Here is a 57,671-nt window from a genome sequence, read left to right as displayed (position 1 = left end):
TGAAGGCGCAGGTCGCGGCGATGGTGGCGTTCCACCGTATGGGTATTCCCACCTTCGATTACGGGAACAACATCCGGCAGATGGCACTGGAAGAAGGGCTGGAAGATGCCTTTGCCTTCCCCGGCTTTGTCCCTGCCTATATCCGGCCGCTGTTCTGCCGTGGTGTCGGGCCGTTCCGCTGGGCCGCGCTGTCTGGTGATCCGGAAGACATTTACAAGACGGATGCGAAGGTCAAGGAACTATTGCCCGATGACAGGCACCTTCACAACTGGCTGGATATGGCGCGGGAAAAGATCCAGTTTCAGGGCCTGCCGTCGCGTATCTGCTGGGTAGGTCTGGGGGATCGCCACCGCCTGGGCCTTGCCTTCAATGAAATGATGGCAAAAGGCGAACTGAAGGCGCCTATCGTTATTGGTCGCGACCATCTCGATAGTGGGTCGGTGGCCAGCCCCAATCGTGAAACCGAGGCAATGCGTGACGGATCGGACGCCGTGTCCGACTGGCCGCTGCTGAACGCGCTGCTCAACACCGCATCAGGCGCGACATGGGTATCATTGCATCATGGCGGGGGCGTGGGTATGGGCTTCTCCCAGCATTCCGGCATGGTGATTGTTGCCGATGGAACAGCGGATGCGGCCGAGCGGCTGGGCCGGGTTCTGTGGAATGACCCGGCAACTGGCGTCATGCGCCATGCCGATGCTGGGTATGAGATTGCCGTCGACTGTGCTCATGAAAAAGGGCTTAATCTGCCCATGATTACGACGGTCAAGTAGTCTATCAGGCGCGCTTTTGTAGTGGAAGCGCGCCTTCTTTTATCAGGTACGACAAGGCATTGATGATTATGACAGGGACACGCACCGGCCGCCGTTCGTCTGATCGGAAACTTCTTTTGCTTTCGCTTGGGCTGAGTGTCTGTTCGGGATTTGCATATCTCGGCTCATCCGTCATGCCATTCCAGATCGATGCGCTGATGACCGGTCTGCATCAGTCTGCCAGCCGGGCAAGCCTGTTTGGCTTTTTCGAGATCATGTCCTTTGCGGTTTTCATGATCGTCCTGTCCAGAGTGCATCTGCGCCTGCCCGTTATCGTCACTGCCTTCCTGGGGGCCGCACTTGCCGTCATGTCCTCACTGCTGATCGCAAGTGGTGCGACATCGTTCATCTGGCTCTGGGCTTGCGCCATTGTTTTTGGTCTGGCGGAGGCCCTTCTGGGCCGGTCCTTTGTCTGTGCGGCCGCAGCCAGCGACAATCCTGACCGGATATACGCCATTGCCAACGGGGGCGGGCAACTTGTTCTGGTTGCCGTCATTGATGCCATTCCCTATGCAACGCAGGTATTTGGTGCGCTTGGGGTCTTCGTGGGGCTGGCCGGGATTGTCATCTGCCTTGCCCCCTGCATGCTTACGCTGCGGCATGTCCCCATGGCGCCGCCGCCCAGCAGGCGTGGCGGCACGGTATCGTTCACGCCCGGGGCGATTGCGTTACTGTGCATATGGGTCGGGTCATCCCTTGGTTCCAGCATTATCTGGTCCTTTGCTGAAACGGTAGGACGCTCCCTGAACCTGTCGGCTAATTATATTGTCCTTCTCTCCACCCTTTGCATCCTCTCCAGTGTTGGGGTCAGCTTTCTATTCGGTGGTCTTGCGGACAGATTACGTAGGGATGTCTTTCTTACGCTGACCCTCCTTGGGGTAGGCGTAGGGGGGCTTCTGGCCTGTTCGGCCGGGAATGCATGGGTCTATACAACCGGCGTGGTCATTTACTGGAACTGTTCCATGCTATCCTACGCCTGGCTGCTGGGCAGTGCCGCAACGCTGGATCACACCGGGCGGGTAGGCACCTTCTGTGGCGGCATGGACCGTATGGGCTACGCACTGGGTGCGCCCATTGGCGGGCTGATCGTTGATCATGCATCCTTTACCACTTTGGGCGTTGCCGGTTTTATTGCCTGCGTTATCAGCATGCCGATCGGGCTACCCATCCTGTTCCGTGAAATTCGCCAGCACCAGCACGAAGATATGGTGCGGAGCAAGATCGTGCAGGCAACCCCCGTTTAACCGGGGGGCTGTGTTTTCATCCAGCCCGAGATATGCATCATATCGTCGGAGAGGGGATGGTCTTCCTCATAAAACGGCACCTGTTCCCTGACGGCAGTATAGAGGGCGCGTGTCGAAGGTGAGACCTCATCGACCAGCCCGGCCAGATCCATAGCCTGACACAGCGCCAGCAATTCGATACCCAGAATGGTGCGCGTGTTCCGTACAACGTCAGCAGCCTTAAGGGCGGCAGGCGTTGCGTGCACAAGAATATCTTCCTGCAATCCTGACGTAATCCCGCCATCCAGACAGGCTGGCGCGCCAAGGCGGCGGTTTGCGCCGGTCAGGGATGATGCCGTGTACTGGGCGATCATAAAGCCGCTGCCGGTGCCGGAATCACTGGACAGGAACGGCGCGAACGGACTGGTCAGCGGATTGACCATACGATCAAGACGACGTTCGGAAATAGCGCCCAGACTGGCCAATGCAATCGCGGCCTCATCCATGACGCGGGCCATGCTCGCCCCCACGGCATGTGCCTGTGAAAATGCGCCTATGCCGCTTTCATCTTCCATGATCGCGGGATTATCCGACAGGCTTTCCAGTTCCTGCGTGACGGTTTCCATTATATTGCGCAGGGCGTCGTGGATGGAACCATGGATATGGGGAATGGCGCGCAGGCTCAAAGCATCCTGTGTGCGCTGTCCCGCAGCCCTGGCGATGTGGATGGAGCCGGCAAGGTTTTCGTTCATATAGTGGGAAATGTCCCGATGACCGGGCATCATCCGAAGGGCTGCGGATCGGGGATCAAAAGCCGTCTGCTGACCACCCAGAATATCAAAACACGCAGTGGCGATCCGGTTGGCCCAGTCAAGGCAGACCCAAGCATCTTCCATGACAAGGCAGGCAATGCCAGTGACACAGGACAGGCCGTTGACTAGGCACAACCCTTCCTTGGCTTCAAGGATAAGGGGAGCAAACCCCAGATCCTGTAGCACCAGTGCCGCAGGCCTGCGGATATTATTCCCGCACTGGAGTTCGCCATATCCTGTCAGCGCAAGGGCAATATGCGCCATATGGGTTAGGTACCCGACTGACCCGTCACGCGGCACGATCGGCAGACAGTCATGTTTCAGGAGAGCTACCAGACGGTCAACGATTTCTTCCCTCAGGCCGGAATACCCAAGACAGTACTGATTCACTGCACAGGCCATGATGGCGCGTGTCTGCTCGCTGCTTAATGGCTGGCCCACACCCGTTGCGTGGCTGAACAGGATCTTGCGGGATAGGACGGACTGTTTCTCGGGCGTAATGCGGGTATCGGACAGGCCGCCAACACCCGTATTCAGGCCATATGCCGCCGCCTCCCCATTCACCAGTATGCGCAGGCGTTGGTTGGCTTTCTTTAGCCTTGCCCGCGCGGCCTCAGAAAGGCGCAGAGGGTATTTCCGGCGCGCAACATCACAAACCTGTCCCGGCGTCAGTGGCCGGTCCAGCACGATTTCAGGCATGCGGGGGCACTTTCATATCGTTATCATTGACCGGTCAGGCCCGGTAACGGCCGCCAAAACTGTACCGATTGCCGGAATAGGTAAAAATACCTTTCATGACTACGCGACCTTCCACCCATGTCCGCCGGACCAGTTGCAGGCAGGCCTCCGGTTTCTTGAGCTGAAGCAGGGAGCAGATGTCAGGCGGCGGCGTTACGGCAAAGACCACATGCTCGATTTCCTCAGGCCCAGCTATTCCATACAGATGCCTGTGCGGATTCGTTGTGGTAAAATCCTGTTCCAGATAATCAGGCGCAAACTGGGGTGAAACAAAACGTTCCTCCAGTTGCAGGGGCAGGTCATCCTCGTAATGTACGATCAGGGTACGGAACAGTCGCGTGCTTGCCCTCTGCTCGAATGCAATTGCAAGGTCGCTATCGGCACGGATGGTTTCAGCCGCAATGACTTCCGCCCTGTGCTGATGGCCGCTTGCCACGATATCATCAACAATATCGCGGATTTCGAGCAGTTCAACATGCTTGGCGGGTTGGGCGACGAAAGTTCCCACACCTTGGGCACGGCGGACGATCCCGTCTGCGGTAAGTTCACGCAGCGCCCGATGGATGGTCATGCGTGACACGCCCAGTTTTTCAACCAGTTCGTGTTCGGAGGGGAGCCGGTGGCCAACCTCCCATTCTCCACAGTCAATCCGCTCGATTATGAAGGCTTTCACCTGTTCATAACGCGCGACCGTTTTCGCCTTGTCCATGGTCTGCTGCACGTCTCCCCTACCTTTGCTTCTCTTGAGTGTCGATATGATCCCGGATGGTTCCGGTCGGCTGGTCATCAATCATGCTTGTAGATTATTGTACTTACATATAACGCAAACACATAAACAGGATTCCACAGCCTTATGAAACCAGATGAAGAAAATGGCAATCTCTTCCCTGCGGAGAACAGGGTGGCATCCATTGCCGGGCTTATTCCCCAGCCATGGAAAAATGGGCGTGGGATCACCCGTGTTCTGCTCCGCAACGCCGTCTGGCGGCTGAGTATTGCTGAAATTGATCGTGAGGGGGATTTTTCGCTTTTTTCCGGCATGACAAGGCATATAGCCCTTGTGCAGGGGAATGGGCTGGTCCTGCGCGCCTCGGATGGCAGTAAGGTACATCTGGGCAGGCCGGGAGAAGTTTTTACGTTTTCAGGAGAATCGCAGGTATCCGCCACCCTTGCGGACGGCCCCGTACAGGTGGTGAACCTGATGCATGTGTCCGGCAGTGCATACAGTCTGGAGCCTGTGGATCGGACACATCCACCGTGTGACATCCTGGCATTTATCGTTGCGCGTGGCAGATGGGAATTTCAGTGCCCATCCGGGGTAAAGGGTATATGCCTGCCGGGTGAATTCATGGTTTGCAATTCCCGGACCCGCCTTGCCCTGATACCGGATGGCGGGGATGATGCCCTGCTATATCGCATCATCCCTAAATAAAACCTGCCTATCGTGCCGGACGCCAGGCAAGGGCGGCGTCCATGAGATGCTCAAGCGCACCAGACAGTCGTGCTGCGGCATCCGGATCAGCGGGCCACGGTGCCTGCTCCGACGCAAGATAGGTTGACTGGGCAATTTCTAGCTGAATGGCATGAATGTTTTCCGCCGGGCGGCCATAATGCCGCGTGGTGAAGCCCCCTTTGAAACGGCCATCGACGACATGGGAATAGGCGGTCAATGTTTCCGCCCGCTCCACAACCGCCTGAAGCAGGGAGGGGTCACAGGCAACGCCGCTGTTCGTGCCAAAATTAAGGTCAGGCAGTCGACCCTCAAACAGGCGTGGCACCTCGGAGCAGATGGAATGTCCATCCCATAATATAGCCCAGCCCCATTTTTCCCGAAGGCGCGCGAGTTCCTGCGCTACTGCGTCATGATAGGGTTTCCAGTAGGTTTCTGTCCGACGCGCCATTTCCGTGTCATCGGGCTCGCTGCCTTCATGATAGATTGGCTGTCCATCAAAACCCAGCAGGGGCACAAGGCCCGTGCTGGGCCGTCCCGCGTAGAGAGCAGCGTCATCACTGCCACGGTTGAGGTCAACCACATAACGGGAATGGTTGGCCCGTATGACGCCAATATTCTTATCTCGGGCAAAGCCGTAAAGCCGTTCCATATACCAGTCCGTGTCCGGCAACTGCCGGCCGCGTGGCGTCATACGTTCCGCCATGCCCGGTGCCAATTGTTCACCAGCATGGGGAAGGGTGATCAATACGGGAAGATCACCGGGGACGAAGGAGAAAGTATCAGTCATGATTCAATCCGGTAAAAAATACTGTCAGGAATTCACAAGGGTGCGGACTGCCTTATGAAACGCGGTCGTGATCCGCGCTTCATCGGCATGATGCCCATCCACGATCTGCCATTTCCCTGCACACATGACATGCCTGACGGGGGGGCGCGATGCGGCAAAAATGGCGGAATTGATCACGTTATCGCCCTGCAGGTGGGGCAGGGATAACGCATTACTGTCCAGTACACACAGATCCGCACGGGCGCCCGGGGTAATGCCCCAACTGGACAGGCCACAGGCCTGTGCGCCACCGCGCAGGCTTTGTTCATAAAGCCACGTACCAATTGGCCCTTTTGTGCTGGTGGGACGGCCCACGCAACGTTTCTGCCGTGTCAGGCGCAGGCCATATTCCAGTACCCGCAACTCCTCCCACGGGCTGATAAGGACATTGCTGTCAGTCCCGACGCCAAAGCGACCATCCTGGTCAATATAGTCCTCAAAGGGGAAGATACCGTCACCCAGATTAGCCTCGGTAATGGGGCACAGGCCTGCGACCGCACCTGAACGCGCTATGGTCGTGACCTCCCGTTCGGACAGATGGGTTGCATGGACAAGGCACCAGCGCGCATCTATCCCGATCCGGTCGGATAAGTAATCGACAGGACGCATGCCGGTAACGTCCAGGCATTCATCGACTTCCCGCTGCTGCTCGGCAATGTGAATGTGTATGGGGGCCAGCCTGTCGGATATGTCCAGTAATTCTGTGGCGTCCGCTATATCAACCGCACGTAGGGAGTGCAGGCCGACGCCCACTTTTACCAGATCCGATCCAGCCCATTTCGTGCGGACATCATCTGCAATGCGCGCAATCCTGTCCGGGGTTGTGGCGAAACGCTTCTGGGCATCGCGCAGCGGCAGGCCGTTGAAACCTGCCTGTGCGTATAATGTGGGAAGAAGCGTAATGCCGATGCCCGCATCAACCGCAGAGGCGGCGAGGCGACCGGACATTTCGGCTGGGTCAGCATAAGGGCGCCCATCTGTTTCATTATGCAGGTAATGGAATTCCGCCACCTGCGTGTAACCGGACTGCAGCATTTGCATATACAGGAAAGACGCAACATCCTGCAACTGTTCGGGTGTGATGTGGTGGGCGAGCTGATACATGAGCGTACGCCATGTCCAGAACGTGTCATCAGGATTTTTTCGTTCTTCCGTCAGTCCGGCCATGGCCCTCTGGAATGCGTGCGAATGAAGACTGATCTGCGCAGGAACGATGATGTCGTGACAATTTTCGTTTCTGTGTGAACGGGTTGCAGGCGAGACGGAAGCAAACCGACCATCTTCCCCCAAAATAATTCTTACATTGTGGCACCACCCCTGCGGGAGAAGCGCCTGTTTTGCAAACAATTCTGTCATCACCGGATTCCAAACTGCGCCATCGGCGGGATGGCGGAAAGTGCCTGCCCGCGCCGCACGACCATCATAATGGGATTGACTATGATGTATATACATATATCAGGGGTATTAAAACAATACGGGAAAGAAACATGTGGGATAGTCTCTGGCTCGATGTCCATCTTGCTACCAGCGATGACCGGATCATGTCAGCGCAGGATGGATATGGATGTATCCGTAACGGCGCAATCGGTATCCAGAACGGCACGATCTGCTGGGTGGGGCGTCAGGCCGACCTGCCTGATACTCCGGAGGCACTGGCCAACCGGATCGAGCATGGTCACGGTGGATGGCTGACGCCGGGGCTGGTGGATGCGCATACGCATGTTGTGTTTGCTGGCGATCGCAGCCATGAATTTGCCGAACGCCTTCATGGCGTATCCTACGCGGAAATTGCGCGAAAGGGCGGGGGGATACTGTCGACGGTCCGTGCCACCCGTGAGGCAAGTGAAAACGCGCTACTGGAAATTTCCGCCCACAGGGTCAGGAAAATGATTCAGGCCGGCACAACTTCCATAGAAATCAAATCCGGTTACGGCCTGACGCTGGAAGATGAACTGAAACAGTTGCGGGTTGCCCGTCAGTTGGGCAGAATTCTATCCATACGCGTACATACAACATTCCTGGGCGCCCATGCCGTGCCACCGGAATATGCCGGGCGGCCAGAAGATTATATTACTTTCCTGATCGATACTCTTCTTCCACGCCTTCATGCTGAAAAGCTGGTTGATAGTGTCGATGCTTTTTGTGAAAGCATTGCCTTTACTCCGCAACAGACCAATCGGCTGTTTGCAAAAGCGCGGGAGCTGGGATTGCCCGTGCGCATTCACTCCGAACAGCTTACCCTTGGTGGCGGAACCGCACTGGCCGCCCGGTATAATGCACTATCCGCCGATCACCTTGAATATGCTGATGAAGCTGCCGTCATGGACATGGCACGTCAGGGAACGGTTGCAATGCTGCTGCCGGGGGCTTTCTATTTCATCCGGGAAACACAGCAGCCACCTGTTGATCTGTTTCGTAAACATGGCGTCAAAATCGGGTTGGCGACGGACTGTAACCCCGGAACGTCGCCTGTTCTTGGTCTGACAGGCGTCATGAACATGGCCTGTACCCTGTTCCGCCTGACACCGGAAGAAACCTTCAGGGCCGTTACCAGTGTTGCGGCACAGGCTCTGGGAATGGAGAAGGATGTCGGAATGCTCCGTAACGGCATGAAGGCCGATATGAATTTATGGGATATCACGGGGCCTGACGAACTGTCTTACTGGATAGGAGGCATGCAGCCTGTCCGGCGTATTTTTTCTGGAACAGACTGAGGCGTGTCAGCAGTCGATTCCGATGATTGCGGAAATGAGTTGAATGGCCGCGAGGGAAGTTGATTTCAGCTTAGAGTTTAGGTGTTTAAGGGCGGCGTATCAGGAGGCATCCCTGACTTTTGTCGTGCCACGCACGGGTAATGGCCAGCCTGTGCTCGCCTGTCAGTCCCTGTCCTGAGTAAAAGGAACACAGGCGATGAAGGCGGCGTGGTGATGAGTCCTGATTTTGATGTCCTGACCGGAATACTAACGGCATTCGACAAAGAAATAGGGCTGGCTTATTGCGGTGATTCTTGCACATGGCGGTGGGATGGCCACGACTTCATTCTGACGGGTACGACGCTTTCAGCGTGCCTATGGTCGCAGCATATCAGGTGACTGGCCCGTTCTGTACCGATCGAAAGTTCCGCAGGGGAAACAGAAGGCCGAATAGGGCAGGTTCTGTCTGGCTCCCGGAGGGCAAATCATATCAACCTCGGCCTATCAGGCTGGCTTTACTGCCATTTCGCAATATGGCGTAGAGGTGCTACGCAATTTTACGCAATGAGCCTGCCATGTGCAGGTTATAAGGTCGCGTCGGTCATATCAGGACGGAAGTGGAGTTTTGTGATTACGCCTCTCCAGCGTGCAAGAGGGCGGTTCGGGCTGGAAGTCCGGGCTTCCGGTGCCCGCACACGCATGGTCGATCTGGTGCAGGCGGGATGCTGCCGCCTGTTATTTCCGCGTGTCGCGGGGCAGGGGCTTGAGGCGGCTACCGTCAACATATCCGGCGGCATCGTTGCGGGAGATCGCATCGAGGGACGCCTTGCCTGTGGCGAGGGGACGGACCTTCTGGTCACATCACAGGCGGCCGAGCGGATCTATCGTGCCCGTGCCGATGATGTCCCGGCGGAAATGGCGGTCTCATGCGGGATCGGGGCCAATGCCCGGCTGGAATGGCTCCCCCATGGCACGATCTTTTTCAATGGCAGCCGCCTTAACCGCCATATGATGGTGAACATGACCGGCTCCTCCACCTTCCTGTTCCTTGAAAGCCGGATATTTGGCCGCAAGGGCTCGGGCGAGCACCTGTCCCGGCTGGGCGTGCGGGATCGCCTGTCCATCCGGCGTGATGGCGAAGTGCTGCTGGAAGATATGCTGCGGCTGGAAAGCGCGGATGTATCCGCCCTGCTGGCGCAACCCGCCATTGCAGGCGGCCAGGGGGCCGTGGCGACACTGGTGCTGGTCAGCCCGCAGGCCATGGACCTGCTGCCCGCCCTGCGCACGCGGCTGGCAGCGCCCGAATGCGCGGGGTTTGCCGCCTCCGCATGGAATGGCATGCTGGTAGTCAGGGGACTGGCACCGGATGGCTGGCCGCTGGAGGTTGCCCTGCGGCATATCCTGCCAGTGCTGCGGGGGGGACGGCCCATGCCTTCCACGTGGCGGTCATGATGCGTATGGCGCGGGACAGGCGCGCAAGGGAACGGATGGATACATGAAGCTGACACCCCGAGAGAAGGACAAACTGCTTGTCTCCATGGCTGCCATGGTGGCCCGGCGCAGGCTGGAGCGTGGCGTGCGCCTGAACTACCCCGAGGCCGTGGCCCTGATTACCGACCATGTGGTGGAAGGGGCGCGCGACGGGATGTGCGTGGCCGACCTCATGGCCAGTGGCGGCCATGTGCTGACCCGTGCGCAGGTCATGCCCGGCGTGGCCGAGATGATTCATGATGTGCAGGTTGAGGCGACATTTCCCGATGGCACGAAACTGGTGACAGTCCATGACCCGATACGCTGACCCCCTGCCCGAAGGCGCCGTGCCGGGCGAGATCCTGCCTGCCGATGGCGAGATCACCCTCAATGCAGGGCAGCCCCGCCGCATGCTGCATGTGACCAATACCGGCGACCGGCCCATACAGGTGGGCAGCCACTACCACTTTGCCGAGGTCAATCCTGCCCTGTGTTTTGATCGCGCGCAGGCATTGGGCTGGCGGCTGGATGTGCCATCGGGTGGGGCCGTGCGCTTTGAGCCGGGGCAGGCGCGTGAGGTGACGCTGGTGCCCCTGCGCGGGCTGCGGCGCGTGGTGGGCTTTCGGGGGGATGTGATGGGGAGCGTGGATAAATGACCCGTCTTGCACGGCATGATTACGCGGGCCAGTTCGGCCCCACCACGGGCGACCGTGTCAGGCTGGCCGATACGAACCTGTTGGTGGAGGTAGAAAAGGATTTCACCATCTATGGTGAGGAAGTGCGTTTTGGTGGTGGCAAGACAATCCGTGATGGCATGGGCCAGTCACAGGCCACACGGGCGGAGGGCGCGGCCGATACCGTCATCACCAACGCGCTGATCATCGACCACTGGGGCATTGTCAAGGCGGATGTAGCGCTGCGTGACGGGCGCATCGTGGCCATTGGCAAGGCAGGCAACCCCGATATCCAGCCCTGCGTGGACATCATCATCGGTCCCGGCACGGAAATCATCGCTGGTGAGGGCAAGATACTGACCGCGGGCGGCATAGACAGCCACATCCATTTCATCTGCCCCCAGCAGATTGAGGAGGCACTGGCGTCAGGCATCACGACCATGCTGGGTGGCGGCACGGGGCCTGCCACGGGCACGGCGGCCACCACCTGCACACCGGGGCCGTGGCATCTGGCGCGCATGCTGCAGGCGGCGGATGCATTTCCGGTCAATCTGGCTTTTGCGGGCAAGGGCAATGCCTCCCGCCCGGAGGGGCTGGAGGAAATGGTCCGCGCCGGGGCCTGCTGCCTGAAACTGCATGAGGACTGGGGCTCAACCCCTGCTGCCATTGACTGTTGCCTGGGCGTTGCCGACCGGATGGACGTGCAGGTCATGATCCATACCGACACGCTGAACGAAAGCGGCTTTGTGGAGGATACGATCGCCGCCTTTCAGGGCCGCACCATCCACGCCTTCCATACCGAGGGGGCAGGGGGCGGACACGCGCCCGACATCATCCGCGTGGCGGGGCTGCCCAATGTGCTGCCATCTTCCACCAATCCCACGCGGCCCTATACGCGCAATACGCTGGATGAGCATCTGGACATGCTCATGGTCTGCCATCACCTTGACCCGAAGGTGCCCGAAGACATCGCCTTTGCCGAAAGTCGCATCCGGCGCGAGACCATCGCGGCCGAGGACATTTTCCATGACATGGGCGTGCTGTCCATGATGTCATCCGACAGCCAGGCCATGGGCCGGGTGGGGGAAGTGCCGCTGCGTACATGGCAGACAGCCCACAAGATGAAGCAGCAGCGCGGCGCATTGCCGGGCGATGGCGCGGCGGACAACAACCGCGTCAGGCGCTACATCGCGAAATATACCATCAACCCGGCCATCGCCCATGGCCTGTCGCATGAGGTCGGGTCCATCGCCGTGGGCAAGCTGGCCGATCTTGTGTTGTGGGACCCGGCCTTCTTTGGCGTAAAGCCAGATCTGGTCATAAAGGGTGGCGCGATCGCCTATGCCATGATGGGCGACCCGAATGCCTCCATCCCCACGCCGCAGCCGGTGCATGGGCGCATGATGTTTGGCGGCTATGGTGGCGCGCTGGCGCATACCAGCCTGACATTCGTATCAAAGGCAGCCCTTGAGGATGATATTGGCCGCAAGCTCGGCCTGCGCAAGGGTCTGTCCGCCGTGTCCGACACGCGCGGCGGCATTGGCAAGCGCAGTATGATCCATAACGACGCCATGCCGCATATCGAGGTCGATCCCGAAACGTATGAAGTGCGTGCCGATGGCGTGCTGCTGACATGTGAGCCTGCCGATATCCTGCCCATGGCCCAGAGGTATTTCCTGTTCTGATGACCCGCGTAACCGAAATCCTGCCAGCAGGAAGCTGGGCAGGGGCTGACGAGGCCGATGTCTTCACCGCTGATTATGAAGGCCGCCACCGCCGGCGCATGATGCTGCCCCTGCGTTCGGGCACGAAAGTGCTGCTGGAACTCGACCATGCCCGCCTGCTGCATGATGGCGAGGGCCTGCGTCTGGACGATGGGCGGATCATACGGGTCGAGGCCATGCTCGAAGACCTGATGGAAGTCACGGCGCATGACGCGCTGCACCTGCTGCGGCTGGCGTGGCACCTGGGCAACCGGCATCTGCCCGCCGCCATTGAGGAACGGCGTATCCTTGTGCGCTACGACCATGTGATTGCCGACATGATCCGTGGCCTTGGTGGTCATGTCCGCAGCGTGCAGGCACCTTTCGACCCCGAAAGCGGAGCCTATGCCGGGCGGGCGGGCACGGATGGCCACGGCCATAATCATGATCATGGTGACGGCCACCACCATCATTCACATGACTGAACCCGCCCCGCCCGGGCAGGATTTCCTGCGGCTCCTGTCATGGGTGTCCCCTGCCTTTCCCACGGGGGGCTATGCCTACAGCCATGGGCTGGAATGGGCGGTCGAGCAGGGTGACGTGCGGGATGTGGAAACGCTGTGCGCATGGATCAGCGCCCTGCTGCGGCATGGCAGCATTGGCAATGACCTCATCATCCTGCATGCCGCATGGATGGCCGGGCAGGATGACGGGCAGCTACGCGACATTACCCGCTTCGCCTGCGCCTGCGCGACATCACGTGAGCGGTATGAGGAAACGGTCTATCAGGGCGAGGCCTTCCTGCGGGCGGCGGGGGTATGGGGTGTCGTGCCGCCAAAAGCCACCCTGGCGGGGGTGCGCTGGGCCTTGCCGGTGGCGCAGGGGCTTGTGTTCCGTCGTGGGGGTGTCGCGTGCGGGCAGGCCGTGCTTTCGGGTGGGTACGCGGCAGTGGCCGCCCTTGTATCCGCCGCCGTAAGGCTGGTGCCGCTGGGACAGACGGACGGGCTGCATGCGCTTGCCCGGCTGGAACCCGTTCTGGCCGAAGTGGCGCGGCATGCGCGTGAGCAGACGCTGGATGATGTAGGCGGCGCCTGCTTTGGCTCGGACCTTGCCGCCATGTATCACGAAACTCAGGAAACAAGGTTGTTCAGGACATGACAAAGGCACAACACGGCCCGCTGCGTGTAGGTATTGGTGGCCCGGTCGGCACGGGCAAGACAGCATTGATGGATGCGCTGTGCCGCCGCTTTCGTGACGAATACAATATCGCCGCCATCACCAACGATATCTACACGCGCGAGGATGCGGAGTTCCTGACCCGCGCAGGCTCCCTGCCGCCCGAGCGGATCATGGGTATCGAGACCGGCGGCTGCCCGCATACCGCCATACGGGAAGACGCCAGCATCAACCTCGCCGGTATTGCCGAACTGACCGACCGTTTCGCCGGGCTGGATCTGGTGCTGGTCGAAAGCGGGGGGGACAACCTTGCCGCCACATTCAGCCCCGAACTGGCGGACCTGACCATTTACGTCATTGATGTCTCGGCCGGTGACAAGATACCCCGCAAGGGTGGCCCCGGCATCACACGCAGCGACCTGCTGGTCATAAACAAGATCGACCTCGCCCCCCATGTCGGGGCTGATCTGGGCGTCATGGACCGTGACAGCAAGCGTATGCGGGGTGCGCGCCCCTTCGTGTTCGCCAATATCCGCGCGGGTGAAGGGGTGGACGAGATCGCCCGCTTCATAACCGAACAGGGTGGCCTGTAAACTATCTGTCAGGTCACGACGGCAGGGTTTTCAGGCCGCAGGCCATTCCGGTCCTGCATGATGCAGGTATGAGACCGGATATATCTGTATTTATTAAGTATTTCATTTGCAGTTTCAGCGCCCCCGTCCCGCATATCCCTGCGGGGCGCGGGGGTATGCGCGCGTGGATCATGCCGTGCGGGAGCAGGAAAAGGTCAGGAACCAGCCGCTCTAAGTAATTTCACGCATCCCGCCCTACCGATGCAATTTCGTAATATTTCCCTGTCGCCAGCCGGTGACCGCAGCCACAAGGGGATGTTCATGATTGCGCTTGTGTCCCGGTTCATGATGAGCCGGAAGAAGAAACTGTTTCGTTGTGGCAGTGTCCTGTCGGCCTGTGCCGCCATCGGGGTCGCCACGCCGCAGCAGGCCCATGCCGGGACAACCGTCAATTTTGGCAAGGACCAGTTCTTTACCCTGGGGCTGGGTGTCAGGGCGCAGTACCTCAGCCACGATACCACCATGCCCGGCAATGGTGACGCCGCCAGCGCAAGTGACCTGCGTATATACATGGGCGCGCAGTTCCATAAATACGTCAAATCCACGCTCAACCTTGAACGCCTGCGCGACGGGAACTGGAACGTGCTGGATGGCATATTGCAGGTCGAACGGTGGAAGGCGTTCAACATCTGGGGTGGCCGCATGCTCACGCCCAGTGACCGCTCCAACCTTGATGGCCCGTACTTCCTCAGCACCTATGCCTTTCCCATGGTCTCACAGTATCCCGGCGCGTGGTCGGGGCGTGATGACGGCATTGCCGTGTGGGGCAAGCTGCTCAAGGACCATTTCCGTTACGTGGCGGGTGTCTATCGCGGGCATAACTGGGTCCGGGGTGGGTCCAACTATGGCGAACACCCGCTGTTTGCCGCCCGCATGGAATACAACTTTCTCGATGCCGAACCTTCCCCCGCCTATTACACCGCCAGCACCTATTACGGTAAGGCGGACATCCTCGCCATCGGCCTTGCCGGTCAGTACGAAACCGATGGCGTGGGCACCGCCGAGCAGAAGGGCGACTACAAGGCGTGGAACATAGATGGCCTGTTTGAAAAACGGATCGGGAAGAACGCAAGCGGTGGCGTCTATACGCTCGAAGGCGCGTACTACCAGTACTATACCGGCGGCGTGAAGGATATCGCCCCGGGCTACGGGCAGAAATCAGCCGATTATGGCAATGTGGGCGGTGTGAATGACGGCACGGCGTTCCTTGCCAGCACCGCCTATCTCATTCCCTACAGGCTGGGCTGGGGGCGTATCCAGCCGCTGGTGCGCTATCAGGAATTCCGGTTCAGGAAGAACATGTATGGCCCCGGCCACCCCAAGACCACGCAGTTCGATGCGGGTGCGAACTATGTCATGGATGGGCACAACCTGCGTTTTACCTTTGATTACGCCCGTTACAAGCCCGAGGGCGCGCGTGCGATCGGGGCCTTCCTGCTGGGCATGCAGTTCCAGTACTGAAGGCGGACGGCCAGTCATACCATTTGAAATGGCGGGCAGGTTGCGGCCACCGCCGGGAGATATCCGAATGCTGATCTTCAAGCGACAGGTCATGGCCGTATTTGGCGCGCTGGCGGCCTGCGGGTTTGCGCCGCAGATGGCGCACGCGGCCGGGAAGCCCGCGCCCGAAACGCTGGACTGCCGCCACCTGCTGGTGGAGGATGTGCGCCTGTCCGATCGCCTGTCCGCGTTACGGCACAGCGAGGCCAGCGCCATAGCCAGGGACGCGGCACCGGAGGAAAAGGGTTTTTTCGTGAAATTCGATCCCGTGCCGGGCTTTGGCATCATGAAAGGGGCCACCCTGACCCCCGCAGGCCACCCGATACAGGAGGACGCGACCGAACGGAGCCTTGACGGCGTGCGGCGGAAACTGGCGGACGTGCGCAAATATGAACAGCAGAAACTGTGCCCGGAGGTCAGCGCCCCCGATATGGAGCAGGACCGGCTTTCCGATGAGGCGGTGCGCAGCGCCCATTAGCGCGGCGCTACCCCTCCTGCAGCAGGCGCGATGCGGTGGCCGCCGCCGCCGCGCGCGTGCTCAGGCCGGTCTTGTTGTAAATCTGCTCGATATGCTTATCGACCGTGCGGGGACTGACCTGCAGGATGTCGGCAATGTCGCGGCTGGTCTTGCCGCGTGAGATCCATAAAAGCACCTCCGCCTCCCGCGCGCTCAGGCCAAGCTGGTCGCGCAGTATCCTTTCGGGAAACAGCGCCTGGCGGGTAATGCGCAGCAGCAGTTCGTCCGGTCCGGTGGCCCCCACCAGGATCAGGACGAATTCGTTTTCCCCCATGCTCTGGCGCAGCAGCACGCCACCCGGCGCGGGCAGCGTGTCGGGCAGGGGAATGGCCGCCCCCGTCGTATCCGCCAGTTCATCCAGTATAAGCCCCGCCTGCGGGGTCGCCCACAGCACGGCGCCTGCGCGGCTTGCGCCAAACAGGAAACGCCCGGCATGGTCCAGTGCGCCATGGGCGGAGCGGATTCGTGCCGCAGCCTCCATCCGCACGCCAATGCGGGCCATCACTTCCTCCAGCCGCAACGGCTTCGTCACGTAATCCGCGGCTCCGGCTTCAAATGCGCGTATGACGTGTTCCGTCTCGGTCAGGCCGGTCATGAAGATGATGGGTACGGCGCTCAGCCGCATGTCATGGCGCAGGGCAGCGCAGACTTCCCACCCGTTCATGCCGGGCATGAGGGCATCGACTACAATCAGGTCGGGCACGGTGCGCGCCACCACTTCCAGCGCGGCGCTGCCGGACTGCGCCAGCAGGGCGATATAGCCGCTTTCGGCCAGTTTTTCGTCCATCAGGCCGAGTACGGCCGGGTCATCGTCAATGACAAGGACGGTCTTGCGGGATGTGTCGGGCGTTGTCATGGCGCAGGTGGCTCCAGATGATGACGCAGGGCTTCGAGTTGATAGGCGGCGGCCAGTTCGCCCAAGGGCGCGATGGCCGCGCGCAGGGCCGGGTTTTCGGCCTGAAGGGTCATGAGGTGTTCGCGCAGCCGCCGCATGTTCCCGCCATTGAGCAGCGCCAGCAGGGTTGCGCGCTCGGCCTCGGGCAGGGGCATGTCGATGGGCGCGGGCCCTTCTGTCATCTCCGCCCCGTCGGGTGTGGGGAAAATCCATGCCAGTTCAAGCATCTGCCCGATTTCGGTCACGAGCAGGGACAGGTTTACCGGCTTGCCCAGCACCGGGCAGTCATCGAGCGAGGGAACGTGGCGGTTCGTGCTTTCCACCAGGTTGCCGGTCAGGAACATGATCGGAACGGCGGCAAAGGGGGACTGCCGTATGCGCAGTGCAAGGTCGCGCCCGTCCATGCCCGGCATGGACAGGTCCAGCAGCAGCAGGTCCGGCTGCACGAAGGGCAGGCGGTCAAGACATTCCGCGCCGCTTTCAGCCCCCTCGAACACGAAGCCGCAGCGTTCAAGGGTTTCGCGCATGATCAGCCGGTGTTCGGCATTGTCATCCACCACCAGCACGGTGCGCCGCGGGCCTTCGTAGCCAACCGGAAAGGCGGGGAGCTGGGGCGCAAGCTCCACCTGCCGGTCCGACAGCATGAGCCGCACGCGAAAGCGCGTGCCCACGCCCGGCGTGCTGGTGAATGTCAGTTCGCCCCCAAGGATTTCCGTCAGCAGCTTGGTAATGGTCAGCCCCAGCCCGGTGCCCGGCACGCCCGCCGTGGCGGCCCCGCGTTCAAAGGGCTCGAATATGCGGCTGTAATCTTCCTCCGCAATGCCGGGGCCGGTGTCGGCTATGATGAATTCCGCAATCTGCCCATGCCAGCGGGCCGAAAACGTCACGCCACCGCGATGCGTGAACTTGACGGCGTTGGACAGCAGGTTGAGCAGGATCTGGCGCAGGCGGTGTTCGTCGCATGTCACCACGGCGGGCAGGTAGCCGGGTTGCCAGACAAGGTCCAGCCCCTTGGTCTGCGCCTGCGGGCGGATCATCTGGGCCACGGATTCCAGAAAGGCGGGCAGGGCTATGGTATCGGCATGCAGTTCGATGCGCCCGGCCTCGATGCGCGATATGTCGAGCAGTCCCGACAGGATGCTCGTGATGTGCTCGCCACTTTCACGCATGATGCCCAGCGCCTTGTGGCGCTCGGGGGGCAGGCGCGCATCATGCTGCAGAAGCTGGATGTAGCCCATTATGGCGTTCAGGGGGGAGCGGATTTCATGGCTTATGCCGCTGATGTAGCGGGTCTTGGCCAGGCTTGCGGCCTCGGCCTTTTCACGCGCGAGCTTGAGGGCATGGTCGGTGCGGCGGCGGGCGCGTATTTCGTTCATCAGCAGGCGGGTCTGGTGCAGCGTCTCGCGCGTGGCGGCCCGGCGGCCTTCCTGCGCCATGACCAGCAGCCACGCCCCCACGGCGCTGGCCACGAAAACGGCCAGTACCGTGCCATTCCACGGGTGTCCCGTCTGCCATGTCAGCAGCCCGAGGCCGAGTGCCACTCCCGCCAGCATGAGTGAAAACCGCCCGCCCGGGGCCATGAGCCTGCGGCGCAGGTAGGGGGGCAGCGCGCGCAGGGGGGCCGCGATCTGGCTGGCCATGCGTGTGGAAACCGGCTTGCAGCGGTCACGGCAGCGCCCGTCCAGCGAACAGCATAGCGAGCAGATCGTGCCGCCATAGGCGGGGCAGGGGGCCATGTCCTCGGCTTCAAACGTATGCTCGCATATCACGCACTTCATGGCCGGGCGGCTGCTCCACCCGGCAGGCTGCTGGCGGGCCAGATAGGTGCGGCCATGGGTCAGCCACGCCAGCGCCGGGGCCGTGGCGCAGGCCACCACCAGCGTCAGGAAAGGGGCATAGGCACTGGCATGGTCGCCAAGGACACCCCAGTAGGCGATCATGCCCACGCCTGCGGCCAGCCCCCATGCCCCCAGCCCCACGATGTTGAAATCCGGCAGCAGCGCGCGCTTGAACTCCACCAGAGCGGGGCTGAGGCCAAGGGGCTTGCAGATGGTCACATCGCCCAGTATCGCGCCAATCCATGCACAGGCCAGCACGCCGTACAGCGTGATGCCGGTCTGGATGGTGCTGACCAGTCCCGCCTCCATCAGCACGAAGGCGATGGCGACGTTGAAGATGACATAGAACACCCGCCCCGGATGGGTATGGGTCAGGCGCGAGAAGAAGTTCGACCATGCCAGAGACCCGGCATAGGCATTGGTGATGTTGACCTTGACCTGCGCCAGCGCGACAAGCGCCACCGTAAGGGCGGTGGCCACCGGCGCGGGTGTGAACGTGCCCCATGCGAAACGGTACATAAGGCCGGGCTGCACCGCCTGCGTTGTGGAAAAACCGGCCCGCAGGATGATCCATGCCAGGAATGACCCCGCCAGCAGCTTGAAGGCATCCAGCACCACCCAGCCCGGTCCCCCCAGCACCAGCGCGGTCCACCACTGGCGGCGGTTCGCAGGCGTTGGTGGGGGCAGGAAGCGCAGGAAGTCGATCTGCTCGGCACTCTGGCACACCAGCACGATCATGAGCGACGCCGCCGTGCCAATGGCGATGGGGTCCAGCGCGCCGGGCCGTGTCAGCAGGCCGCCCGAATGTGTCCATTCATGCAGCAGGTCGGGGTGCATGGCCGCCAGCACTGCCAGCGGGATGATGTTCAGCGCGAACCACACCGGCTGCGTTGCGATCTGGAAGCGGGCAATAAACGTGATGCCCCATGTGACCAGCGGGATGATGATGGCCGCGCACAGAAGGTAGGCCAGCCATAGCGGCATGCCCAGCAGTGCATGCAGCGTGCCCGCCAGTATCGCTGCCTCCAGCCCGAAAAAGATGAAGGTGAAGCTGGCATAGAGCAGGGAGGTAATGGTCGAGCCGATATAACCGAACCCCGTGCCGCGCGTGAGCAGGTCGATATCCAGCCCCGCCCGCGCGGCACTGACGCATAGCGGCAGGGTGATGGTGAAGATGACAAGGGTGACGAACGCGATCGCCGCCGCCGTATTGGCGAAGCCGAAGGCCAGCGTAAGCGTGCCGCCCATGGCCTCCAGCGCCAGGAACGAGATCGACCCCAGCGCCGTCAGCGCCGCGCGCATGGGCGTTGCCGTACGTGCGCTGCGCGCGGTGAAGCGCAGGGCGTAATCCTCGAATGTCTGGTCGGCGGCCCAGCGGCTGTAGGCCCGGCGGGGGCGCACGATACGCAGGCGGCTGGTCGGGTGCGGCAAGGTTCACGGTTTCCACGGCTTGGGGTTGTACCCATCATCGTAACGGAATGGGCGGCAGGACATACGCAGGAATGCGTATGGGAAGTGCTTTTATGCCAGCAGACAATGGGGGCAGCAGCAAAAGGACCGTTCACCATGCCCGTCAACCTGCCTCCACTTTCCCGTCGTGCGTTCGGACGTCTTGCCCTTGCCGCCTCGGCGGCTGCTGTGGGGGGGATGTGGCGCACGGCCCCGGCACGCGCCGCCGCCCCCACGGGCGAGCCGATCCGGGTCGGTATCCTGCATTCCCTGTCCGGCACCATGGCCATCAGCGAGACGACGCTGAAGGATGTCATGCTGATGCTGATTGCCGAGCAGAACCGCAGGGGCGGCGTGCTGGGGCGCCCGCTGGAACCCGTGGTGGTGGACCCTGCCTCCAACTGGCCGCTCTTTGCCGAAAAGGCGCGCCAGCTCCTGTCGGTGGACCGGGCCGCCGCCGTGTTCGGCTGCTGGACCAGCGTTTCGCGCAAGTCGGTGCTGCCGGTGTTCGAGGAGCTTAACGGCATCCTGTTCTATCCCGTGCAGTACGAAGGACAGGAGTGCAGCCGCAACATCTTCTACACCGGCGCGGCCCCCAACCAGCAGGCCATTCCGGCGGTTGACTACCTGCTGAGCGAGGACGGCGGCGGGGCGAAGCGTTTCGCGCTGATCGGCACGGATTACGTCTATCCGCGCACGACCAACCAGATCCTTGTCAATTACCTCAAGGCCAAGGGAATTGCCGACGCGGACATCATGGTCAACTACACGCCCTTCGGTCAGTCCGACTGGCAGACCATCGTCTCGCAGATCAAGGCCTTCGGCTCGGCCGGTAAAAAGACCGCCGTGGTCTCGACCATCAATGGCGATGCGAACGTGCCGTTCTACAAGGAACTGGGCAATCAGGGCATTTCGGCCACCGACATCCCGGTCATGGCCTTCAGCGTAGGCGAGGAGGAACTGGCGGGCATGGATACGGCCCCGCTGGTGGGCCAGCTTGCCGCGTGGAACTACTTCGAGAGCATCGACACGCCCGCAAACACCAGCTTCATCAAGCAGTGGCACGACTATACGAAAAATCCCAAGCGGACCACCAACGACCCGATGGAGGCGCATTATATCGGCTTCAACATGTGGGTGCAGGCGGTGACCAAAGCGGGCACGACCGACCATGACAAGGTGATCGACGCCATGATCGGCATCCGCCAGCCCAACCTGACGGGCGGCGTGGCCGAGATGCTGCCGGACCATCACCTGACCAAGCCGGTCTATATTGGCGAGATTCAGGAAGACGGGCAGTTCTCCGTCGTATGGAAAACGCCCAGCCTCGTGCCCGGTCAGGCATGGTCGCCATGGGTGCCGGAAACCCGGGACCTGATCGGGGACTGGAGCAAGCCCATCGCATGCGGCAACTATAATACCGCAACCAAGACCTGCCTTGGCCACAGGCATGCTTGAAATGCGTTCCGCCTGCCTTGTGGTGGCGCTGTGGCTGGGGGCGGTGCTGCTGCCGGGCGCCTGTGCCTATGCTGATGCCTTTTCCGGTCTGGGCAGCGCCCGGCCGGATGAGATGCTCGGCGCCATCTCCACGCTGGCCGTATCGGGCGATCCGCAGGCCGGCACCGTGCTGCGGGCGCTGGGGGAGCGGCACCTGTTCGCGGCCCCCGATGGCGGCCTGTACATCCGGCAGGGCGAGACCTGCGTGGATGCCCGCACCGGCCAGCCTGTGGCCACCGTGCCCGATGGGCTGAAACCGGTCCGCCTGAACAACCGCATCCGCACGGCGCTGGCGGGTGCGCAGGCCAGCATGGCGCTGCTTGCCCCGCAGGCCGAAACACGGCTTAAGGCGGCTGACGCGCTCTATGCCCGCCACGACCCCGCCATGGTGCCTACCCTTGAACATGCCCTGTCGGTTGAAAAGGACGCTGCCGTCCGTACACGGCTCATGCAGGCGCGTGCCGCGACCATACTGGCCCAGCCCGCCCAGCAGGACACGCAGGACCAGCGGCTTGAGGCGGTCCGTTCGCTTGCGGCGGTAGGCGGGCTTGAGGCGCGGGGCATCCTGGCTGGCGTGGCCCAGTCGGATGCGGAAGCGCCACAGGTGCGCCATGCCGCGCAGGCTGCCGTGTCCAGCATGGACTGGCACCTGCGGGCATGGAGCGTGGCGCAGAATGCCTTTTATGGCCTGAGCTATGGTTCCGTGCTGCTGCTGGCGGCGACGGGGCTGGCCATTACCTTTGGCGTCATGGGCGTGATCAACATGGCCCATGGCGAGATGATGATGATCGGCGCCTATGTGACATGGATGGTGCAGCAGGCCATCCGCGTTAGCGTTCCCGCGCTGGAGCCCGTAGCCATTCTTGTGGCCATTCCCGTGGCGTTCGTGGTGTGCGGCGGCATGGGCGTGCTGATCGAGCGCGGGCTGATCCGCTTCCTGTACGGTCGGCCGCTGGAAACGCTGCTGGCCACATGGGGGCTTTCGCTCATCCTGCAGCAGGCCGTGCGCTCCATTTTCGGGCCGACCAACATCGCGGTGCAGACCCCAGCATGGCTGTCTGGTTCAGTTGCCGTGGGGGGCATGGACATCACGCTTAACCGGCTGGCCATCCTTGTTTTTGCCGCTCTGGTGCTGGGCGGGCTCATGCTAGTGCTGCGTCGCACGCCACTGGGGCTGCAGATGCGCGCCGTTACCCAGAACCGGCGCATGGCGGCGCTGATGGGTATCCGCACGCCACGGGTGGACGCGCTGGCCTTCGGGCTGGGCGCGGGACTGGCCGGGCTGGCGGGTGTCGCGGTCAGCCAGATTGACAATGTCAGCCCCAACCTTGGCCAGTCCTACATCATCGACAGCTTCATGGTGGTGGTGTTTGGCGGCGTGGGCAACCTGTGGGGCACGCTTGCGGCCGCCATGGCGCTGGGCATGGGCGGCAAGGTGCTGGAACCGGCCATTGGCGCGGTCTCGGCCAAGATCGCCATTCTCGTGCTGGTCATCCTCTACATCCAGCGGCATCCGCGCGGCATGTTTCCCGTGCGCGGACGGGGAGTTGAATCATGAACCCGTTTTCTGTCCATGGCCCGCGCAACTTGCGTGGCGTGATCTGGATGGCGGTGGCCGTGGTGGTGGTGGCCGGTGGGCTGGCCATGGCAAGCCTGCTGCCCGAGGGCAGCCCGTTCCATGCCTCGGCCTTTGTCGTGTCGCTGGCGGGCAAATATCTGGCCTACGCCATGCTGGCGCTGTCGGTTGACCTGGTATGGGGGTTTGCCGGTATCCTGACGCTGGGCCACGCGGCCTTCTTCGCGCTGGGGGGGTATGCCATGGGCATGTACCTCATGCGTGAGATCGGGGCGCGGGGGGTGTACGGTAATGCCAGCCTGCCTGATTTCATGATCTTCCTCTCATGGAAAAGCCTGCCGTGGTACTGGTGGGGGTCAGAGCATTTCGCATGGGCCGCCCTTCTGGTCGTGGCGGTGCCGGGGCTGCTGGCCGGGGTGTTCGGCTGGCTTGCCTTTCGCTCACGCGTGTCGGGTGTGTACCTGTCCATCATCACGCAGGCGCTGACCTATGCGCTCATGCTGGCCTTTTTCCAGAACGGGCTTGGCTTCGGGGGCAATAATGGCCTGACCGACTTCAAGGATATCCTTGGCGCCGACCTGCACGCTCCCCTGACGCGCGCCGTGCTGCTGGTTGTGACCGGCGTGCTGCTGGCGGCCAGCCTGCTTGCCGCGCGTTTTGTGGTGGCCAGTCGCTTTGGCCATCTGCTGGTGGCCGTGCGGGATGCGGAAAACCGCACCCGCTTCCTTGGCTACCGCCCCGATCAGGTCAAGCTGCTGGTGTGGGTGTTCTCCGCCATGGTCGCGGGGCTTGGGGGCGCGCTGTACGTAACGCAGGTGGGGATCATCAACCCCGGGGAGTTCGCGCCCGCCAATTCCATCGAGTCCGTGATCTGGGTGGCCGTGGGCGGGCGTGGCACGCTGTGCGGGGCCGTGCTGGGGGCGATCCTGGTCAATCTGGGCAAGACGCTGTTCACGGCATGGCTGCCGGAGTTCTGGCTGTATGGGCTGGGCTTCCTGTTCATTGGCACCACGCTGTTCCTGCCGCAGGGAATCATGGGGCTGCTGCGCCATGTCCGTAAGCCCCCGGCAGAGGAAGTCACGCCGGAGGTATCGGATACGCAGGGAGGCGAAGCATGACCGGGGATCTCCTGCTTGATGTGCGCAATGTGAGCGTTACGTTCGACGGCTTTCGCGCCATCAACAACCTCAGCCTTTCGCTGCGACCGGGCGAGATGCGCGCCATCGTGGGGCCGAACGGGGCGGGCAAGACGACGATGATGGACATCATCACCGGCAAGACCCGGCCCGATACCGGCACGGCGCGCTTTCAGGGGCATGACCTGACCCGGCTGGATGAACCGGCCATTGCCCGGCTGGGCATCGGGCGCAAGTTCCAGAAGCCGACCGTGTTCGAGGCCCTGAGTGTTACCGAAAACCTCCTGCTTTCGCTCAAGGGCATCCGTTCGCCTTTCGCCATGCTGATGGCACGCCAGAGCGCGCGCGAGCGTGAGCGGATCGCGCACCTGCTCCAGCTTACGCGCCTGCAGGACATGGCCGACCAGCCCGCAGGCGGCATGAGCCATGGCCAGAAGCAGTGGCTCGAGATTGGGATGCTGATGGGCCAGGAGCCTGATCTGCTGCTGGTGGATGAACCCGTGGCGGGCATGACCGATGCCGAGACCATGGCCACGGCCGACCTGCTGCGTGAGATCAACCGGACGCGCAGCGTGGTGGTGGTGGAGCATGACATGGATTTTGTCCGCGCCCTCGGGGTGGGGGTGACAGTACTGCATGAAGGCGCGGTGCTGGCCGAAGGCACGCTGGATGAAATCAGCGCCGACCCGCGTGTGATCGAGGTCTATCTTGGACGCTGATGAACGCACCCGAAGCACGGAAGGAGGCAACGTCCATGCTCGACGTTAAGGATGTGCACCTGCATTATGGTGCGGCGATTGCCCTGCGCGGCGTGTCGGTTGAGGCGCGCATGGGAAAAGTGACCTGTGTGCTCGGGCGCAATGGCGTGGGCAAGACCAGCCTGATCCGCGCCATAACCGGCATGCACGCCATAAGCGCTGGCCATATCAAATGGGAAGGAGAGGAGCTGAGCAGGCTCCCCGCCTATGAACGTGCCAGACGCGGCATCGCCACCGTGCCGCAGGGGCGCGATATTTTCCCGCTGCTGAGCGTGCGCGAGAACCTTGAGACCGGGTTCGGCCTGCTGCCACGCGGGCAGCGCAGGGTGCCTGATGAGATATTCGACCTGTTCCCCGTCCTGGCGCAGATGCTTGACCGCCGGGGCGGCGACCTGTCGGGCGGCCAGCAGCAGCAGCTTGCCATTGCCCGCGCGCTGGTCATCCGCCCGCGCCTGCTGGTGCTGGATGAACCGACCGAGGGCATCCAGCCCAGCATCATCAAGGATATCGGCACCATCATCGGCATGCTGCGTGACCGGGGTGACATGGCTATCGTGCTGGTTGAGCAGTATTTCGACTTCGCCTTTGAACTGGCTGACAGCATAGCCGTGCTGGATCGTGGCAAGGTCGTGCTGGCGGGGCAGGCGTGTGATCTCGTGGCGGAGGATGTGCGCTCCTACATCACCATCTGAACGCGCGGTGGAGCAGGGCAGGATACGTGGTCGTGCATGTCACCTGTTCCACCGGGGCCAGCCGTATCAGACAGGCCAGTCTGACGACATGGCTGGCGTAAATGCACACCTTATGGCCCGTGAGTGCGCGCACATCCCCGGCCGGGTTTCAGATGGCATGGCAGGCGGACTACCTTTTGCGGTAGGGCATGTTGCCCGCCATGATGCAGCCGAAGGGGTCAATATAGTCCTCAATCTCGGCAAGGCCGTATTCGTCAATCTGCCGCACGACCGCATCGGCCCGCTTGTAGCTTGACGGCAGTTCCGATGTATCGACCTCGCCCCCGTAAAAGCGGATGTCCAGCCCCTGTGTCTCGGCGGCAAGCCGGGTGGCCGGGGAGACATTGCCCATGCGGCGGCGATGCTCGGTGCGCGAGAAGTTGCGCCCCGCCCCATGGGGCGCGAAGCCCAGCGCGTGGCGGGCATCCTTTCCCCGCGCGACCAAGACCGGCTCGGCCATGTTGAGGGGTATGAGCACCCGGCCGCAGGCATCATCGGCATGGCTGCCCCAGGCGGGTGTGGCGCCCTTGCCATGATAGAACAGGCCATCGCGCTGGAAGACGAAGTTATGCTCGTTCCAGAACCGGTCCACCACGCTGGCTCCTATGGCGGTGCTGATGGCGTGGTGGAGCACGGTATGGTTGGCCCTGGTCCAGCGGCGGATGAGCTGCAGGGCCTGCCAGTAGGCGCGGCCATCCGCGCTATCCGCCGGAATCCACGCATTCTGCGGCAACGTGGCGGGAGAAAGCTGCTGCCTGTAGCGCTCGGCCACCTCCATGCCAGCCTTGTACAACTGCCCGCCCGGTCCGCGTGAGCCGTGATGCGTGACCATGACCGTATGCCCCGTACTGCGCGAACGCCCCACGAACAGGAAATGGTTGCCATCCCCCTGCGTGCCCATATGGCTCCGTGCAGCCTGCAATGTCTTCTGGCGCTTCAGGAACGGATTGGCGCGGAAAGCCTCAAACAGGTCCGGTTCCATCGCGAACCGGCTGGCATCCCCGCGGCCGCCGCGCCCGAAATGCGTAGTGGCCGAGGCCACGTCCAGCACCATTTTCGGATCAGCCACGCCAAGGTCGGTCATCATGACCGAACAGCATATGTCGGCCGAATGCATGCCGGGATGGATAGCGTTGCGTGTCGCGACAACCCCGCCAACCGGAATGGTGCCCAGCGGGCCGGACGGGCAGGCATCGGGCATGATGGCCCCGGCCTGCACCGTGGGCGTGCGCAGCACTTCGCGCATTGTGGCCAGCACGCCGTTCAAGTTGTCGGTTTCATCCCCGTTTTCCGCACGGATCGCGATATGCAGCGGCACGTCGCCCGCCCCTAGCAGGGGCCGATGCGGGGGCGGTGGTTGCGGCAGGTCGGCAGCCAGCAGGGCGCGGATACGGGTCATGTCCATCCCGTCGGCCCGCGCGGCGTTGGCCCGCTCCAGCAGGGCGGCAAAGGCAGGGCCGGGGCAATGGCCCCATTCAATCAGGTGCGTGCCGGTTATGGGGCCGGGAATTTCATGGGTCATGATCGTTCACATATCTTTCCGGGGCCATGGGGCGTGGGCGCCCACGGCATGTTGCCTGCATGATCCCGATAGCGCCCGCGCGGTTTCTGCCGGGGGGCTACATCAGGGGAAAGGAGAGGTGCCGGACCTTGCTTGCAGCGTGGTCCGGCGTGTATCCCCGGTGGGCGGGTGGTGAAAAAAAGGTTCTGGCGACAAGGGGTTGGAAGGACAAAGGGGGGAGGGTTCCCGTAAGAGTGGCCTCGTGACTGTAGTCCCCCCGGCATTCGCCAAGCCTGTTCAGAGCGGCCGGGCCATGATCTGACCCACCCAGTGCGCGGTTTCCATCCGGCCCGATGTGAATTCGGCCATCTGGTCAAAGACCGCATCGGAAAAGCCGCCAATATTCAGCACATCTGGCCGTTCGGCCACCTGTGTGGTGCCGTAAGGCTGGATGTCGATACAGATAAGGCGTGCCGCCGGGTTGCGGGCTTTCAGCTTTATCCATTCCTGCATCATGCCCGTTCCCCACTCCACCACCCATGCGTTACCCCACGAGGCGTTGTCCGATACGAACACAACAACATCCACCGGTTCGCGCCGGGCATTGAGCCATGCCAGCGGGGCCGCGCAATCCGTGCCGCCACCGCCCAGTTTCGCAAGGCGGCAGGCGTTGGTCAGGATCGTATCATCGGACCCCAGATCAATGTCATGCACCCGCATGGCAAAGGGCAGGATGCGGGCGGCAGGGTTGCTGCGCCTGACCGCCACCGCCACAAGAGCCGCGACATCAATGCACCTCACCGCCGAGGTGGCGCTGCCCCGGTAGCCCGTGACTGGCGCATGCATGGACGCCGATACATCGGGGCAAATCACTACGCGCCCCCCAAACTGGGGCACATTGTCCACCGCATGTTCCATGGCGTCGTGCAGGGCCTCCGTCAGGGCAGGGGGCACAGCCGGGTCCAGCGCCTTCAGGGTCGCAAGCAACTGGTAGGGCTGGGCCCTGGCTGCCCGGAACCGTTCCGGGTCGCGCAGTACCGCCGCTACGTGGGCCACGATCGCCGGATCATCAAAGGCACCGTTGCGTGTCAGCATGTTCAGCCCCTGCCGCAGGGTCTGCCACGATGCCATGCGGGCGACGGCCCCCCACTGCCCGGGTGAGAGCGGCAGGCTGGCCAGAAGCTGGAACGGCACGGCGGGCACCTGTTCCGACACCCCTGAACGGAAGGCCAGCAGTTCCTGCACGATGGGCGGCAGGGCCGATGTATCGACGGGCCTGTCGATCAGCCAGGCATAGAATGCCTCACGTTGCGCATTGCCGGGGCGCGGATGGACCATGCGGATGATATCGGCCAGCGACGGGTCATTCCCGACCGAGGCTGCCAGAAGCTGCCCGTCCGATGCCCCATCCAGCCAGTCCCGCACCATGGCCTTTGGCCGTGAGCCAAGCGACCTGCGCCCCGCCTGCCCGGAGCGCATGATCCGCACGAAGGTGCGCAGCATACGGCCGGACGTCACGACCTGCGGGAACGCACGGACAAACAGCGCCGTATCACGCATGGACAGGATGGCCAGCAGCAGGGCGGGCGTATCCTTCATGTGCCCCCGGTCCCGGGCATGGATGGCTGTGCGGGCAAGGAAATCAGGGCTTACGGCGTGAGCCTGTTCGACCAGGGCATCTATGTACGCCTGCGCGTCCTGATAATAGCCATCGCCAAAGGTGCCTGTCATGGCAAGCTGGGCCAGCTTGTGGCGCGCGCCCGGATCATAGGCGGGAGCCCCGATCACGTTACGGGTATTGGCCCGTGGTGTGAACCACTCCCGTAGCGATGCAAGCATGGATCGGTCTGCCATGGCTCTGTTCCCTTTCTTCGTCACCCCTTTTTTGTGCCCGAGGGAAATACGGAGAAAAAGAAAAACGATAATTTCTTGTAGCTGATTGTTATAAAACAGAATTATCGGAATTCTGACATGGGTGCCTCCTGAAATCATATATGGATTTATATGGGTTTATCCGTTTATATAAACCTATGCGTAATGTTGTCATCGGCTTCCTCGGTACCACCCTCGATCAGGGGCGTCGTTACTCATGGCGGCCTTCGGTGCAGATCTGTGCCCATCCCGATTTTCCGGTCGACCGGCTGGAACTGCTCTATCAGCATCAAAACCTCCGGCTGGCCGAGAAGGTGGCGCGTGACATCGTGGCCCTGTCCCCTCGGACCGAGGTGCGGCTGGTGGACATGGAACTCGACAACCCATGGGATTTTCAGGAAGTTTATGGAAAGCTGTATGACTTTGCACAATCATACGGCTTTGATGAGGAGCGGGAGCGTTACTACGTCCACCTGACCACCGGCACGCATGTGGCCCAGATCTGCTGGTTCCTGCTGACGGAAAGCCGCCATATCCCCGCCTGCCTGCTCCAGAGCGGGCCACCACGGGGCGAGGATGCACCCAACGGCACGATCGACATCATTGACCTTGACCTTGCGCGCTATAATGCCTTGCAACGCCGGTTTGAGGCGGCGGCGCGGGAACATTCCTACATGCTGCGCGGCGGCATCCCGACCCGGAACGCTGCCTTTCATGACGTGATGGAACGGCTGGAACAGGTCGTGACCCGCTCGGACGGGCCGGTCGTGCTGGTGGGGGAGGCTGGTGTTGGCAAGACCACGCTGGCCCGGCGCATCCATGAACTGAAACTCCAGCGCCGGCGGATCAGGGGGCGTCTGGTCCATGTAAACTGTGCAGGGTTGCAGGGGCCGCACGCCATGTCCGCCCTGTTTGGCCAGCGGCGCAATGTCGTGGGGCTGGCGGGCACCGAACGGACAGGATTCCTGGGCGAGGCGGAAGGCGGGGTACTGTTTCTTGATGACATCGACCTGCTGCCCCATGCCCTGCAGGGCATGCTGCTCGATGCGCTGGAAAGTGGCAGTTATTACCCCGTGGGGGCCGATACCGCGCAGACCTGCCGTTTCCACCTGATTGCCGCAACCAGCCGCGACCTGTCCGTGTTGGCGCGGCAGGGGATCATGCGCCCCGACCTGCTGGCGCGACTGGCGTTATGGGTTTTCCGCCTGCCACCGCTGCGCGACCGGCGGGAAGATATGGAAGCCGAACTGGCGTATGAGCTGGAGGAAGCCGAACTGAACCTTGGCTGCAAGACCGGCTTCAATGCGGATGCGATGGCGCGCTACCTGCATTTCGCCCGTGACCCGGCCACGCCATGGTCGGGTAATTGCCGTGACCTGTCGGCCTCGGTCCGCAGGCTGTGCACCCTTGCCGAACGCGGGCGCATAACCCTGCCGATGGTGGAGGCGGAAATCATGGTCCTGCGCCATCAGTGGGCGGCGGTCGCGCTTGATGGTGACCTTGCGCTGCTGGCCGAAGTGCTGCCCGATCCGGCGGGCGTGGATGAGTTTGACCGGGCGCAACTGGCGGCGGTCGTGCGGGCATGCCGCGCGGCGTCATCACTTTCCGCGGCGGGGCGACGGCTGTTCGCCGTATCCCGGCAGGGAAAGACCAGCCAGAACGACGCGGACCGCCTGCGCAAATACCTCGCCCGCTTCGGCCTGAACTGGGAGATGGTTACAGGCGGTGGCTGAACGCGCCGTATCCTATTCCTGCGCGTTTCTGCGGCGGGTTTCAGCGGCCTTTTTGGCCGAGGCCGCGCGTTCTTCCGCCGGACGGTGGGCGGATGCGGCACCCCCGATCCGGCCACCCCGGCGGGAGGGTTCATGCGTTACGGCATGGCCCCGGCCCGAACCGCTTTTCTTGCCGCCGCCCGTCTCCTTATTGACGGTAGCCCATGCACGGCGTTCGGCCTCGTCTTCGCTGACGCCACGTTCCTCGTAGCTTTCCTCGATATGTGCGGCCTGTCGCTTCTGCTTGTCCGTATAGGCGGATTTGTCACCACGCGGCATGATCCATGCTCCCGTTCCATCCGGCTCCTGCCACCTTCCGCGCCATGCGGGATGGCAGTTCGCCTGTGGTGACAAGGCAGGAAACCGGAAAAAGTTTTTTCCGCCTGCCCTCCGCCACGCCACCATTGCGCAACCCGATGCTGCCTAATCCCGGTATGGCGGAGGGATTGAGTAAAAGGACGATTTCAGGAACCTATGTCACCCACGCCGGGTATCGCGGCGTCAGCGCAGGGGGGGGAACACGAACAGATGGCTGCCGACATGCATGGATACCTGCTTGCCACACGGCTGCAGTATTTTCTTACCGTAACCCGGCATGGGTCCATACGCAGCGCCGCCGCCGCGCTGGGGGTAGCACCTTCATCCATCAGCCGTGTCATTGCGCAGTTTGAGGCGGAGCTGGGCGCATCCCTGTTCGAGCGTATAGCACGTCGGCTGGTGCTGACGGCGGCGGGCAAGGTGCTGCGTGACCATGCCCATGCGGGCGCGCTGGAGCTTGAGCGCGCGCAGGCCCTGATCCGTGACATGCAGGGCCTGCGGCATGGCTCGATCACCATCGGCGTGGTGGAAAGTGTCGCGCGCGGCATGTTGCCCGCACTCCTGTCACAATTCTGGGCCAGCGCGCCGGATGTGAATGTTGACATAAAGGTTTTGGGTTCGGAGCAGATCCTGGCCGCCATTCAGGATGGCGCGTGTGATCTGGGTGTTGCGTTCGATGCCCCACATGACCCCGCCCGGCTTGACCGGCTGGATGTGGTGTCGCTGCCCATTGGCGTCATCATGTCGCCCCGGCACCATCTGGCGCGGCGCAAGCGGCTGCGCATGGCGGACCTTGCGGCCGAGCGTATCCTTGGCCCCGATACGGGGCTGACCATCAATAACCTGCTGCATGCGGGGCAGGAGGCGGAGCCGGTCGCATCCCCGCGCATGGCGACGAATTCGATCGCCCTCATGGCCGACTTGGCCGCGCGCGGGGCGGGGATCGCGTTCCAGACCCGTATCGGGGTGGAACACGAACTGCGCGAGAAGACGCTTGTCTTCGTCCCCTTTCATGCCAGCGGCATAAAACCGCGGGCACTTGGGGTTTACGTGCGCACCGGCCTGCTGCTGCCCGCCGCGCCATTACTGTTGTCAAACCTGATTTCTGACGCCTTCAGGCGGCTTGCGCCCTTGCCCTGAGTTGTTGTGCCCAGCACAACATTATGGTGCGAATTTAGGGTCTATGCGGGACAGCAAAAACCTGAGACCGTGTCGCTATCGATATTAGATGCGAAGGTAGCGAACTCATGAAACAGGGTGCCGTCGACGCCGTCATCCGGGGCCTCAAGGCCGCGGGCGTAAGCGTTGTGTGTTATCTGCCAGACTCCCTTTTCAAGGAGCTCTACCCGGCCCTTGATGCCGACCCCGACATCCGGACCATCCCCGTGACGAACGAAGGCGAGGGGGCCGCGATCTGTGGCGGTGTGTTCCTGTCGGGCAAGCGGGCCGCGCTGGTCATGGAAAATTCCGGCCTGCGCGCCTCGATCGAGCCGCTGGCCCGCATGGGGCTGGGTGCGGGCATTCCCGTCATCATGCTGATGAGCTACCGCGGCGACCTGGGCGAGAACAACTGGTGGGCGATCCCGCATGGCATCACCATGGAGCCGCTGCTCAACGCCATGCGGATTCCCTACCGCGTCGTGCGGAAGGAAGACGAGATCGAGACCGCCATCCACGATGCCTATGAATGGGCCTACGCCGCCTATTACCACGTCGCCATTGCACTGAGCGGGGAGATTGTACGATGAACCGTTTTGACTGCATGGAAGTGCTCTCGGCGCAGCTCAAGGATGAACTGGTCATCCTCTCGCTCGGTGGCAGTGTGGATGAATGGTACAACGCCGCCCCGCACATGCGTAAGGCCAGCCTGTTCCAGCAGCAGCTCGGCTGTGTCACGCCACAGGCATTCGGCCTTGCGGTGGGCCTGCCGCACCGCCGCATCGTCTCGCTCGATACCGATGGCGGGATGCTTTTCAACCTCGGTATCCTCGCCACGCTGGGTAACGAGCAGCCTGAAAACCTGTTCGTCGTGGTGTGGGACAATGAATGTTACCAGTCCATCGGTGGCCCGCCCACCCATACCGCCGCCCAGCGGGTGGACATCGCGGCCATCGCGCGCGGGTCGGGGGTGAAGGAGGCGCATGTGGCGACCGACCTCGCCACGTTCGAGGAACACTGCCGCAAGGGGCTGGCCGCGCGTGAGCCGTATATCGTGGTGGCGAAGGTGACATCCACGGTGCGCAGGGACATCCGCCGCAAACATTCCGACGGGCGCGAGGACAAGTACATCTTCGTCCGCCACGTGGAAGAGACGGAGAACATCGTCATCATGGGCCCGAGCGAACATAACTGAGGGCGGGCATCATGGAACATTCTGTCCTGTCCGACATCGGCGCCGTCTGGGACTATATTGTCGTGGGCGCGGGCTCGGCCGGCGCCGTGCTGGGCCGCCGCCTTGCGGAAGATACGGATGCGCGGGTGCTGGTGCTGGAATCCGGCCCCACGGATGAACACGTGCGTGAAATCTCGGACCCTGCCGCATGGGCCGGTCTTGCGACTTCGCGCTACGATTACCGTTATGTATATGCCCCGGCGCGCCATGCCATGGGGCAGTCCATTCCCATCCCGCGGGGGCGGGTTGTGGGGGGGTGTTCATCCACCAACGCCATGCTGTGGTACCGCGGCCATCCTTCGGACTATGATGCGTGGGAACAGGCGGGTGCGACCGGGTGGAATTTCCGTTCCGTGCTGCCCTATTTCCGCCGCGCCGAGGACTGGGAGGGCGGGGCGACCGCGCTGCGCGGCACAGGCGGGCCACTGCGCATCACCCGCTCGCCCGATCCCCACCCCATTGCGCGGGCGCTGCTGGCGGCGGCGGCCGAATGTGGCTTTCCCGTGCTGGAGGACGGCAACGGCCCCGATAATGAGGGTGCGAGCCTCGCCAACCTCAATATCGCGGATGGGGAACGGTGGAGCACCAGTCGTGGCTACCTGCGCCCGGCAATGGCGTGGCCCAACCTCACGCTCCTGACCGATGTGCAGGTCACGTCACTTGTTGTGGAAAACGGTGCCTGCACCGGCGTGCGCGTTGCATCTGGCAGCACCACAAGGGTCCTGTCCGCCACGCGGGAGGTCGTTCTGGCGGCAGGCGCGATTGATACGCCGCGCCTGCTGCTGCTCTCTGGTATCGGTCCGGCTGCCGAGCTGGAGCGTCTGGGCCTGCCGGTGCGGGTGGACCTGCCGGGCGTGGGCATGAACCTGCAGGACCATCCCCTGCTCAAGGGCATGAACTTCGTCGCCCGCGCGCCCCTTGGTCCCATCCATGACCAGGGTGGTGGGGCGATGATGAACTGGAAGAGCGATCCCGCCCTGCAGGCGCCTGACCTGCATGCCTTTATTGTCCAGCGGCCGCATGCCTCGCCCGAACTGCGGGCACGCTATGATATTCCGGACGACAGTTTCGCCATCTCTCCGGGGCTCATGGGGTCTAAAAGCCGGGGCTACATGCGCCTGCTCGAAGCCCGGCATGACGGGGCGGTGGAAATACAGCCTGAATTCCTGGCCGAACCCTCCGACCTCCGGGCGCTGGCCAGCGCGGTCGAGACGGTGTTCGACCTGGCTGAAAGTGCTGCGTTCCGTGACCTGGTGCTGCGTCCCGCTTCCCCCGCCCGCAGGCTGGACCGGGCAGGGCGTGAAGCCTTCGTGCGCGAGAGCCTGTCCACGTTCTTCCATGTCTGCGGCACCTGTTCCATGGGCACGGATGAGATGAGCGTTGTCGATCCGACGCTGCGCGTGCGCGGGGTGGACGGATTACGCATTGCCGATGCCTCGGTCATTCCGGTCATCCCGACATGCAACACCCTTGCGCCGGTGGTCATGGTGGCCGAACGGGCCGCAGACATGATGAAGGAGGGAACATGACCATGAACCCGACCGAAAACACAGCCATGGCCCCCCAAATCCTTGCCGCGGGCCATGTCGTGACGATGGATGACGCAAGGCGCGTGATCGTTGATGGCGCGGTGGCGGTGGAGAACGGGCGAATCCTTATGGTGGATACGCGCGCGGCGGTCACGGCACGCTGGCCCGACGCGCCGGTCGAAGACCTGCCTGATGCGCTGCTTATGCCCGGTCTTATCAATGCGCACGCCCATTCCGGCCTGCTGCGCGGCACGGCCGAGCACCTGCCGGTATGGGAATGGCTGACCCAGCACATCAACCCCATGCACCGCGTGCTGACGGCGCAGGAGGCCGAGCTAGCCTCCCGCGTGTGCTATGCCGAGGCCCTGCTGTCGGGCACGACGACGGTGGTGGACATGTGGCGCTTCATGGATGGCAGCGCCCGCGCCGCCGAGGAGATGGGGCTGCGCGCGGTGCTCGTGCCCTATGTGGGCGCGCACCCCGACTACGACTATTTCGACACGCTGGATGATAACGAAGCCCTGATCGAACGCTGGCATGGCGCGGCCAACGGGCGGATTGATGTATGGGTCGGGCTGGAGCATCCCTTCTACGCCGATGAGGCAGGCATGCGCCGCGCGGTGGACATGGCCATCCGCCACCGTACCGGCTTTCATACCCATCTTTCGGAATCAGAGCTTGAGCCGCCGGAATTCGTCAGCCGCTATGGCGTGCGCCCCGTGCAGGCGATGGAAAAGCTGGGCGTGCTCGATACCCCGCATGTCATGTTCGCCCACGCCGTATGGCTGGATGAAAGTGAAATCGCACTGTGTGCCCGCCATGACGTGGCGATTGCCCACAACCCGGTCAGCAACATGAAGCTCGCCAGCGGCATCGCCAGTGTGGAGGACATGCTCGATGCCGGGCTTGCCGTGGGTCTGGGCACGGATGGCGAGAAAGAGAACAACAACCTCGACATGTTCGAGGAGATGAAGACCGCCTCCCTCCTTGCCAAGCTGGGGCGGCGCAATGCGGCGGCTCTCGATAGCTGGAAGGTGCTGGACATGGCCACGCGGCTGGGCGCGCGTGCGGTGGGGCATGGCCATGAACTGGGGCAGCTTGCCCCGGGGTTCCGGGCCGACATCATTGCCGTGCGCACCAACACCCCGCGCATGACGCCGCTGGTCGGTTCGGGGCAGTGGGCCAACCTGCACCACAACCTCGTGCATGCGGCGCAGGGGGGGGATGTATGCCTGACCATGGTTGATGGCCGTGTAGTCGCCCGTGATGGCCAGGTGCTGACTGAAGACCTGCCTGCCCTGCTGGCGCAGGCGAATGCCGTGGCCCCGGCGCTGTTCGCGCGCCGTGCCCAATGGCTTGCTGATAACGGAGCATTGACGCAATGGACGAATTCATGACGTCGCGCCTGCCGGATGACGGGGCCGGATGGATCGCGATCGGCCTGTCTGATGATGTGCCGGCGGGTTGTGTAACCGGGGTCGTGCTGGCGGGCCGGCAACTGGCCCTGTGGCGTGACGGGGAAGGCGCGCCGCACCTGTGGGAGGACCGCTGCCCCCATCGCGGCATGAGAATGAGCCTCGGGTTCGTGCGCGGGAACGACCTTGCATGCCTGTACCATGGCTGGCGCTTTGATGGCGCGGGCCAGTGCCGCCAGATCCCCGCACACCCGGAACTGAAGGTCTCCGCGCGTATCTGCATGAAAACATTCGATGTGGCGGAACGTGGCGGCATGTTGTGGGGGTGGCATGGCCGTGACCGCGCCACCGGCGCGCCGGAGGTGGCTGCGTCCGGCACGGCCGTACGCAGCATCCACGCTGCCGTTCCGGCCGGTGCCATGCGGGTCATGCTGGAAGAAACGCCGGGCGAGTTTTTTTACGGTCTCGGGCAGCTATTGCCCGTGGGCGGGCACCCCGACCTGTTCAGCCTGACGATGGAAGACGGGACGGGTGAACTGGTTCTGGCGCTCCAGCCCATAAGCAGCGCGCAGTGCGCGGTCCATGCGGTGCTGCGGGGGCAAGCCGATGCCGCGTTGCGCGCCGAATGTGCCCGCCGCATGGGCTGGCTGCGCGACAGTGCCGAACGTGGCCATGACGACCGGCAGGGAGCAGACACATGACATTGACGACCGATCCCGTTGCCCTTGACGCCTGGTACGCGGTCGCGACCGCCAGCGAGGTCACGCACCGCCCCGACAGGACGCGCCTGCTGGGGCAGGACATTGCCATAGACCGTTGCCGTGATACCGGCGCGATACGCGTGCGCCCGGTGCTGCATGGCGGGGAATATGGCGACCCGCTGCCCGTGATCGAACGGTACGCCTGCGTGTTCACCACATTCGGCAATCCCGATACCCCGATCGTGGAGATTGAGGAGGCAGGTGAGCCGGACCGGCGGGTAGTGCCGTGCGGGTGGTTTACCATCCGCTCCTCCGGGCCGCGCATTGTCGAGAATTTTCTTGATATGGCGCATTTCCCATACGTCCATACCGACATCCTTGGCTCGGAACCGAATACCGATGTCGGACCCTACCGCGCCGAGATCAGGGCGGATGTGGATGAGGTCTGGGCGACCGGATGCCATTTCTGGCAGCCCCGTGGCGCGGCGACCGAGCGCGATGGCAGCGGCATGATGATGCATATTGATTACCGCGTGCCGTCCCCCTTCATTGTCATGCTGTACCGCGTCGCCCCATCCGCGCCCGACCGGCGCGATGCGATCGCCCTGTTCATCCAGCCGATGGGGGAGGAACTGTGCCGTGCCCAGCCGGTCGAATTCCTGGTTGATGAAATATCCACCCATACCGAGCTGCTGCATTTCGAGCAGGTGATCTTCCTGCAGGACCGGCTGATCCTTGAAAACCAGGTGCCCCGCCGCCTGCCGCTTGACGGGCAGGCCGAGATCCCCACCCGCGCGGATACCGCATCCGTCGCTTACCGCCGGTGGCTTGCGGCCAAGGGGCTTGGCTATGGCACCATCCTTCCACACGGGCAGGGAGAGCGCGCATGACCGTGTTGCCGGAACTCTACGAATTTCCCCTTGATGACGAATGTTACAAGGTCCGTCTCGCCCTGTCGCTCATGGGGGTGGCCTCCCGCTCCCGCCCGGTGGACATGGTGCCGGGGCGCGAACATGAAAAGCCCGCCTTCCTGCGTATCAACCCGCTCGGCACCCTGCCGGTCTGGGTGGATGGCCCGGTTATCCTGCGCGAGGCGGCAACGATCGTTCTGGCCTGCGCGCGTGGGCTGAAGGCCGGGAACTGGCTGCCCGCCGACCCGGCGGCCTTTGGCGCGGTCATGGACTGGCTGGTGTTTTCCGTGCGTGACCTGCATGCGGCCCATCAGGCCCGTGACTGCGCCCTGCTGGGGCAGGAAGAACCTTCCCCCGCACTGCGCGCGCAGGTGCGCCGTGCGTTCAATGTGATGGAGGACCACATGGTCCTGCGCCATATCGGGGGGCATGAGTGGTTTGCCGATGCAACGCCCACCATTGCCGACATCCTGCTGTTTCCCGCTTTTGCGCTGTGCCGGGATTACGGGGTGGACCATGACGGTTTTCCCGCATTGCGCCGATGGATGCGCGCCATGCGCACGCTGCCCGGTTTCATAACCATGCCGGGCATCCCGGATGTTACCTGAAAGGGATGGAATGACACCTTTCCCCTTCATCCATCGGCCCCGGGACATGGGGCAGGCGGCCAGTCTTCTGGCCGGGGGGCCTGTCCTGCTCATGGGGGGTGGCACGGCGCTGCGGATCGAGTGGAACCGTGTGCTGCCGCGGGGCAGGGTGGTGATCGACCTTTCGGGGGTGGAAGACGCCCGTTATGTCGGCATCGCGCCGGGATGGATCGGGGCGGGTGTGCCACTGGCCACGCTGGAACATGATGACCGGGTGCCCGCCCTGCTGCGGCAGGCAATCGGCAATGTCGCATCGCCTGCCGTGCGTCGGCTGGCGACGCTGGGCGGACAGATCGGAGGGCGGTCGGGATGTACCCTGGCCGCCCTTCTTGTCATGGAGGCATGGGTACAGGGTTTGCTGCCCGGTGAGAGTACGCCCGTGGTGCAGCCGCTGGCGCAGTGGCTGCGTGATCCCCCGGCAGGCATTGTGGTCGGGATCGGCTACCCCGTGCGGGATATCGAAGGCTGGCAGGGCTTTTACCGCAAGGTCGGATTGCGGCAGGCATTCACCCCCGCGACCGCCGTGGTGGCTGGCATGGTCCGGCGTGCGGAGGACGGAAGTATTGTCGATGTCCGGCTTGCTGCCGGGGGCAAGGGACTGCGCCCGTGCCGCCTGAACCAGGCCGAGGCGCTGCTGCGGGGCGACGGGGAGGCGGAGATATGCTGGCCGCGCTGGCGTGAAGGCGTTGCCACCGGACTGTGCCCACCCGGGCAGGACGGGCGGCAGACGGCGTATATCCGCACCATGATTGCCAACCTGCTGGCGGTATTCCTTGGCGGCAGGCAGGGTCTGCCTGTCTCGGCGGTGCCGGATTTCAGGGCACCGGCACCCATGCCCCCGCTGGAGGGGGAAAAACTGGTCTCACGCGCCACCATGCCCGATCGCTGGGCGGTCAGGTCCGACATGCCGGGCAAGGTGGATACAAGCTTTGGCTACCTGACCGACCGGCGCGAGGACGGGATGCTGGTCGGGCGCATCCTGCGCGCGGGCAGACCGCATGCGCGGATCAGACACATTGACGTTGCAGCCGCGCGTGCGCTGCCGGGCGTGCATGCGGTCGTGACCGCCGCCGATATTCCCGGCCTGAATGGCTTTGGCATTGTATTTCAGGACCAGCCCGCCCTGTGTGATACGAAAGTCCGCTACACGGGGGACATGGTGGCCGCCGTCGCGGCAGAGGATGCGGCAACCGCCGCCCGCGCGCTTGAACTGATCCATGTGGACTATGAAGACCTGCCCGTGGTGTCCGACCCTGTGGCGGCGCTGGCGCATGACGCGCCGGGCGTGCATGACAACGGCAATCTGTGCCGTGAAATCAGGTTCGGCTACGGCGATGTGGAGGACGCGTTCAGGACCTGCGCCCACGTGCTGGAAACCACCTACGAAACGCCCCGGCAGATGCACGCCTTCATGGAGACGGAAGGCGGATACGCCTATGTCGATGCCGAAGGCACGCTGCATGTCTGCATCGGCTCCCAGCATGGCACGCGCGACAGGATGCAGCTTGCGCGTATTCTGGACTGGCCGGCCGAGCGGATACACATCGTGTCCAGCCCCGTGGGCGGGGCCTTTGGCGGCAAGGACGAACTGACGGTGCAGCCTGCCGCGGCCCTGCTGGCGATCAGGAGCGGGCGGACCGTGCGCATGCACCTGGACCGTGACGAATCCGTGCAGGCGGGCACCAAAAGCCCGCCCATGCGCATCCGCATGAAAACCGGCTGCGATGCGCAGGGCCGGATCGTGGCGCAGGATGTGGATGTGATTGCCGATTGCGGGGCCTATGCCTCGCTCGCGCCCTGCGTGCTGGAAACGGGGATGGAGCATGTCATCGGCCCCTATCTGGCCGCGCATGTGCGCTCACGCGGGCGGCTGGTTTATACCAATAACGGCACGGGCGGCGCGTTTCGCGGGTTTGGCGCGAACCAGATGACCTATGCCATCGAATGTCAGATGGACAGGCTGGCCCGGCAGGTCGGCCTTGACCCGGTCGAGATGCGGCGTCGCAACCTGCGTGGCCCCGAGGACAGGGGCTATCTGGGGCAGATGGTGGCCCCTTCCATCTACCTGAACGAAATGCTCGATGCGGCGGCCAGCAGCCCGCTATGGCGCAACCCCCGCCTGCCTTCGCAGGGGGATGACACGCATCTGCGCGGCGTGGGGATGGGTCTGATCTATCAGGGCAACGGACTTGGCACGAAGTTCGAGGACCCGCTGGCCTGCCGGCTGCGCCTTGCCGAAGATGGATGTATCGAGGCGTGGTGCGATCTGGTGGAGATGGGGCAGGGCATTACCGCCGTGGTGCAGTCCTCCATGGAGCAGGCGCTCGGCTGCGCGCGTGAGGACGTGCGGCCGGTGCTGGGCGATACCCGGATCAATCTGGACAGCGGCTCGACCACCGCCTCACGCGGGACCATCGCCGCCAATATCGCCATCCGTGGCGCGGCGGGCATGCTGGCCGAAAGGCTGGTGGCGCAGGCGGCGATGGTGCTGGACTGCCCCCCGGCCATGCTCCGCCCGGGCCGGGGTGGTATCCATGATGTGACCCGCAATGCGGATACACAGCCATTGCTGACCTATACGGAGCTGGCCCGGCGGGCACCCGACCTGTCCGGCCTGACGGTGGAATTCCGGGGGCAGGTGCCCACCACGTTGTGGAAGCGCGCCAATGCCCGCTACCTGTTCTGCACCGGTGTCGTCATCTGTCAGGTTGCCGTTGAACGGGCGACCGGCGTCGTGACGCTGGAGAAGGCGGAACTGCACTGCGCGGCGGGGCCGGTCATTGATGTGGCGGGCTATCTTGGCCAGCTTGAGGGCGGGCTGATGCAGGGCATGGGTTTCACCCTGATGGAACATGTTCCGTATGGGGCGGGCAGGCCGCTCGCCCTCAACTTTGATGGCTACATGGTGCCCATGATGCCCGACACGCCACAGGCGCTTGCCATCCATGCCTATGAGGCCATGGACAGCAACGACCCGGCGGGCGTGCGTGGCGTGGGCGAACTTGGCATGGCGGCCCTGACCCCCGCCATGGCCAATGCCGTCGCGGCGGCCACGGGCATGTGGCCGCATGCCGCCCCCTTCCGACCCGAACAGATCATGCGTGCCATTGGCACATGGATTGAGGAACCCAGACAGTGAATGAACACCCGGTTATCCCGCCCGTGGCTAGCGCCTTCCTGCACCCCCGCCGCCATGGCCTGCTGATTGGCGGTGAATGGCGCGCGCCGGTGGCAGGGGAATGGTTTGAAACGCGCGACCCCGCCAGTGGCGAAGTGCTGGCGGAAGTCGCGTCCGGCACGGCGGCGGATATTGATGCGGCGGTAATGGCAGCCCGCGCCGCGTTCAACACCGGCCCATGGCATGGCATGACCGGCATGCAGCGCGGGCGTATCCTGTGGCGCATCGCCGACCTGATCGAACAGCACCTGGAGGAACTGGCGGTGCTGGAAACGCTGGATAACGGCAAGCCGGTCGCCGCCAGCCGCAGGGGGGACATTCCGGCCGCAGCGGGGCAGTTCCGCTATTATGCCGGGCTGGCCCCGCGGATCGAGGGTACGTACATCCCCACCAACATCGCCTACCAGCCTGCAGGCAGGCGCATGTTCGCCCATGCCCGGCGTGAACCGATCGGGGTGGTTGGTGCCATCTGCCCATGGAACTCGCCACTGGTCATGGCGGCGATGAAGCTTGCCCCGGCCCTTGCCGCCGGGTGCTGCGTGGTGCTCAAGCCAGCCGAGGAAACACCGCTTACGGCACTCCGGCTGGGGGAGATCATGATGGAGGCGGGGCTGCCCCCCGGCGTGGTCAATATCGTAACGGGCGACGGACCGGATGCGGGTGCCGCGCTGGCTAGCCACCCGGGCGTGGACAAGATCAGCTTTACCGGGTCAACCGAGGTCGGCCGCCGGATCATCGCAGCGGCCATGCCCGACATGAAGAAGCTGACGCTGGAACTGGGCGGCAAGTCGCCCATGCTGGTCATGGCGGATGCGGATATGGGGCTGGCGGTGCCCGGCGTGGCGCGCGGCATCTTTTCCAATGCCGGGCAGGTCTGTGTGGCGGGCTCGCGCATTTACGTCCATCGCAGCCGCTATGACGAACTGGTGGAAGGGCTGTGCCAGCAGGCGAAATCCATGCGGATGGGGCACGGGCTGGAAGGCACGACCGAGATCGGCCCGCTCATCAACACCACCCAGGCGGAACGGGTGGCCGAGTTCATAAGCGGCGGCAGGACGGAGGGCGCACAGGTTCTGGCGGGCGGCCAGCGCAGGGATGCGGCCTTTTTCGAGCCAACCGTCATAGCAGGCGCACGGCCGGAAATGCGCATCATGCGCGAGGAGATTTTCGGACCCGTCGCCATGATCACGCCCTTTGACACGTGGGAGGAGGCGATCACCGCCGCCAACGACACGCGCTACGGGCTGGCGGCCAGCGTATGGACACAGGACATATCGGTCAGCGAGCGCACCGTCTCGGCCATTCGCGCGGGCACGGTGTGGGTGAACTGCCACAGCTATTTTTCCCCCGACCTGCCCAAGGGCGGGCGCGGGCTGTCCGGCTGGGGCGTGGAAAACGGCACGCAGGGGCTGGATAACTACATGGAATGGAAGACGGTATGCGCCGTGACATGACAGCCACCATGGAGGTCAACGGGCGCGCCTGCCCGGTTGCGCCCCTTTCGCCCACGCTGGGGGCCGCGCCCACCCTGCTTGATGTCCTGCGTGAGCAGGTGGGGGACATGAGCGTCAAGCCAGGCTGCCGCGTGGGGCGGTGCGGGGGCTGCATGGTCCTGCTGGACGGGCAGGCCATCAATGCCTGCCTGCTGCCGGCCTACAGGGCGGCGGGACGCTCGGTCATTACCGCCGCGGGCATCGAAATGCTGCCGGAGGGCGCGATTGTCCGTGAGGAACTGGTGCAGGGCAATGCATTCCAGTGCGGCTACTGCGCGCCGGGCTTTGTCATCGCCATCACCGCACTCATGCGCGAGACGGGCGGCCATGTAGGCCGTGCGCAGATCCGCGCGGCCATGAGCGGCAACCTGTGCCGGTGCACCGGATATGCCTCCATCGAACGTGCCGTACTGCGGATTGCCCGCCGCGTCGCCGCCATACCCGCCGGGGGCTGACGCCACGACTGCCATCAAAGCCATGCAGGAGGATACAGGGTGACATCACACCATGACCGGTCCCGACGGAATGCGCATCTGGGGCGGCGCGGCTTCCTGCAGGCGGCCGCATTGGCGGGGTTTGCCCCCGGCCTTCTGCCCGCGCGGGCGCATGCCGCCGCCCTGCCACCGGTCAGGGAAGCCGATGCCCTGGTCGCCTTTGGCCATGTCGGCCCGGTGAGTGATGGCGGGTGGACCACGCTGCATCATCAGGCCATGCAGAAGCTGCGGGCTGAATTTCCCGCACTCCAGACCATGTATGTGGAAGACATTCCCTATTCCGCCGATGCGGAGCGGATTTTCCGCCATTTCGTGGCGGAGGGCGCGCAGATGGTCTTCGCCACGTCCTCTTACGGTGATTTCCTGCGTGATGTATCGGACCGTGCGCCGGAAGTGGCCTTTATGGAATGTGACGGGCGCAATCCCGGCCCCAATCTGGGATGGTACTATCTGGCGCACTGGTATCCAAGCTATGTGATTGGTGTTGCGGCGGGGCTGCTGAGCCGCTCGGGCCGTCTGGGTTATATCGCGTCCTTTCCGTTGCCCTCATGTTATGCCGGGGCCAATGCCACGCTGATGGGCGCGCGGAGCGTGAACCCGCGGGCCACGGTTCAGGTCATGTCCATCAATGCATGGTTCGACCCGCAGGCTGCCACGCAGGCAGCGCAGGCGCTTGTAAGCGCGGGGTGCGATTTCCTGTGCGGGATCATGGATGAACCGGCCTACCTGCGCGTTGCCGAGCAGGAGGGCGTATGGGCGGCAATGTGGAACAGCGACATGCGCCGCTTCGGCCCGGACCATTATGTCAGTTCGGTAGTGGCGGATTTCAGCCATTTCTATGTGGAGCAGGTCAGGGCACGGCTGAACGGTACATGGACACCGGGGGAATTCCTGCTGCCTCTTGGTGGCGGGGTGGACCGTGATGCGTGGGGCCGGAACGTGCCCATATCCGTCCAGCAGCAGGCCGATGCCGTACGGGCGCGCATAATTGGCGGCTGGCAGCCATTTACCGGGCCGTTATATGACAATCATGGCCAGTTGCGTCTGGCGGCGGGCCAGTCACTGGCGGATACGGCCATCTATAACTGGAACTGGGCCGTGGAGGGCGTAACCGGCCTGTGAACGGGGTTTCCCCGTGGGGCTGGAAGTCACTGCAGGGAGGGCGATGTTCTTGCGGCTGCCCCCGTCCGGCAGTGCATCGCGCAGCATCAGCCATTTCGTCTGGCCTGGAACGGGGCGAACAGGTCCGGCGTTAAACCGGCGGCATCTGCCCCGGTGGCGGGGTGGTTCTTTTCCTGCGGGCGAAAATCATGTCGAACCCTGTTCTTGTTGTCGGTGCGGGGCCTGTCGGGCTGACCATGGCTGCCGAACTGGCGCGGTATCGTGTGCCTGTCAGGCTGATCGACAGGATGCCCGCGCGCACCGATCAGTCCCGGGCCCTTGCTGTCTGGTCGCGCACGCTTGAACTGCTCGGGGTGGCGGGATGTGCCGATGCCTTCGTGGCTGCGGGCCTGCATGCAAAGGCCGTTGGGATTCATGCCGGTGGCAAGATCCTTGCCCGCGTCACGTTCGACGGGATTGCCTCGCCATTCAACTACCTGCTCATGATCCCGCAATCGGAAACCGAACGCCTGCTGGAAGACCACTTTCGGAGCCTTGGGGGGCAGGTCGAACGCGGCACCGAACTGACAGGCTTTGTTGATGGCGGGCACAGTGTTTCATGCACCCTGAAACATGCCGGGGGCGAAAGCGAAACCGTGGAGGCCGCGTGGCTTATCGGCTGCGACGGTGCCCATTCCACGGTCCGCCGCATGCTTGGCCTGCAATTTGAGGGCGATACCCTGCCAACCGGCTTCATCGTCGCGGATGTGCATGTCACGGGCCTTACCATGCCGCCGGATGAACTGGCGATTTTCTGGCACCCGGAGGGGGCTGTCATGTTCTTTCCGGTCATGCCGGGCCGGTACCGTATCATTGCCGATATAGGCTCTGCGGCATTGCACGTGCCGGACCTGAAGGAAGTGCAGGCAATCGTGGACCGGCGCGGGCCGGGCGGGGTTATCCTGTCCGATCCGGTCTGGCTGTCGGATTTCGGTGTCAATGAACGCACGGTCCGGGACTATCGTGCGGGGCGGGTGTTTCTTGCGGGGGATGCGGCGCATGTCCATAGCCCGGCGGGCGGGCAGGGCATGAATATGGGCATGCAGGATGCCTTTAACCTTGCGTGGAAGCTGGCGCTTGTCATCCGGCAGGAGGCCTGCCCGGCCCTGCTGGACAGTTACGGCATCGAACGCCGCGCGGTTGCCCGGCAGATACTGGCACAATCCGGTCGTATGACCCGAATTGTCCTGCTGGCCAGCCCCCTGGCGCAACGGCTGCGTGGTTTTGTCGTGCGGGATCTTTTTAAGATACCGGAGGTCCGTCGTGCCGTTGCCAACCGGCTATCCGGCATCATGATCGCGTATCCTGACAGCCCCCTCAATATGGGTTGCGCAACAGGGCTGCGCGGTGCGTGGCCGGGGCAACGGTTTGATGCCGATTTTACCATTGGTGCAGGCAGGCTGCCACGTTTTACACTGGTCGCCACCGATGATGCCGAAGCACAGGCCATGATCGCACGCCATTCCGCCCTGCTGGAACCTGAAATCAGACAGCCGCTGGATGGAAAGGGCATATGGCTGGTACGTCCCGATGGCTACGTTGCGGCGACTGCGCGAAGCGGCAACTGGCCGGTGATCGAAAAAGCCCTGATGCGGATAGCCGTATGAAACCGGAACGTGCCGCCATGTAAAGCCGGTCCAAGAAAACGGGTTATCCGCCCTGTCTTTGTAGGTTCAGTGTGTGGGCCAGCCGGGAGCACTGTGCATCATTCGACATGCTCAGGGCAGACAGTATGGTAGCCATTCCTGTTGTGAACGAGGCGGAGGTATAAAGCATGGGGTTAGATACAGGAACGCATGCCGATAATACACTTACAAACCGTGTTGCGATCGTAACCGGCGCGTCGCGCGGGATTGGCCGGGCCGTAGCATGCGCGCTTGCGCGTGAAGGCGTGCATGTGGCCGTCAATTACCATGAGAACGCAGCGGCAGCGCATGAGGTCTGTAAGCAAATCGAAGCCATCGGTACCCGGGCTGTCGCGATCCGTGCCGATGTGGGTGACGCGGCGCAGGTTTCCACCCTGGTCGATCAGGCGACCGATGCCTTGGGAGAGGTTGCAATTCTGGTCAATAACGCCGGAATTTCTCGCCATGCACCGCTGGACCAGATTACGGTTCAGGACTGGGATGACCTGCTGCGCACCAACCTGACATCGGCATTTCTGATGACACAGGCCGTTCTCCCAGCAATGCGCAGGGCAGGGTGGGGGCGGATCATCAACATGTCCTCCATCGCCGCGCAGACAGGCGGCGTGATCGGCCCGCATTATGCGGCCTCCAAGGCCGGGATGCTGGGGCTGACCCATTCCTATGCAAAGCTTCTGTCGCATGAGGGCATTACAGTAAACGCGGTCGCACCGGCCCTGATTGAAAGCGACATGATCGCGCATAATCCAGCGATCCGGCCCGGCATGATCCCGATCGGACGATTTGGTACTGCCGATGAAGTTGCGGATATGACGGTTGCGACGATCCGTAATGGTTACGTTACGGGGCAGACAATAAATCTTAATGGTGGGTGGTATATGAGTTGAGTAGGGCAGGGAGGATATGGGGGAAGCAGGTAATATGGTGTCTGACTGACGTAGGTATTATTACAATAATATTTTAATTTTTAATTCCCATTAAGTAGATATATTTTTAAATGTAGATATTTGTCATATAATTTATTTCGGGACATGTAATATTAAAATACTTAAACAAGTATATATTGTTGCTGATTATTTTGATCGTGATTTGTATATTATTTTTAGATTTGTAAATAATATACTACGATCTGAACTGAGATATATTTTTGATATTTAAGCTCCATATCACCATGACTGATTGACCAGATTATGTGTTTTTCTGGTCAATCTTCATGATGATATGGACGTAACGGCTCCGCCAGTTAGCAATGCCGTGGTTTATGTGGCGTCAATGGCGACGGTTGCTTCGCTTGTCAGGACACGGAACACGAAGCTTTCTTCCAGATACAGTTCGACTGTATCGGTCGTATGGCTCAGGTAGCCGATCGAGAAGTCCTGCCCGATATCAAGCACGAGATCACCACCGCGCATGCTCACGACGAATGCACCCTCGATCGCGGGCGCCCAGATGAGCTTGCCGTCAATCATGCTCTCGATGTGCTTGCGAACGGGATAGCCGTCATCATCGCCGCTGCTGATGGTCTGGTAGGCCTGCGCACCCAGAACAATGGAGTAAGGCCCGTTCACACCCGCCAGTCGCAGCTCGGCCAGCGCATCGGCAATGACGCGCGGGTAGTCCTTTGCGGAGGACGGAAGCTTCAGGTGGATATTGGAACTGGCCGCCCGGATACCCTGGATTCCGGCGGCGGTGTAGCCATCGAAAATGGCCCGGTCTTCAGCAAACGCGATTTTCTTCGCGGCATGCTTGACTGGCTCCCAGTCGGAATCCTTGGAGCCGCGATCCACCGCATCAATTTCGTTGCGGGAAAGCGTGAAGGGAACACGCAGTTCGATGGCGGGCAGGATCTCACGTTTTACAACACGGATGCCATCACCCGGCGCCTCGATCTCGCTACCGCGCCCGGTTCCCACGCCTGACAGCGCCAGCCCCTGCGGGCCGGACGTATCGACAATGCGGCGGCCGGCCAGATGGCGGCGGATGGTGCGTGTGGCTTCTTCTTCAATCTCGGCCCAGGCTGCGCTGGAAATGGGGGCGAGATGACGGTGAAGATTGTTCATATCACGATTCCTCTTTCAATGAGCCGATACCCAGAGAGGTATCGCTGCGTGATGTCGTGGCTTCGGAGGGCCGCCCGGCGGTATCGGTTGCGGGCACGGGGGCGGCCATGTCCGGCGCGCCGTCCAGAAAATCAGTGGTCGGGATGAAGAACAGCACACCGGTGACGGCGGTGCTGACATCCAGCAGCCGGTCGTAATTGCCCGGTGGCTTGCCAACAAACATGTTCTGCAACATCTGTTCCGTCCGCGCGGGGGAGCAGGCATAGCCGATGAAATACGTGCCGAATTCGCCCTTGCCGACCTCGCCAAACGGCATGTTGTCGCGGACGATCTGGAGCTGCTCGCCGTTTTCCTCAATCGTTGTCAGCACGTTATGGGCATAACTTTTCTTGACGGAATCGGCCTGCTCGATGTCGGAAAGCTTCTTGCGGCCGATAATGTCTTCCTGTGTCTCGGTCGGGATGGCATTCCATTTTTTCAGGTCATGCAGGTATTTCTGGACAATGACATAGCTGCCGCCTGAGAAATCCGGGTCTTCGTCACCGATGATCGTGCAATCGGTGGCCGCCTGACCGGACGGGTTCTCGGTCCCGTCCACAAAGCCAAGCAGGTCGCGCGCATCGAAATACTTGAACCCGTGGACCTCATCAATAACCGTCGCCGCACCCTCCAGGCGTGAGACGATGGCCGTGGCGAGTTCGAAACACAGGTCCATGCGGGTGGCGCGGATGTGGAACAGGAGATCACCGGGGGTGGAAGGCGCATGGTGAACGCCGTTTATTTCCCTGAACGGATGCAGTTCCTTCGGGCGGGGACCATCAAAAAGAATGTCCCAGGCCGATGACCCGATCCCGGTCACGCAGGACAGGCGTCCGTCCGGAATACGGAAACCGACGCCACGCACGAGCGAGGAAATGTCGCCCAGCAGATCACGAACCTGTGTGCCGAGGGTGGTGGGATTACCTTCATCCAGAGTGAGAACAAGGAACATTGCCGCCTGGGTGAGCTTGGTATCAACGGGTTGAGGCGTAGCCAATGTAAGAAAACTCCTTTCACAACTCTGAAACGTCTGATGACACTGAGCGGGCAAGGGAAGACTGCCTGACGAACCGTTCCAAGGTATTACAGCATAACAATTAGTGTGGGAATACAGTTATCATTATAGCCTGTGTGCATATTGATATAATCAGGGGTTATCAGACAAAAGATCACAAGTTGATATATCAATAAATGTAGAATATGGTAAATGACGCCTACCTGTTTTAGGGTAAGGAATCATAGCCAGAACAGGGCGGTATTTGCAAGGCGGGTGGCGGTGAAGCAGGTCGCCGGGCCGCTGTTATGACTGACAGGTCCGAACGTGGATCATCATCCCTGCGCGGGTTCGTGCCCATATCCCGATTGGCCAGCAACCATCGCAGCGTGACAGACAATGGATACGGAAATGCACGCCCGGAATGGGTAGCTTATGCAAAAGGTTGTCCGCTGATCTATTGAGGGGATGGCTGAACGCAACCACGTTCCGCCCCGGGCAATCCCGGGGCTTCGTGCGTCTATGTCAGGCATTCGCCCGCGTGTTCGTCATCTACACGGGCCGGTTCAATATGGCTGGCGCTAAACGTAAGGACCGAATTTCAGGGGTGGCCGCTACGGGGCTGGTTGAGGGACAAACCGGCCCCCGGTGTTTCCCGGCTTCAGTTTCCATGCGGATGAAAGACGACCTTGGTGCAGTGGTCTTTCTTGTCCCTGAATTTCTCATACAGGGCCGGACCGTCTTCAAGATTTGCGGAGCGGTGACTGATGACGAAGGACGGGTCGATCTCCCCGTTCCGGATACGCTCCAGCAGGGGAGCAAGATATTTCTGCGTATTGGTCTGGCCTGTGCGTAAGGTCAGGCCCTTGTTCATGAGGACGCCGATCATGACCGGACCCAGCGCACCGGCATAGACACCCGGCATGGACACGATCCCGCCCGGCCGACAGCCGAGAAGGGCCTGATTGAGGGCGAAAGGCCGCTCCAGCGTTGTGGCGGACAGCACGGCGGAGCCGAGTTTCTGCATCATGGTGTCCGCGCCATGTGCTTCCATCCCGACGGCTTCGATCACCGCGTCAGGGCCGTGGCCGCCTGTCATGTCCACAAGTGTTTCCTGAATGTTCTGGGTGCGGAAATCTATGGTTTCAGCCCCGCCCGCACGGGCCATTTCCAGTCGTTCGGGCACTTCATCTATGGCGATGACACGCTTTGCACCTAGCAGGAAACACGACCGGATCGCCATCTGTCCCACCGGCCCACAGCCCCATACGGCGATGGTTTTTTCAGCTTCCGGTGTAATTTCGCAGTTTTCAGCAGCCTGATAGCCTGTCGGGAAAATATCGGAGAGGAACAGGACCTGTTCATCCGCCATCCCTTCAGGAATCACGATTGGCCCGATATCGGCATAGGGAACGCGCAGGTATTCTGCCTGACCACCCGCAAAGCCGCCCGTAATATGGGAATAGCCAAACAGGCCGGCCAGCGGATAGCCGAATGTTTCGGCCTGCTGGCGTCCGTTGGGGTTTGTCCGCTCGCAGCAGCTCCAGTTGCCCCATTTACACTGTCGGCACGCGCCGCAGGAAATGGTGAAGGGAACGACAATACGGTCCCCGACCGACAGGCGGGTATTGTCCCTCCCGACCTCGACCACTTCGCCCATCGTTTCATGGCCAAGAATATCGCCGCGCTGCATGGTCGGCATCATGCCGTCCATCAGATGGAGGTCGGAGCCGCAGATGGCGCAGGCGGTTACCTTGATGATGACGTCATGGCCATCATGGATAACAGGATCAGGCACGCTCTCGCATGTGATCTTGCCCTTTTTCTGCCAGGTCAGTGCTTTCATGGGAGGTCATCCTGCTTCGTGTGGATACGAAAACAGACGCGCGCCCCGGGCCATGGTTTTTCGGGAATCTTCGCGGGGTGGCTTTTCCCTGAGATGAGGCGCGCCGGGGAAAGTGGCTGATCCCTGTATTGAACCATGAAGGCAAATGACTTCCGGGGAGGTGGATAGATGCTCCGGCGTATCTGGTATTTCCTGCGGCTAGGGCAGGAAGCATGACAACCCTGTCCATGCCCACGGGATCATGGCCAATGTCAGCAGCATTATCGTCATGAACGATCGTGTTGCAGTCGCAAAATTGCCCGGAAACGGTTGCTGGCCTGCTGACGTTATCCTTGCTGCGTATGCAAGGAATGAACGGGTGGCACAGGACGATCCTGCGCCCGTCAGGTTCTGCCCGCACACGTAATACGTGGCGGATAATGGAAATATTAACGGGTTTACAGCAGGTCTGCCCTGACCGTTCCGGCCCGATGCACGGAGTGCAGGAATGATTTCGCAAGGTATCCGGCAGAAATAATCCTGACTGCCAGTTCATGAACTCGGTTTGCGGTGACTGCGGCGTCCCTACGATTTTCTGGAAGGTTTCAATGCAACCAGCCCATGATATTGCGTTGCTTCTGGCACGCTTTCAGTTCGCCTTCACCGTGGGCGTCCATATCGTCTTTCCCGCCTTTTCCATCGGGCTGGCGGCCTATCTGGCGGTGCTGGAAGGGCTGTGGCTGAAAACCGACCGCGCGGTCTATCTTGACCTGTACCGCTACTGGATCAAGGTGTTCTCCATCGTCTTCGGTATGGGTGTCGTGTCGGGGCTGGTCATGTCGTATGAATTCGGCACGAACTGGTCCGTCTTCTCCCGCAGGGCAGGGCCCATTACCGGCGTGCTCCTGTCCTATGAAGTCATGACCGCCTTTTTTCTTGAGGCAGGCTTCCTTGGCGTCATGCTGTTCGGCATGAACCGGGTCGGGCGCGGGCTGCACTTTGCCGCCACGTGCTGCGTATCGGTCGGCACCCTGATTTCCATGACATGGATACTGGCGTCGAATTCATGGATGCAGACGCCACGGGGCTACATGATCGAGCCCGGCACGGGGCGCTTCATTCCGGCGGACTGGCTGGCCATTATCTTCAACCCGTCCTTTCCGTTCCGGCTTGTGCATATGGGGCTGGCGGCGTTCCTGTCCGTCGCCTTTATCGTAGGGGCAACCGGGGCGTGGCACCTGCTCAAAGCCCGGCGCGAGGGACGGCAGGCCAGCGGTCCGGTGCGGGTCATGTTTTCCATGGCCATGTGGATGGCGGCACTTGTCGCGCCGTTGCAGGTCCTTGCAGGTGATGCCCACGGGCTGAATACCCTGAAATACCAGCCGGTCAAGATTGCGGCGATGGAGGGGGATTGGGAGTCAAAGGGCCGCGCCCCCGAACTGCTGTTCGGCATCCCCAACATGCGGACCGAGCATACGGATTACGCCATCGGGATTCCGCTGGTCGGTTCGCTGATCCTGACGCACAGCCCCGATGGCAGGGTGCCGGGCATGAAGGATTTTCCCCCTGACCAGCGACCACCATCCTACGTTATTTTCTTTTCCTTCCGCATCATGGTCGCGCTGGCGATGCTGATGGTCCTTGTTGGGTTCTGGTCGCTCTGGCTCCGGCGCAGGGGTACCCTGTTCAGCAGTCCGGGGTTTCATCGGGTGGCCGTGTGCATGGCGCCTGCGGGCTTCATCGCATTGCTGTGCGGCTGGGTTACGACCGAGGTGGGCCGCCAGCCATGGACCGTCTATGGCCTGCTGCGCACATCCGACAGCATCTCGCCACTGGCGCTGTCCAACATGGCGCTGAGCATGACGGTGTTTGTTGTGGTGTATGTGATCGTGTTCGGGTCGGGCATGGGCATTATCGCCCGCCTTCTGGCGCGCGCGCCGCAGGAAGGTGAACACCAGACCAGACCCTCACACGCACCCGACATTATGGCGACCAGTACGCACCCCCGGGTCATTGACCCGTCTTCCGATCAGGGAACCTGAACATGATGGATTTTGCATACTGGCTCCCGATTGTCTGGGCCGTCATTCTGGTCGCCGCGATCTCGATCTATGTCGTCCTTGACGGCTTTGACCTTGGCATCGGGATGCTGTTCGCGCTGGAACGCCACGAGGGGCGTCGGGACGTAATGGTCAACACCATCGCACCCGTGTGGGATGGCAACGAGACATGGATGGTGCTGGGTGGCGCCACGCTCTATGGCGTGTTTCCGGGGGCCTATTCCACGCTGCTGCCAGCGTTCTACCTGCCGATCGTGTTCATGCTGGTGGCGCTGATCTTTCGGGGCGTTGCTTTTGAATTCCGTATCATGACGCGGGGCACGGGCCGTGAAAAATTGTGGGATTTCGGATTTATGGCGGGTTCGGGCATCGCAGCCTTCTGCCAGGGCGCGATCCTTGGGGGTGTTGTTCAGGGCATCAGGGTGGTGGATGGTGCGTTTGCCGGGGGCTCGCTTGACTGGCTGACGCCATTCAGCGTGCTGTGCGGCCTCTCGGTCATGTGTGGTTATGCCCTGCTGGGCGCTACATGGCTGGTCTGGCGCACGACCGATGTGCTCGAAGCCGCATGCCGGAAATGGGCCGTCTGGCTGGCTGCCGGGCTGTTTGCGTGCATCGTGGCCGTCAGTTTCTGGACACCGCTGCTACATGCGCCCTATCTGCGCCGCTGGACCGAATGGCCCAACATCGTGGCCGTGGCCCCCGTACCCGTGCTGGTGGTCGTGCTGGGGGGCCTGCTGGCCATGGGCCTGCGCCGTGGCCACACCCGCGTCCCGTTCCTGTGCGCGCTGGGGTGGTTCTTCCTGTGCCTTTCTGGTCTTGGCATTACGGTCTGGCCTTATGCCGTGCCACCCGGGCTTACGCTGTGGGATGTCTCCTCGCCGCCATCCAGCCAGTTCTTCCAGCTTGTTGGCACGGCGGTCCTGCTGCCGATCATCCTGACCTATACGGTTTATTCCTATCGCGTGTTTCGCGGAAAGGTAACGCAGGCCGATGGCTATCATTGAAATCGTGCAGGGCAACGGGGAGGGCGCGCCCCGGCGCCTTGGCGTGCGGATCGGCTGGTTTGTCGCCATCTGGGCGTTCAGTGCGGCCACGTTTTTTGCCGTGGCCGCACTGGTTCATCTGGTCGTGCCCAAATGACCTGATCGCACCCTGTTGTATCCGCCGGGCGGAGTGCCAGCCTCCATGCTACATCCGGTAACTGAACTCGCCACCGAACATGGCGGGATCGCCAAGCTGGCCATAGAATACGGCACCGGCGGCAAGGGGTGTCATGGTAATGAAATACCGCTTGTCCAGCATGTTATGCCCCCAGAAACTGAGATCCCATTTGCCGGATTCAGGGCGGATGCCGATATGGCCGTCAAGCAGCCCGTAGGGCCGGATGCGTGTATAGTTGGATTCGGATGCATCGGCATAATAGCTGCTGCGATAGGTGTAATCAGCCCCGACAAAGAAGACGAGCTGCCGCCAGAACCCTCCGGGCATGTTGCTGATGTTCCTGAGCCGTGTGGTATATTCCAGCCCTGCGGACAGGTTCCACCGTGAATTCAACGGAATCTGGTTGCCTGTCAGGCTGTACAGTCCCTTCACGTTGGAAGATTCAAGCGGGTGGGACGCGTTGTTGAAGGAGGCAAAGAAAGCATCGGTATAGGATGCTGACAGGCGGCCCTCAAGCCCCGGCAGGATCGTACCGCGTGTCTCAAGCTCGAAACCACGGGATACGACATGCTTTGCGTTTGTCAGGTATGAAATCGTGGTGCCGGCTGAAGTGTAGTAGGCGGCACTGGTAATGTAGTCATGCACGTTGTTCCAGAACGCATCGAAATTGACCACAAGCCGCCGGTTGAAAAATGCGTTCTTGCTCCCGACCTCGAACATGTCGTCAATTTCCGGTTTCACATTCGGGTTGGCACCCTGGGCAATATTCAGGCTGACCAGGTTGATGCCGCCATTCCTGAGCCCCCGGCTATAGGTCGCATAGACAAGGTTCGTGTCAGAAGGACGGTACACAAGGCTTGCCGTACCGCTGGGTTCATTTTCCCGGTGCGCGGCGTGATAGGATGTTGCCGCCCCCAGCACGCCTGCCGCAAGTGATGGATTGGCGGAATTCACGATGGTTGACGTATAGCTGCCGGACTTCGTGACAAAGGAATAGCGGAACCCGCCTTCCAGCGAGAGTTTTGACGTAATGTCGTACCGCGCCCGAACATAGCCCGCGAGGTCGTTGGTGATCGGGTTATCCGATGATGTGAACAGCGCCCCGTTATAGGCGGCATTGTACTCGGCAGGTGACATGCCATAGCCGTAATACTTCGCACCTTGGGCAGATATCTGCCAGCGCGTGTAATCGGGCACTTCCTCATACATATAGAACGCACCAGCCGACACGCGGAAACGGCGTCCTTCCGGGGATGAAATCCTGATTTCTTCGGTGGCGTGCTGTTCATAGACCTGATTGTTGCCCGCCGTCAGTGTCCGCAGGCCCGGCGTAGTGCCCAGACCGCCGGAAAAACCGTTATGCGGGTACCAGAACCATGCGTGCCACGCCGCAATATTTTGCAGCTTCCACCCGTGGGACAGGCGATAGGTCACGTCCAGCGAGACACCGTACGTTTCCTGATCCACCGCCTGCCCACCAGTGGCGGGCAGCGCCACCAGCATGTCACGCACGCCATGCGCCGGTAACGGTTCGGCACCGGCAAAGGCGGCGCGCTGCCAGTAAGTCCCAACTACCGGCGCACCGTTGGCATATTGCGTCAGCGCCGTGGAAAAGGGCGTGACGCAGCAGCTTTCGCGCAGATGTGAGTAATCAGCGATCAGCCGCAGGGTCAGCCTGTCGGTGGGTACCGCCAGTATCTGCCCCTTTACGCCAAGGTCGTGATAATCCTGATAGTCACGGCCGGTCGTGACGTTTTTGACGTAACCATCATGATTGATCGAAAAGCCTGAAAGGCTGTAGGCGACCTTGTCACTATTGCCGATCGGGCCTGTGGCCCGCAGCCGGACATTGGCGGTATTGTAACTGCCATAATCGCCCGTGACGGAGTAGCCACGCGTGAAGGACGGCGCCAGCGTGGTGATGTTGATCGCGCCGCCATCGTTATCCACGCCGCCGCGTGTTGCCTGTGGGCCCTTGAGGACCTCCATGCCCGACAGGTCGCTGATATCCCCCAGCACCGCGCCGGGGCGTGTCTGGTACACGCCGTCGATATAGACAGCCGTGCCATTTTCCAGCCCGTCCTGCGCGCTGGAACTGAAATTGCCAAGGCCGCGCACGTTGATGGCCGTGTTGCGCGGATTTGTGACCTGAAGCGAGACTGCGGGCAGGAGCTTTACGGCCTGCTGGATGTTGGTGATCTGGTGCGATTGCAGGTCGTGCTCGGTAATGGTCGTGACCGCAACGGGATCGTTCTGCCGCAGGAGAATCTGCCGCCGGGACAGCGTGCGCGTGGCGGTAACTTTCAGTTGCTCGGGATGGGTGGCCATCACGGGGGCAGGGTGGGCCGTGGGGGCGCTGGTCCCGACCGATCTGGTGGGGTGCCGGGCGTGGT

Annotated in this window: 49 protein-coding genes (1 of these 49 running past the window's edge); 36 read left to right on the top strand and 13 right to left on the bottom strand. The window is 62.2% G+C overall.

The genetic code is table 11. From position 1 onward, the window contains the following. On the top strand, positions 1-773 hold the 3' end of the coding sequence (gene hutU / locus DY926_RS00965; protein WP_116701665.1) for a urocanate hydratase. It extends 925 nt beyond the left edge of the window; only the last 773 of its 1,698 coding nucleotides appear in the window; its start codon lies off the left edge, out of view; the stop codon is at positions 771-773. 197 nt (positions 774-970) lie between these two features. Next, positions 971-2,056, top strand: coding sequence for an MFS transporter (locus DY926_RS00960; RefSeq protein ID WP_158551896.1), 1,086 nt, complete (start codon positions 971-973; stop codon positions 2,054-2,056). Here the strand turns inward: DY926_RS00960 and DY926_RS00955 are convergent. Both DY926_RS00955 and hutC read right to left on the bottom strand, forming a co-directional pair. Beyond that, positions 2,053-3,546 (bottom strand): HAL/PAL/TAL family ammonia-lyase, encoded by a 1,494-nt coding sequence (locus tag DY926_RS00955; protein ID WP_116701663.1) that lies wholly within the window; start codon positions 3,544-3,546, stop codon positions 2,053-2,055. The two genes, DY926_RS00960 and DY926_RS00955, sit on opposite strands and share 4 nt — an antisense overlap. A gap of 34 nt (positions 3,547-3,580) precedes the next feature. Continuing rightward, positions 3,581-4,306, bottom strand: a complete 726-nt coding sequence (gene hutC / locus DY926_RS00950) for a histidine utilization repressor (protein ID WP_186336030.1) — start codon at positions 4,304-4,306, stop codon at positions 3,581-3,583. 132 nt (positions 4,307-4,438) lie between these two features. Between hutC and DY926_RS00945 the strand changes: the two genes are divergently transcribed. Continuing rightward, a complete protein-coding gene (locus DY926_RS00945) occupies positions 4,439-5,017 on the top strand; it encodes a HutD/Ves family protein (protein ID WP_116701662.1) in 579 nt (192 codons plus the stop codon). A 7-nt stretch (positions 5,018-5,024) separates the two neighbouring features. On the opposite strand, the gene hutG is transcribed toward DY926_RS00945, so the two are convergent. Both hutG and DY926_RS00935 read right to left on the bottom strand, forming a co-directional pair. Beyond that, a complete protein-coding gene (hutG, locus tag DY926_RS00940; protein WP_116701661.1) occupies positions 5,025-5,825 on the bottom strand; it encodes an N-formylglutamate deformylase in 801 nt (266 codons plus the stop codon). 24 nt (positions 5,826-5,849) lie between these two features. After that, positions 5,850-7,220, bottom strand: a complete 1,371-nt coding sequence (locus DY926_RS00935; protein WP_116701660.1) for a formimidoylglutamate deiminase — start codon at positions 7,218-7,220, stop codon at positions 5,850-5,852. A gap of 131 nt (positions 7,221-7,351) precedes the next feature. Between DY926_RS00935 and hutI the strand changes: the two genes are divergently transcribed. From hutI to DY926_RS00885, 10 genes are all read left to right on the top strand, one after another. After that, positions 7,352-8,578, top strand: coding sequence for an imidazolonepropionase (gene hutI / locus DY926_RS00930; protein WP_116701659.1), 1,227 nt, complete (start codon positions 7,352-7,354; stop codon positions 8,576-8,578). Between the two features lie 606 nt (positions 8,579-9,184). Then, entirely contained in the window at positions 9,185-10,009 is an 825-nt protein-coding gene (locus tag DY926_RS00925) for an urease accessory protein UreD (protein WP_241502981.1), read from the top strand. 43 nt (positions 10,010-10,052) lie between these two features. Continuing rightward, positions 10,053-10,355: an urease subunit gamma gene (locus DY926_RS00920; RefSeq protein WP_116701658.1), complete on the top strand. Its 303-nt coding sequence runs from the start codon at positions 10,053-10,055 to the stop codon at positions 10,353-10,355. Next, entirely contained in the window at positions 10,339-10,683 is a 345-nt protein-coding gene (locus DY926_RS00915) for an urease subunit beta (RefSeq protein WP_116701657.1), read from the top strand. The genes DY926_RS00920 and DY926_RS00915 overlap by 17 nt, the downstream gene beginning before the upstream one ends. After that, positions 10,680-12,386, top strand: a complete 1,707-nt coding sequence (ureC, locus tag DY926_RS00910; RefSeq protein WP_116701656.1) for an urease subunit alpha — start codon at positions 10,680-10,682, stop codon at positions 12,384-12,386. The genes DY926_RS00915 and ureC overlap by 4 nt, the downstream gene beginning before the upstream one ends. Continuing rightward, positions 12,386-12,889, top strand: coding sequence for an urease accessory protein UreE (locus DY926_RS00905; protein WP_116701655.1), 504 nt, complete (start codon positions 12,386-12,388; stop codon positions 12,887-12,889). The genes ureC and DY926_RS00905 overlap by 1 nt, the downstream gene beginning before the upstream one ends. Then, on the top strand, positions 12,849-13,562 hold the full coding sequence (locus DY926_RS00900) for an urease accessory protein UreF (protein WP_116701654.1): 714 nt from the start codon (positions 12,849-12,851) through the stop codon (positions 13,560-13,562). Before DY926_RS00905 ends, DY926_RS00900 begins: the two co-directional genes overlap by 41 nt. Continuing rightward, positions 13,559-14,173, top strand: a complete 615-nt coding sequence (gene ureG, locus DY926_RS00895) for an urease accessory protein UreG (protein WP_116701653.1) — start codon at positions 13,559-13,561, stop codon at positions 14,171-14,173. Before DY926_RS00900 ends, ureG begins: the two co-directional genes overlap by 4 nt. Before the next feature lie 300 nt (positions 14,174-14,473). Next, a complete protein-coding gene (locus DY926_RS00890; RefSeq protein WP_241502980.1) occupies positions 14,474-15,673 on the top strand; it encodes a porin in 1,200 nt (399 codons plus the stop codon). 67 nt (positions 15,674-15,740) lie between these two features. Next, the gene (locus tag DY926_RS00885) at positions 15,741-16,190 is read left to right on the top strand and encodes a hypothetical protein (RefSeq protein WP_241502979.1); all 450 of its coding nucleotides are present in this window, start codon (positions 15,741-15,743) and stop codon (positions 16,188-16,190) included. A 7-nt stretch (positions 16,191-16,197) separates the two neighbouring features. Here DY926_RS00885 and DY926_RS00880 read toward each other — a convergent pair whose 3' ends face one another. After that, complete coding sequence (locus DY926_RS00880) at positions 16,198-17,085, bottom strand: response regulator transcription factor (protein WP_116701651.1); 888 nt, start codon at positions 17,083-17,085, stop codon at positions 16,198-16,200. After that, complete coding sequence (locus DY926_RS00875; protein WP_116701650.1) at positions 17,082-20,393, bottom strand: hybrid sensor histidine kinase/response regulator; 3,312 nt, start codon at positions 20,391-20,393, stop codon at positions 17,082-17,084. The genes DY926_RS00880 and DY926_RS00875 overlap by 4 nt, the downstream gene beginning before the upstream one ends. Before the next feature lie 135 nt (positions 20,394-20,528). Between DY926_RS00875 and urtA the strand changes: the two genes are divergently transcribed. The 5 genes from urtA to urtE are packed head-to-tail and all read left to right on the top strand — an operon-like array spanning position 20,529 to position 26,070. Beyond that, on the top strand, positions 20,529-21,869 hold the full coding sequence (urtA, locus tag DY926_RS00870) for an urea ABC transporter substrate-binding protein (RefSeq protein ID WP_116701649.1): 1,341 nt from the start codon (positions 20,529-20,531) through the stop codon (positions 21,867-21,869). Further along, positions 21,862-23,466, top strand: a complete 1,605-nt coding sequence (urtB, locus tag DY926_RS00865) for an urea ABC transporter permease subunit UrtB (RefSeq protein WP_116701648.1) — start codon at positions 21,862-21,864, stop codon at positions 23,464-23,466. Before urtA ends, urtB begins: the two co-directional genes overlap by 8 nt. Then, positions 23,463-24,602 (top strand): urea ABC transporter permease subunit UrtC, encoded by a 1,140-nt coding sequence (gene urtC, locus DY926_RS00860; protein WP_116701647.1) that lies wholly within the window; start codon positions 23,463-23,465, stop codon positions 24,600-24,602. The genes urtB and urtC overlap by 4 nt, the downstream gene beginning before the upstream one ends. After that, entirely contained in the window at positions 24,599-25,339 is a 741-nt protein-coding gene (gene urtD, locus DY926_RS00855) for an urea ABC transporter ATP-binding protein UrtD (RefSeq protein WP_116701646.1), read from the top strand. The genes urtC and urtD overlap by 4 nt, the downstream gene beginning before the upstream one ends. Positions 25,340-25,374: 35 nt before the next feature. Continuing rightward, positions 25,375-26,070 (top strand): urea ABC transporter ATP-binding subunit UrtE, encoded by a 696-nt coding sequence (urtE, locus tag DY926_RS00850; protein WP_116701645.1) that lies wholly within the window; start codon positions 25,375-25,377, stop codon positions 26,068-26,070. A gap of 169 nt (positions 26,071-26,239) precedes the next feature. On the opposite strand, the gene DY926_RS00845 is transcribed toward urtE, so the two are convergent. Together DY926_RS00845 and DY926_RS00840 are read right to left on the bottom strand one after the other, a co-directional pair. Continuing rightward, positions 26,240-27,631: an RtcB family protein gene (locus tag DY926_RS00845; protein WP_116701644.1), complete on the bottom strand. Its 1,392-nt coding sequence runs from the start codon at positions 27,629-27,631 to the stop codon at positions 26,240-26,242. A 276-nt stretch (positions 27,632-27,907) separates the two neighbouring features. Further along, complete coding sequence (locus DY926_RS00840; protein WP_116701643.1) at positions 27,908-29,464, bottom strand: vWA domain-containing protein; 1,557 nt, start codon at positions 29,462-29,464, stop codon at positions 27,908-27,910. Between the two features lie 176 nt (positions 29,465-29,640). On the opposite strand from DY926_RS00840, the gene DY926_RS00835 reads away from it, so the two are divergent. After that, complete coding sequence (locus DY926_RS00835) at positions 29,641-31,215, top strand: RNA repair transcriptional activator RtcR family protein (RefSeq protein ID WP_116701642.1); 1,575 nt, start codon at positions 29,641-29,643, stop codon at positions 31,213-31,215. A 12-nt stretch (positions 31,216-31,227) separates the two neighbouring features. Here the strand turns inward: DY926_RS00835 and DY926_RS00830 are convergent, their stop codons facing one another. Then, a complete protein-coding gene (locus DY926_RS00830) occupies positions 31,228-31,533 on the bottom strand; it encodes a plasmid stabilization protein (RefSeq protein WP_116701641.1) in 306 nt (101 codons plus the stop codon). Positions 31,534-31,728: 195 nt separating this feature from the next. On the opposite strand from DY926_RS00830, the gene DY926_RS00825 reads away from it, so the two are divergent. The 14 genes from DY926_RS00825 (at position 31,729) to DY926_RS00760 (ending at position 48,026) form a co-directional block, all read left to right on the top strand. Next, the gene (locus DY926_RS00825; RefSeq protein ID WP_116701640.1) at positions 31,729-32,712 is read left to right on the top strand and encodes a LysR family transcriptional regulator; all 984 of its coding nucleotides are present in this window, start codon (positions 31,729-31,731) and stop codon (positions 32,710-32,712) included. Between the two features lie 107 nt (positions 32,713-32,819). Continuing rightward, positions 32,820-33,320 carry a thiamine pyrophosphate-binding protein gene (locus tag DY926_RS00820; RefSeq protein WP_116701639.1) on the top strand — a complete coding sequence of 167 codons (501 nt, stop codon included), beginning with the start codon at positions 32,820-32,822 and terminating at the stop codon, positions 33,318-33,320. After that, entirely contained in the window at positions 33,317-33,925 is a 609-nt protein-coding gene (locus DY926_RS00815; RefSeq protein WP_116701638.1) for a thiamine pyrophosphate-dependent enzyme, read from the top strand. The genes DY926_RS00820 and DY926_RS00815 overlap by 4 nt, the downstream gene beginning before the upstream one ends. Before the next feature lie 11 nt (positions 33,926-33,936). Further along, positions 33,937-35,493, top strand: a complete 1,557-nt coding sequence (locus tag DY926_RS00810; protein ID WP_116701637.1) for a GMC family oxidoreductase — start codon at positions 33,937-33,939, stop codon at positions 35,491-35,493. Between the two features lie 2 nt (positions 35,494-35,495). Next, positions 35,496-36,890, top strand: coding sequence for an amidohydrolase family protein (locus DY926_RS00805; protein ID WP_206609034.1), 1,395 nt, complete (start codon positions 35,496-35,498; stop codon positions 36,888-36,890). After that, on the top strand, positions 36,875-37,609 hold the full coding sequence (locus DY926_RS00800; RefSeq protein ID WP_241502978.1) for a Rieske (2Fe-2S) protein: 735 nt from the start codon (positions 36,875-36,877) through the stop codon (positions 37,607-37,609). Before DY926_RS00805 ends, DY926_RS00800 begins: the two co-directional genes overlap by 16 nt. Then, positions 37,606-38,499, top strand: a complete 894-nt coding sequence (locus DY926_RS00795) for an aromatic ring-hydroxylating oxygenase subunit alpha (protein ID WP_116701636.1) — start codon at positions 37,606-37,608, stop codon at positions 38,497-38,499. The genes DY926_RS00800 and DY926_RS00795 overlap by 4 nt, the downstream gene beginning before the upstream one ends. Continuing rightward, positions 38,496-39,128: a glutathione S-transferase family protein gene (locus DY926_RS00790; RefSeq protein ID WP_116701635.1), complete on the top strand. Its 633-nt coding sequence runs from the start codon at positions 38,496-38,498 to the stop codon at positions 39,126-39,128. Before DY926_RS00795 ends, DY926_RS00790 begins: the two co-directional genes overlap by 4 nt. Before the next feature lie 10 nt (positions 39,129-39,138). Further along, complete coding sequence (locus tag DY926_RS00785; RefSeq protein WP_116701634.1) at positions 39,139-42,306, top strand: molybdopterin cofactor-binding domain-containing protein; 3,168 nt, start codon at positions 39,139-39,141, stop codon at positions 42,304-42,306. 23 nt (positions 42,307-42,329) lie between these two features. Next, complete coding sequence (locus tag DY926_RS00780; protein WP_241502977.1) at positions 42,330-43,799, top strand: aldehyde dehydrogenase family protein; 1,470 nt, start codon at positions 42,330-42,332, stop codon at positions 43,797-43,799. Beyond that, the gene (locus DY926_RS00775) at positions 43,772-44,293 is read left to right on the top strand and encodes a (2Fe-2S)-binding protein (protein ID WP_116701633.1); all 522 of its coding nucleotides are present in this window, start codon (positions 43,772-43,774) and stop codon (positions 44,291-44,293) included. The genes DY926_RS00780 and DY926_RS00775 overlap by 28 nt, the downstream gene beginning before the upstream one ends. A 39-nt stretch (positions 44,294-44,332) precedes the next feature. Further along, complete coding sequence (locus DY926_RS00770) at positions 44,333-45,454, top strand: BMP family ABC transporter substrate-binding protein (protein WP_408886019.1); 1,122 nt, start codon at positions 44,333-44,335, stop codon at positions 45,452-45,454. Positions 45,455-45,642: 188 nt separating this feature from the next. Then, positions 45,643-47,100, top strand: a complete 1,458-nt coding sequence (locus DY926_RS00765) for an FAD-dependent monooxygenase (protein WP_116701667.1) — start codon at positions 45,643-45,645, stop codon at positions 47,098-47,100. A 167-nt stretch (positions 47,101-47,267) separates the two neighbouring features. Next, entirely contained in the window at positions 47,268-48,026 is a 759-nt protein-coding gene (locus DY926_RS00760) for a 3-oxoacyl-ACP reductase family protein (protein ID WP_116701632.1), read from the top strand. 372 nt (positions 48,027-48,398) lie between these two features. On the opposite strand, the gene DY926_RS00755 is transcribed toward DY926_RS00760, so the two are convergent. The 3 genes from DY926_RS00755 to DY926_RS00745 form a co-directional block, all read right to left on the bottom strand. Further along, the gene (locus tag DY926_RS00755; RefSeq protein ID WP_116701631.1) at positions 48,399-49,199 is read right to left on the bottom strand and encodes a family 1 encapsulin nanocompartment shell protein; all 801 of its coding nucleotides are present in this window, start codon (positions 49,197-49,199) and stop codon (positions 48,399-48,401) included. A gap of 1 nt (position 49,200) precedes the next feature. Beyond that, complete coding sequence (locus DY926_RS00750) at positions 49,201-50,235, bottom strand: Dyp-type peroxidase (protein WP_116701630.1); 1,035 nt, start codon at positions 50,233-50,235, stop codon at positions 49,201-49,203. 658 nt (positions 50,236-50,893) lie between these two features. Beyond that, positions 50,894-52,078 (bottom strand): zinc-dependent alcohol dehydrogenase, encoded by a 1,185-nt coding sequence (locus DY926_RS00745; protein ID WP_116701629.1) that lies wholly within the window; start codon positions 52,076-52,078, stop codon positions 50,894-50,896. A 587-nt stretch (positions 52,079-52,665) separates the two neighbouring features. Here DY926_RS00745 and DY926_RS00740 point away from each other — a divergent pair. From DY926_RS00740 to DY926_RS00730, 3 genes are read left to right on the top strand one after another with little or no spacing between them, the layout of a single operon-like run. Continuing rightward, positions 52,666-54,099 (top strand): cytochrome ubiquinol oxidase subunit I, encoded by a 1,434-nt coding sequence (locus tag DY926_RS00740; protein ID WP_116701628.1) that lies wholly within the window; start codon positions 52,666-52,668, stop codon positions 54,097-54,099. 2 nt (positions 54,100-54,101) lie between these two features. Beyond that, the gene (cydB, locus tag DY926_RS00735) at positions 54,102-55,121 is read left to right on the top strand and encodes a cytochrome d ubiquinol oxidase subunit II (protein ID WP_116701627.1); all 1,020 of its coding nucleotides are present in this window, start codon (positions 54,102-54,104) and stop codon (positions 55,119-55,121) included. After that, positions 55,108-55,257: a DUF2474 family protein gene (locus tag DY926_RS00730; protein ID WP_116701626.1), complete on the top strand. Its 150-nt coding sequence runs from the start codon at positions 55,108-55,110 to the stop codon at positions 55,255-55,257. The genes cydB and DY926_RS00730 overlap by 14 nt, the downstream gene beginning before the upstream one ends. Before the next feature lie 48 nt (positions 55,258-55,305). On the opposite strand, the gene DY926_RS00725 is transcribed toward DY926_RS00730, so the two are convergent. After that, positions 55,306-57,671, bottom strand: a 2,366-nt coding sequence (locus DY926_RS00725) for a TonB-dependent receptor (protein WP_196778554.1), incomplete at its 5' end; no start/stop codon positions are given.

The organism is Komagataeibacter melaceti (assembly GCF_003403295.1).
Taxonomy (GTDB): domain Bacteria; phylum Pseudomonadota; class Alphaproteobacteria; order Acetobacterales; family Acetobacteraceae; genus Komagataeibacter; species Komagataeibacter melaceti.
The sequence above is the reverse complement of the archived record's forward strand: the minus strand, read 5'-3'. Positions and strand labels throughout refer to the sequence as shown.

Bases quoted from the DNA above. Each gene is read 5' to 3' on its own strand.
- DY926_RS00960 (WP_158551896.1), top strand. From the start codon at position 971: ATGACCGGTCTGCATCAGTCTGCCAGCCGGGCAAGCCTGTTTGGCTTT.
- DY926_RS00955 (WP_116701663.1), bottom strand. From the start codon at position 3,546: ATGCCTGAAATCGTGCTGGACCGGCCACTGACGCCGGGACAGGTTTGT.
- DY926_RS00945 (WP_116701662.1), top strand. From the start codon at position 4,439: ATGAAACCAGATGAAGAAAATGGCAATCTCTTCCCTGCGGAGAACAGG.
- hutG (WP_116701661.1), bottom strand. From the start codon at position 5,825: ATGACTGATACTTTCTCCTTCGTCCCCGGTGATCTTCCCGTATTGATC.
- DY926_RS00935 (WP_116701660.1), bottom strand. From the start codon at position 7,220: ATGACAGAATTGTTTGCAAAACAGGCGCTTCTCCCGCAGGGGTGGTGC.
- hutI (WP_116701659.1), top strand. From the start codon at position 7,352: ATGTGGGATAGTCTCTGGCTCGATGTCCATCTTGCTACCAGCGATGAC.
- DY926_RS00920 (WP_116701658.1), top strand. From the start codon at position 10,053: ATGAAGCTGACACCCCGAGAGAAGGACAAACTGCTTGTCTCCATGGCT.
- DY926_RS00915 (WP_116701657.1), top strand. From the start codon at position 10,339: ATGACCCGATACGCTGACCCCCTGCCCGAAGGCGCCGTGCCGGGCGAG.
- ureC (WP_116701656.1), top strand. From the start codon at position 10,680: ATGACCCGTCTTGCACGGCATGATTACGCGGGCCAGTTCGGCCCCACC.
- DY926_RS00905 (WP_116701655.1), top strand. From the start codon at position 12,386: ATGACCCGCGTAACCGAAATCCTGCCAGCAGGAAGCTGGGCAGGGGCT.
- DY926_RS00900 (WP_116701654.1), top strand. From the start codon at position 12,849: ATGATCATGGTGACGGCCACCACCATCATTCACATGACTGAACCCGCC.
- ureG (WP_116701653.1), top strand. From the start codon at position 13,559: ATGACAAAGGCACAACACGGCCCGCTGCGTGTAGGTATTGGTGGCCCG.
- DY926_RS00890 (WP_241502980.1), top strand. From the start codon at position 14,474: ATGATTGCGCTTGTGTCCCGGTTCATGATGAGCCGGAAGAAGAAACTG.
- DY926_RS00885 (WP_241502979.1), top strand. From the start codon at position 15,741: ATGCTGATCTTCAAGCGACAGGTCATGGCCGTATTTGGCGCGCTGGCG.
- DY926_RS00880 (WP_116701651.1), bottom strand. From the start codon at position 17,085: ATGACAACGCCCGACACATCCCGCAAGACCGTCCTTGTCATTGACGAT.
- urtA (WP_116701649.1), top strand. From the start codon at position 20,529: ATGCCCGTCAACCTGCCTCCACTTTCCCGTCGTGCGTTCGGACGTCTT.
- urtB (WP_116701648.1), top strand. From the start codon at position 21,862: ATGCTTGAAATGCGTTCCGCCTGCCTTGTGGTGGCGCTGTGGCTGGGG.
- urtC (WP_116701647.1), top strand. From the start codon at position 23,463: ATGAACCCGTTTTCTGTCCATGGCCCGCGCAACTTGCGTGGCGTGATC.
- urtD (WP_116701646.1), top strand. From the start codon at position 24,599: ATGACCGGGGATCTCCTGCTTGATGTGCGCAATGTGAGCGTTACGTTC.
- urtE (WP_116701645.1), top strand. From the start codon at position 25,375: ATGCTCGACGTTAAGGATGTGCACCTGCATTATGGTGCGGCGATTGCC.
- DY926_RS00845 (WP_116701644.1), bottom strand. From the start codon at position 27,631: ATGACCCATGAAATTCCCGGCCCCATAACCGGCACGCACCTGATTGAA.
- DY926_RS00840 (WP_116701643.1), bottom strand. From the start codon at position 29,464: ATGGCAGACCGATCCATGCTTGCATCGCTACGGGAGTGGTTCACACCA.
- DY926_RS00835 (WP_116701642.1), top strand. From the start codon at position 29,641: ATGCGTAATGTTGTCATCGGCTTCCTCGGTACCACCCTCGATCAGGGG.
- DY926_RS00830 (WP_116701641.1), bottom strand. From the start codon at position 31,533: ATGCCGCGTGGTGACAAATCCGCCTATACGGACAAGCAGAAGCGACAG.
- DY926_RS00825 (WP_116701640.1), top strand. From the start codon at position 31,729: ATGTCACCCACGCCGGGTATCGCGGCGTCAGCGCAGGGGGGGGAACAC.
- DY926_RS00820 (WP_116701639.1), top strand. From the start codon at position 32,820: ATGAAACAGGGTGCCGTCGACGCCGTCATCCGGGGCCTCAAGGCCGCG.
- DY926_RS00815 (WP_116701638.1), top strand. From the start codon at position 33,317: ATGAACCGTTTTGACTGCATGGAAGTGCTCTCGGCGCAGCTCAAGGAT.
- DY926_RS00810 (WP_116701637.1), top strand. From the start codon at position 33,937: ATGGAACATTCTGTCCTGTCCGACATCGGCGCCGTCTGGGACTATATT.
- DY926_RS00805 (WP_206609034.1), top strand. From the start codon at position 35,496: ATGAACCCGACCGAAAACACAGCCATGGCCCCCCAAATCCTTGCCGCG.
- DY926_RS00800 (WP_241502978.1), top strand. From the start codon at position 36,875: ATGGACGAATTCATGACGTCGCGCCTGCCGGATGACGGGGCCGGATGG.
- DY926_RS00795 (WP_116701636.1), top strand. From the start codon at position 37,606: ATGACATTGACGACCGATCCCGTTGCCCTTGACGCCTGGTACGCGGTC.
- DY926_RS00790 (WP_116701635.1), top strand. From the start codon at position 38,496: ATGACCGTGTTGCCGGAACTCTACGAATTTCCCCTTGATGACGAATGT.
- DY926_RS00785 (WP_116701634.1), top strand. From the start codon at position 39,139: ATGACACCTTTCCCCTTCATCCATCGGCCCCGGGACATGGGGCAGGCG.
- DY926_RS00775 (WP_116701633.1), top strand. From the start codon at position 43,772: ATGGAAGACGGTATGCGCCGTGACATGACAGCCACCATGGAGGTCAAC.
- DY926_RS00765 (WP_116701667.1), top strand. From the start codon at position 45,643: ATGTCGAACCCTGTTCTTGTTGTCGGTGCGGGGCCTGTCGGGCTGACC.
- DY926_RS00760 (WP_116701632.1), top strand. From the start codon at position 47,268: ATGGGGTTAGATACAGGAACGCATGCCGATAATACACTTACAAACCGT.
- DY926_RS00755 (WP_116701631.1), bottom strand. From the start codon at position 49,199: ATGAACAATCTTCACCGTCATCTCGCCCCCATTTCCAGCGCAGCCTGG.
- DY926_RS00745 (WP_116701629.1), bottom strand. From the start codon at position 52,078: ATGAAAGCACTGACCTGGCAGAAAAAGGGCAAGATCACATGCGAGAGC.
- DY926_RS00740 (WP_116701628.1), top strand. From the start codon at position 52,666: ATGCAACCAGCCCATGATATTGCGTTGCTTCTGGCACGCTTTCAGTTC.
- cydB (WP_116701627.1), top strand. From the start codon at position 54,102: ATGATGGATTTTGCATACTGGCTCCCGATTGTCTGGGCCGTCATTCTG.
- DY926_RS00730 (WP_116701626.1), top strand. From the start codon at position 55,108: ATGGCTATCATTGAAATCGTGCAGGGCAACGGGGAGGGCGCGCCCCGG.